This is a genomic window from Paenibacillus sp. 32O-W, from assembly GCF_007679495.1.
GTDB lineage: Bacteria > Bacillota > Bacilli > Paenibacillales > NBRC-103111 > Paenibacillus_L > Paenibacillus_L residui.
On record NZ_VEGP01000012.1, the window covers coordinates 57,672 to 105,650 of the forward strand.

Here is a 47,979-nt window from a genome sequence, read left to right on the forward strand (position 1 = left end):
TGCGAAAGAGCCGCTTTCCGGAGACGGGGGATCAGGCGGGGCAGTGGACGGTATACGGGCAATCCTATACATCGCTGGATGGCGCCAGGCTGTTGATGGTCAAGGGCCCGGAAGGAAAGAAAATGCTTGTCTGGGGAGAAGGGGAGCTCTATAGGCAATTAAGCGGGGAGGAAGGCAGCGGCTACAAGCTGTGCGGGCTGACCCACGAGAACCGGCTTGTTCTGAACCGCCTGCTGCCGTTTACCGCTCCCCGGGCGCTGGGCAAACAGACGGCAACGATTGGTCTGGGAGACCGGCTGGGCCTGGCCTCCCCGGGCCATATCCAGACCGTGCGGGGCCGGGAGATCAAGCCGGTTCTTGCACAGCAGAGCATTCGCGAGCTTAATCTGACCAACCGCGATTATAAGCAGGTGCTCGATGCCGCCAGCTATGCGGTGCTTCAGGAAGGCTACCGGGACGGGTATGGTGCGGACGGCGATCACTTGAAGGTGGAGGCCGATATCGAGATGGCACTCGGCCTTGGATTCACCATGCTGACCCTGGACTGCTCCGACCGGATCGATAATACGATTGACGGTAAATCGGAGGAGGAGATTGACCGCCGATATGCGAAACTTCCGGTGCAGGAAAGAAAGCGGCTGGAAGAGACCTACCTGCAGAAGGAATTCCAGGCGGGCTCTTATGTAATTCATTTTGATCCGCTCCATTTAAAAAAGTATGCGCTCATTTACGGAGAAGCTATCCGCTTCACAATAGACATCTATGAACGGTATATCCGTAATCTCGGCCGGCCGATCGATTTCGAACTGTCTATTGACGAAACGATGACGCCGACCGATCCCGCCGCGCATTATATGGTGGCGAACGAGCTTCACGCGGCCGGGCTGGATTTATACAGTGTGGCTCCCCGCTTCTGCGGAGAATTCCAGAAGGGGATCGATTACATCGGCGATCTGGAACAATTCGAGCGGCAGCTTCAGGTTCATGCGGCCATTGCGGATCATTTCGACTACAAGCTGAGCATTCATTCGGGCAGCGATAAATTCAGCGTTTTTCCGATGATTGCCCGGTATACGGGCGGCCGTTTTCATGTGAAAACAGCGGGAACGAATTGGCTGGAAGCGATGAGAACGGTAGCCAGGGTAAATCCGAAGCTGTACCGGCGAATGCATGAATACGCGATGAAGCATTACCCGGAAGCTTTGGCTTATTATCATGTAACCACCGATTTCGATGCGATTGTTCCGCCGGAGAAGCTGGACGACGGACGTCTGCCGGAGTATATGGAAGATAATAATGCCCGCCAGTTAATTCATATTACCTACGGATTGCTGCTGCAGGCCAAGGATGAACAGGGCCGCAGTCTGTTCAAGGAGGAGCTGTATCAGACGCTGGAACAGCATGAAACGGATTATGAGCAGGCGCTTCGCCATCATATCGGCCGCCATCTGGAACTGTTAGGCAAGTAGGGCATATGCCGTTATGAACGGCGCCGATGTTCTTTACAAACGCATTTGGCTGAGTTACTTGTTGGAATGCTGCAATAGTTATGATTTAAGGAGGCATGGATATGATCAGCGAACGTGAAACGTTGAAGGCCGTTGTGCAAAATGCGGTCCAGCGGCAGAAAGTCACCGACATGCACACCCATTTGTACTCCCCGAATTTTGGCGACATTCTGCTATGGGGAGTAGACGAATTATTGACCTACCATTACTTGGTAGCCGAGGTGATGAGGTGGAGCGACATCCCGATCAGTGATTTCTGGGAGCTCGGCAAGCGGGAGCAGGCCGATCTCATATGGAATAAGCTCTTCGTAGAGCATTCGCCTGTCAGCGAAGCTTGCCGCGGCGTTCTTACCACCCTGCAAGGATTGGGAGCGGATTTGTCGACACGCAATTTGGAGCAGTATCGTGAGCGGATCGGGCAGTCGGACCGGTTCCGCCAGGTGGATGAAGTGATGAGATTGGCCAATGTCGATCATATCGTCATGACGAACGATCCGTTCGATGACCGCGAAAGGGCCGTCTGGCTGGCAGGGACCAAGCCCGATTCCCGTTTTCATGCGGCGCTCAGGATCGATCCGCTGCTGAATGAATTTTCCGCCAGCAAGCATCGTCTTCGAGAGTGGGGATACGCCGTCGGGGACGAATGGAACGAGCCGTCTGCCGGGGAGGTCCGCCGGTTCCTGAAGGACTGGATCGGACGGATGAATCCCCTGTATATGGCCGTTTCGCTTCCTCCAGGCTTCGCTTATCCGGAGGAGTCCGACCGCGGGCGGATCATTCGCGATTGTATTCTTCCGGTTGCGCGCGAGGCGGGCATTCCGTTTGCCATGATGATCGGCGTCAAGAAGAAGGTCCATCCCGCACTGGGCGATGCCGGAGATTTCGTCGGTCAGGCCGGGATGGAGGCGTTGGAATATTTGCTGTCGCATTATCCCGACAACAAATTTATCGTCACGATGCTGTCACGGGAAAATCAGCATGAGCTGGCTGTTCTGGGGCGTAAATTCCGCAATTTGATGATTTTCGGCTGCTGGTGGTTTCTTAACAATCCGGTCATTATTAACGAAATGACCCGAATGCGTCTGGAGCTTCTCGGTTTAAGCATCGTACCGCAGCATTCCGATGCCCGGGTCCTCGATCAATTGATTTATAAATGGAAGCATTCGAAGGAGATCATCGCCGAGGTGCTGATTGAGAAGTATGATGATCTCCTCCGGACAGGCTGGAGGATCGATCCGTCCGAAATACGGCGGGATGTGGCGGATCTGTTCCGCAACAATTTCTGGCGCTTTGTCGGACGGCCTGATCTGGTGGAAGATCCGGAAGAATAAAGCGATATTGCGGTGGAGCGGTTCCTTATGCAGGATTTCCTGCGGGGGCCGCTTTTTTTCTGTTAGACGTGCCATTCCGTTTGCACGGCACCCAGCAGAAAATGAAAATAGACCGATTTTCAAGGTAGAGGAAAAAAAGCTGCTGGGACATCGTTCTATCTTCTGATGGTTCATCCCATATGGTTGGCCCCGGAATATGTTTGAATGTGGGAGACAACCATCCATTTTTCTTCATTTGTCTGTCCTTCTCCTAGTACTTGAATATGCTGTAAAGACAAATCTATTACGAGGGAGACCATGGTATGAAAAATCGAGGATCCATCCCCTATTACAACCGCAAAGGCGTCTTTGGCCAGTCTTCCTTCCCGCTTTTTAACGACCGCATTAAAGGAAATATCACGAAGGGGGGACGGTTAGCCCAACGGCCTGTTATCCGGAAGAGCAATTCGGAGGCCCCACCTGAAGCAGTTGTGGAAGACAGGCAGGACCGGGACAGAGAAATCGTTCCAAGGAAATCCCCGAATGCGGAAGCGGCAGCCGAGGTTTCCCCGGAGCCGAATGAAACGAATGCTTCTTCATCAAAGGTTGTACAGGAAAGGACAAAATCGACGGCTGTGCCCAGGAAGAGGCAGGGACGGGCCGAACAGAAGCAGCCTGAGGACACAACCGAGTCGCGAACCGTTATCGTTCCGGATCCCAAGAGTGAGGCTCCGCGAAACGGCCGGAGGATCTACGGCAAGAGAAAAGCGGGGAGAAAATTGGAAGTGGAAAGAATGGACAGCTTGTTTAATGAATTGGCCCTGCTCGATGAAGAACCGGAGGATCGGCATAACCGATCGCGAAGCCATTCTGGCAGGCAGCGCTCCGAGTCCACATAACCGCAGTATTTTATAACTGAAACCAACTATCCATAACAGCAAAAATCCTCAGAAGATCTGGGGATTTTTGCTGTTTTTTGTCGTGTAGAAGGATGGAACGGGATACAGAAATTAATAAAAGCAGGGCAAGATGGGAATATTTAGATTGAACTGGTGCTTCATTGCATGGGCAATGAAATTTTTGTCAAAACTACTGGCCTTCTTCGGGGGGGGACTCATGATTCTTAACAATGATTCATTAAGGCAGAAAGCTCGAGAGCTGGCACTGAAGCACGATACTCGTGCGGCGATGCGTCCAGCTGCGCGGTTATGGAGAAATTTTAATGCGGACGTGGACAGCCTGCGTTCGTTCGTGCGGTCTTTGCAGAATAAGGATACAAATTGTTCGCAGCCTGCGGAAGAATGGCTGTTGGATAATGCGGAATTTATAGAAGAGCAGGAATTAACGGTTCGTGAAGAATTATCTTCCTATGCTTTGCGCCGTCTGCCTTGTCTGCGCAAGAGCGGCGAGCTGCGGATTCAATCGGTCTGTGCGGATTATTTGGAGCATGTGGACGGCATCGCTGATCCGGAAACACTCGTTACCTACATCCGGGCCTATCAGGAGGTCTCGGTCCTGACCATTGCGGAAGCATGGGCCATTCCGCTTATTCTGCGAGTCTCTCTGATGACACGGCTGGCCAAAGAAATGGAGCTTGTTCGTGAACGAAGAGAGGTCTGCGCCCAAGTTCAGCATTTCCTCAAGAAAATAGAACCGGCCAGGCTGGATCCGGAAGTTCTCCGTACGGCGCTGGATGAAGCGGGACAGGATATTCCCTTGTCCGGCCCGTGGATCGTTCATATGGTAAGCCATCTCAGGGAGTGGGCCGACGATGCCTCCATGGTGCGAGAGTGGCTGTTATGCAAGCTCGAGAACGGTCCGGAAAGCTTGGATCGCCTGGTTACTTATGAGCATCAGCTTCAGGCAGGGTTTCAAGCGACAGCCGGTCATCTGATCGGGAGCTTCCGCAGGGTGGAGCGATGGGACTGGAGAGAGACCTTCGAGAAAATTTGCCTCGTAGAGCAAACTCTCCGGGAAGACGCTACCGGCGTCTATCCCCGTCTGGATGAATCCAGCAGAGACACGATACGCAAACGGGTGGAAGAGATCGCCCGCGGGCTGCGGGTGCCGGAAAACCTGGTTGCCAGGCAGGCTGTAGAGCTGGCCGAAGCCGCTTACGCCGAAGCGAAATCCGGTCAAGTGACTCGGGACGGGCCGAATTCTCCGGCAGATGCCGGCAAAGCTGCCGAAGCTATCGAAGCGAGCAGCGAATCGCGGGAGGTAGAGGGAGCTTCGGAGGGAACCGTAACCGGGGCGGACCACAGCGCCTCCCGACCTGTACCGGAGCTGCCGAGACAGACCTTCCTCGCTTATTACTTGTTGGAGAATGAAGGAATTAAGAAGCTGCGTCAGGCGCTCAAAATGTGCAGTGAATCTCGTTTGCGGATGAGGCCGCAGGGGATGACTCGCCGGGGAACCGGCTCTTATTTTTCTCTGCTGTCTGCTGCTTTCTTCATCGCCCTGCTAGGCTTCACCCTATGGATGGGAGCGGGATATGATTTACGGCCCGTCCACTGGATAGTCGTTGCCCTCATGCTGGTTCTGCCGGCCAGCGAATGGGCCGTAACCGCGGCGCACTGGCTGATTGAACGCTTGACGCGCCCGCGCCCTTTGCTGAGATATGATTTTTCGGCGGGAATCGCCGAGGAAGCGGCGACGATGGTCGTCATTCCCGTCATCTGGTCCACAGCCGAGGAGGTGCGGGAGCTGGCGGACCGCTTGGAGCTTCACTATTTGGCTAACCGCGATCCCCACATCCACTTCGCTCTTCTGGGTGATTTTACGGATGCCGAGACGGAGAGCACGCCACAGGATCAAATCATCCTGGAAAGCGCCAAGGGCCATATTGAAAGACTGAACCGTCTGTATTCCCGGGAGGGAGGGACGACCTTCCATCTCTATCAGAGAAGAAGACAATGGAACGCCTCCGAAGGAGTTTGGATGGGATGGGAAAGAAAGCGCGGCAAGCTGGTCGAATTCGTAGAGTACCTGCAGGGAAGCCGGGACACGAGCTATCAGTACACCATCGGAGATGACTCCGTGCTGCAGCGAATTCGTTACATTATTACACTGGATACGGATACGCAGCTTCCGCTCGGGTCGGCCCAGCGAATGATCGGCACGATCCATCTGCCCTATAACCGTCCCCGACTTAACGAGAGCAAGTCCCGGGTAATTGAAGGGTACGGTGTTCTTCAGCCGCGGATCGGAACCAGTCTGGAGGCGGCCATGCGTTCCCGCCTGGCCGGTCTATGGTCGGGGAACCCCGGCATCGATCCGTATTCCTTCGCCGCATCGGACCCTTACCAGGATGGATTGGGGCAAGGAATTTTTACGGGAAAAGGCATCTTCGACGTCCAGGCGTTCCATCAGGTATTGTGCGAACGAATTCCGGACAACCATGTGCTCAGTCATGATTTGCTGGAGGGCGGGTTTCTGCGTGCGGGCCTGCTCTCGGATATTGAATTGGTGGATGATTATCCCTCCACCTTCCGCTCGTACCAAATGCGGCTGCACCGCTGGGTGCGGGGAGACTGGCAGTTGGTCTGCTGGTTGTTTCCCCGTATATGTGACCGGCGGGGCACGCTCAAGCCCATCGATTTATCCGCTTTGACCCGATGGCAGATGATCGATAATTTGCGGAGAAGCTTGATGCCTCCGGTTCTTTTTCTTATCCTGCTGCTGGGTCTGACCATTCTCCCCGGATCGCCCGTCCGTTGGCTGGCCGTCGTATTCCTTACCTTCATGCTGCCGGTCATACGTCAACTGGCAGCCTTGGGAAGAGGGCTGCGGATCAGAGGCCTGCTGGCATCCATCGGCCAAGCTTTGCTGGCGATTGGAACGCTGCCCTACCAAGCGGTAATAATGGCTGATGCCGCGGGAAGAAGTCTCTACCGGCTGTATATTTCCAAGAAGCATCTATTGGAATGGGTCAGCTCTGCGGAAATCGAACGGCGCAGCTCTGGAAAAGACGGCGCCCCTGTATTGGGGATGGGCCGGGGATTGGCTTGCACCGCACTTTTTGCCGTGGTTTCGCTCTTTGCGCCGGGCTACGGGCCGGCTATCGGGCTTATTTTGTCGCTTATATGGGCGTTGGCTCCGCTGGGCATCCGCTGGCTGGACGAGCGTCCGTCCCGTTCGGCCGTTTCCTTCACCCGTGAGGAAGAACAGCATTTGCGAACCTTGGCCAAGCAAATCTGGATGTATTTCGAAGACTTCGCCGGGGAACGGGATCATTGGCTGCCGCCGGACAACGTGCAGTTGGATCCGCCGAACGGAGTTGCTCATCGCACCTCCCCGACGAATATCGGTTTTCTGTTAACCTGTACGTTAGCGGCAAGGGATTTCGGGTTTATCGACACCCGCGGAATGATGGAAAGAATAGGGAGGACCTTGGGGACGCTCGAGCGGATGGATAAATGGAACGGTCATTTGTACAACTGGTACGATACCGTTACGCTGGCTCCCCTGCCTCCGTTATATGTATCGACTGTCGATTCCGGTAATTTTGTCGCCAGTCTGATGACGGTGAAGGAAGGCTTGGCGGAGTGGCTGCGGACAGACTTCGGGCTGCAGGGCTTCTCCGGTAAGGAGCAGGTCGACAGGGGCCGTTATTCAAAACGGGAGAACGATAGAAGACAGAACACGGAGGCAGGTATCGGCAAGCCCACTCTTTCCGTCCATGAAGAATTTGCCGTGGAGTGGGAGCCGACGGAGAGAAGTGAGGTCGATGAGCCCGGGCTTCCTATAGGGGAAGGCCCCTTCGCTCCTTCGGAGGATGATGAAGGTTCCGGGGAATCTGCTGCGGAGGCGGCCGACCGGGAGCAGTGGCTCGCATACGGTCACCAGCTCCTGGCCCGGCTGGAAACATTAATCGAGGAGACGGATTTCCGGCCTCTGTACGATCATCGGGCCAAGCTGTTCTCGCTCGGCTATCATGTGGCCGCGGGAGAGCGGGAAGGGATTCTCTATGATTTGCTTGCCTCCGAAGCGAGACAGGCCAGCTTTGTCGCGATTGCCCTCGGCCAGATTTCCGTATCTCACTGGTTCGCGCTTGGACGGACCATGACGAAGATCGGCAATGAAGCGGCATTGATCTCCTGGTCGGGGACCATGTTTGAATATATGATGCCGTGGCTGATCATGCGAACCTATCCGAACACTATATGGGAACGCACGTACCGCAGTGTCGTCCGTAAACAAATACAATATGCTCACAGCCGGGGGGTGCCGTTCGGAATTTCCGAATCCGGATACTACGCGTTCGATTATGACCTTAACTATCAATATCGGGCGTTCGGTGTTCCCGGTCTCGGATTCAAGCGGGGACTTGAACAGGATTTGGTGCTTGCCCCGTACGCGACGATTATGGCACTGCCCTACGCCCGGGATCAGGGGCTTGAGGATCTGCGAAGGATGGAGAAGCTAGGTGCCCGGGGCAAATATGGGTACTATGAAGCGATCGATTTTACACAGGAACGGATGCCCAAGGATCAGGAATATCAGATCGTCCGCAGCTTTATGGCGCATCATCAGGGAATGAGTCTGCTCACCCTGGGAAATTTGCTGCTTCCGCATAAAATGTATGACCGTTTCCACAGCGACAAGCGGGTGCGGGCAGCGGAATTGCTGCTGCAGGAACGGGCAGCGGCGCGACCAAAAGTTATTGAGAGACTGGTCATGGAACGAGTGCCCCGCCCGGCCGCCAAGCTCGAGGGTGTCCCTGCGACGCGGGAATTCTCCTCTCCGGATACGCCTTCTCCGGAAGTCTGTGTATTGTCCAATGGGACCTTCACGACCGTTCTGACCAACAGCGGCAGCGGGTTCAGCAGATACGAGGGAATAGCGGTCTCCCGCTGGCGTGAGGACCCTGTTGCCGATGACTGGGGAAGCTATATCTATATTCGCGATGTCGCCGAGGATGCCGTCTGGTCGGCGACACATCAGCCTTGCCTAGTGCCGGTCAAGGAGCAGTTGACTCAATTTATGCTGGAGAAGGCCGTGTATACCCGCGAGAATAAGGAGCTCGCCACTCATCTCGAGGTCTGTGTCTCTCCGGAGGCTAATGCGGAAGTCCGCAGACTTACCCTCACTAATCGGGGGAAGGAAATCCGGACGGTTGAAGTAACGACTTTCCTGGAGGTCGTCCTTGCTCCGCCCGATGCGGACGATGCGCATCCGGCCTTCAGCAAGCTATTTGTGAAGACGGAATACTGTCCGGATGCCCAGTGCCTGCTTGCCCAACGAAGGCCGCGGGACGGGGGCGAGCAGGCTCTGTGGGCCGCTCACGCCCTAATTGCTTCCGAACATGGGCCCGTGGAGTACGAGTCGGACCGTGCGGCTTTCATCGGTCGCGGGCATACTTTGGCCGATCCGCAAGGTCTTCGCTCCAGGCTTGGCGGCACCTTAGGGGCGGTCGCCGATCCTGCCTTCATCATGCGGAGGCAGTTGACGCTGAAGCCGGGAGAGCGGGTCCAATTGTTTGCCGTAACTGGAGTGGCAGACTCTCGGGAAGAAGTGATTGAAATGATGAAGCGGTTCGGCAGCGGCCACCAAGTCGAGCGCAGCTTCCAGATGGCCTGGACACGCAGTCAGATTGAACTTAGGCATCTGCATCTGAAAGCGGCGGATGCGGCTCTGTTCCAACAGCTTGCCGGCCGGGCTCTGTATGCCCACACGCTTGCCGAGGAGCAATCCCGGAGGATTGCGGACAATGTCCGGGGCCAGTCCGGCTTGTGGTCCCACGGAATTTCCGGAGACCGGCCGATCGTGCTGGTCCGCATTGACGATACGGCTAACCTGGCCTTCGTTACGAAGCTGCTTGTCGGCCATGAATACTTGCGCCGTTTGGGGATGCCGCTCGATCTGGTTGTTCTGAACGAATCCCAGGGCGGTTATCAGCAGGATCTGCAGGAAGCGATCCGGCGTATAGCGGAGCAAGGAGCGGTCCGCTTCGGCAATGACCGCGGGGGCATCTTCCTGGTAGCGGCCAATCAGCTTTCGGAAGAGGACAAGACGCTGCTTCTGGCTACGGCGAGAGTGCTTCTCCGTGCAGGGGGGCCGAGCCTCAAGGCACAGCTTAAGCCGGCTCGCGGAAGCGGCCAACAGGAATGGTCGGCTTCTCCGGTGCCGGCGAAAGAATCTTGGCAGCAGCGGAATCCTTCGATTACGACGACGCGGGATCAACCTTCTGCCGAAGCCGCCGAGCCGCTCACATTGTTTAACGGGTGGGGGGGCTTCAGTCCGGACGGCCGGGAGTACCGGATCGTCATCAAAAATGGAAACCACTTGCCGGCCCCTTGGGTGAACGTGATCGCCAACCCTCGATTCGGTACGGTTCTGTCCGAATTGTATACGGGCTATACCTGGTGGCGTAACAGCCGGGAATGCAAGCTGACCCCATGGTCCAACGATCCGGTTGTCGACCGGCCCGGGGAAATTTGCTATCTGCGCGATGAAGAAAGCGGCCAATTCTGGCAAATCCCGCATGGCCGGACGGAGGCGGGAAGCTCCCATACGGTGACGCACGGCAGGGGATTTACCCGCTACAACCAGGAAAGCCACGGGCTGTCTCAGGAGATGACGGTATTCGTACCGCTTAACGATCCCGTGAAAGTCATCCGCTTAAGCCTGACGAATCGGACGGAGGAGAAGCGCCGTCTGTCGGTAACGTACTACGCGGACTGGGTGCTTGGGGTGCGCCGCGAAGCAACGTCTCCTTTCATCGTGACGGAGTGGGACGAGCGCGCCTCCATGCTGTATGCCCGCAACACTTATCAAGAATCGTTCCGCGAGGCGACGGCTTTCCTGACCGTTCTGACGGATTCCGATGATTTAACCGGAACGGGGGATAAGGAGATGCCGGCAAGCGCCCGTAAGGAATTGTCATGGACAGCGGACCGCGAGGAATTTATCGGGCGCAACGGTACACCGGCACGGCCGGCCGCGATGGGCCGAAGCAGATTATCCGGCCGGACGGGACCGGTGTATGACAGCTGCGGGGCCGTACAAGCCAAGCTGTCCGTTGAGCCGGGCGAGCAGGTGACGGTCTATATGCTGCTGGGCTGCGAGGATTCTCGGGAATCCGCCATGGAGCTGGTCCGGAAGTATAAGCAAGCAAGTCAATGCGAGAAGGCATTCGGCCAGGTCGCAGCCTTCTGGGATCGGGTTCTGGAGCAGGTTCAGATCTCTACCCCCAGTCCGGAAATGGATCTGATGATGAACGGCTGGCTGCTCTACCAATCCTTGTCCTGCCGCATGTGGGCACGCACGGCCTTCTATCAGGCTGGCGGCGCCTACGGCTTCCGGGACCAGCTGCAGGATTCCCTGTCCTTGCTGCACAGCCTGCCCCATCTGACCCGCTCGCAAATTATTCTGCATGCCTCCCATCAATATATAGAAGGGGATGTGCAGCATTGGTGGCACGAGGAGACACATAAAGGGATCCGGACGCGATTCTCCGATGACCTGTTATGGCTCCCCTATGCGGTTACGAGGTACCTGGAGCATACCGGGGATGAGAGCATCCTGGAAGAGACTGCGCCCTATCTGCATAGTGATCCGCTGGGAGAAGGCGAGCTGGAACGGTATGAGCCGACTGTCGTCTCGGAAGAGAGCGGGACCATCTATGAGCACTGCTTGCGCGCCATTGACCGCTCCCTGAGTTTCGGAGAGCACGGGCTTCCGCTCATCGGAATAGGGGACTGGAACGACGGGCTAAGCCGCGTAGGGGATGCCGGAAGGGGAGAAAGCGTCTGGCTGGGCTGGTTTATATGCTATATTTTGGACCGGTTCGCCGACCTGTGCGCCCGCCGGGGAGAGCCGGACAGGGCGGAGCGTTACCGGCAAGTCCGCGGTGAACTGGCCGCATCCCTCAACGAGCATGCCTGGGACGGTCAATGGTACCGGAGAGCCTTCACGGATGACGGGCAGTGGCTGGGCTCGCTCCATAACAACGAGTGCCGGATAGACGCCATTGCCCAATCCTGGTCGGTTATTTCGGAAGCGGGCGAGCCCGACAAGGCGCATCGCGCCATGGAGTCGTTCGACCGGAATTTGGTGGACCGCAGCCTGTCCGTTGTCCGGCTGCTTACCCCGCCGTTCGACCACACCGATCCGTCTCCCGGGTATATTCAAGGCTATCCGCCGGGGATTCGCGAGAACGGGGCGCAGTACACGCACGGCGTTCTCTGGGGGATTCTGGCCTGGTGCCGGCTTGGCAACGGGGACAAAGCATTCGAGCTGTTCCATATGCTGAACCCGATCACCCATACCCGGACGCCCGGAGAGGTGCGGCGCTATGTCGGCGAGCCTTACGTGATGGCGGCAGACGTCTACACGACGGACCCGCATAAGGGGCATGCCGGATGGACCTGGTATACGGGTGCCGCCGGCTGGATGTATCAGGTCGGCCTCGAGGGCATTCTCGGGCTGCAGCGGCGCGGCGCACGTCTGTATATCCGGCCCTGCATTCCGTCAGACTGGCCGGAGGTCACCATCCGTTATCGCTATGGAGATGCCTCATACCGGATCACGATCCGCAATCCGGAGCGCAAGTGCAACGGTGCGGCGGTCTTTGAGGTGGACGGCCGGAAGATCCCCTTAACCGAATTCGGGGAGGAAGGTCCTTTCGTCGATTTGAGTGATGACGGCAAGGATCACGAAGTCGTCCTAACCCTGTAGAACGAATACAGCAATTGAAGAAGTGTTGGCTTTAATTAACACGAACGGGCGCGGGTGACGTTCAGGCCGTTCCATCAGCGGGCAACCGTTGGCGGAGCGGCCCTTTTTCAATTCAGGGGGTTCCTCGCAAAGTACCATGAATAGGCTTAGAAGGTTATGCGTCACTTTGTGGGGGATTTAACAGGGCTCCCCGCAAAGTGTAATGTATAAACCTTTATCGAAGTAAAGCAAGAGGAACTATCGTATTTAGAGGAAGGTTTAGACGCCGTTAATGCAGGCAAGAATTCCTGCGATAATATATCCATTTAGAAGCGGTTCAGACACCTATGGAGAAAAGCCTGCGAAAATACAATACATTATTTTCGGTCTCCAATCACCCGATCCCCCCTGGAATTAGAAAAAAGATGTATTTTTTCAGGCATTGCTGCGGACCACGGGCAAAATGGCCAAAAGCATGCACAATTGCAGGCTTTCTGTCCGCCGCTGCGTTTCCGCTGCGTTAACATGGCGTCAACATATATTTTTACCGGCATAAAACCTAACTTTAGATTGATTTCTGCTGGAAGGAGGGAGACACCTGTGCTCTCCATTGCAACATGGGTGAAGTGACGGGAAGCGAGCCAATTCTCGAAATTGGATTGTCCTTCGTTGTTATGTCTTTCGAAACTTTTACAGTGGATTAATATCCCTATAACATAAGCTTGAAAATCGCGTGAGATAATGAGAAAAAAGGCTGAATGGAGGAGTAATTATGGGGACCATCCAAGTTGACCGATTAGTCAGGCTGCTGATCGTCGCCCTGTCGTTCCTGACTCTGCTCATTACGCTGTACACAATGACTCATCCGGAGCCGTCTGCCAACCGAAACGAACACACCAAGATCATACGAGAGAAGGTGGTCTGATTGCAGCATTGGATTGGGAAAATAAGGGAAAACGAAATTCGTTTACTGTACTTTATTAACGGGAAAATGAGATCCCGATGGATGGATAGAACCATGTCCGCCATTACTCATCTGGGAGGGGCTATGTTTACGGTCGCCCTGCTGATGGCTCTGCCGTTGGCCTTCCCGTTCGGATGGGACGGAATCGTCTCCTTGACGGCGAGCCATCTGGCGGTGCAGGCAGCCAAAAGATCCTTCGGCCGGACAAGGCCATACGTTACGCTTCCCCACCTGCAGGCTCCGGCCAAGCTTCTCTCGGACCATTCCTTCCCATCCGGCCATACGACAGCCATCTTCTCGGCCGCCACTTCCATCAGCCTGGCTGTTCCTTCGATTGCTCCGGCTATGTATCTAGCCGCGTTTGCCGTAGGCTGGTCCAGAATATATCTCGGACATCACTATCCTTCGGATGTCGTCTTCGGTGCGGTGACCGGCACCGGATTTGCCGTGGCTGCCCGTTATGCTTTCCAGCATTTATTCGGATAGCGCGGATGAACGGGCTTCTCTGTTTTCTTAATTTTTACTGCAAGAGACGTCCAGAAAAAGGAGATTCACTCCAACGCCTGTGAACAATCCGCAGGAATGATTGCGGCCGGCAGCGAATAAAAATAGAGTGGCATTTCATTCCCCGGATATTCCGGAGAGGAGGGCGGGGGTTGGAGACTTTTGGCAGGGGCTGTTTGTATATTATTATTGGCATCGTCCTATTGCTTCTGTTGGCGTTTCTGATAGGGGGCAGCATTACGATTCCGTGGTTTATTGCCATTCCGCTGATTGTTCTGGCATTCTGGGCTGCCGGCAGGAGAAGCGGAAAGTGACGTCGAACACTGTCGGCCGCCGAATGCTGTCGTTGAAAAATTCCGCCTTTTCCATAGCATATGAAGGCTTGCTGCACCCCTTAATGTCAGCGCTTATCGTCTCGGGGAGGGGACTTTCGGGAGCCGGGAGACAGCGGCGAGTTGGTTTCCCGGTCCATTCGTTCCCGGTATTCACTGGGGGAAATCCCCAATCTTGAGCGAAATACACGGTGGAAATAGGAGTAGCTCTGGAAGCCGCAAAATTCCGCAATCTGCTCAAGCGTCATGGAGCTGTATTCCATCCTTTCCCTGGCAATGGAGAGCCGGACCTCTATTGCGTAGTCGATGATCGCTTTGCCGTGAGTTTCTTTGAACAAATGGCTGGCCCGGGACGGGCTGATCCCTACCGATTCGGCGACTTGCTTCAACGTTATCGGCTCTGTCGCATGCTGCTCGACATATTCTTTCAGCCGGTAAGGGATGGAAGACAGAGAAGATTTCTTCGGTGATTGTCTGGTTTCATCCAGCAGCCGGTCGATGGTCAGGCACAGAATTTGGCTGTAGCAGGTCAAGATTTCCTCGCTTTGGTCGTTAACTCTTCTTTTCTCTTGTACGATCTGTCTCCAAATCGCTAACAGCCGCTCATCGGGTGCTATATTTACTTTCGTAGGGCGATCACGAATCCTCCACCATTGATCGAACCATTCCCCGACGACCATCAAATAATAGTCCGAGCTGTGGATTTTGCTTAATCTCTTCAAAGAGTTCGGATTCTGGTAGCCTACGATCAATTCATAAGGGTCCGAAGGACGCAGAAGAAGCAGGTCTCCGGGCTGGATCCATTCATATTTGTCCCGTACCCATACGAAACAGTTTCCCTGGGTTTGCCATCGTAATAAGTAGCAGTTTAATCCTTTTTTCTCGCTAACGGTATGAGGCTTGTTATGTCTGGAATAGCCTGCCGTGAGCACATGCCTCTCTGCAAAATATGCCGTTCCATGCATTGCAGCAACTCCTTCCAGGTTATTATTATAGCAAGATAGTTCATGATATAGTGAGATCATTCATTCTCATTATAGTTAACCCGGGTTTAGAATGAAAGCAAGGTTCGGGGCAAATCAGTAGATTAAATGGCGTAAAATATTTCATGTAGAGGAGAATGGCCATGGGGCGAATGGGGATCGGCCTGCAGATGTATACTTTGCGGGACGAAACGGCGCGTGATTTTCCAGGCACACTGAGAAAAGTAGCCGCACTCGGCTATGAAGGCGTAGAGTTTGCCGGATATGGAGGAATGACACCGCCACAATTAAAAAACCTATTGGAAGAGCTTCAGTTGAGAGCAATTGGAAGTCATGTTTCCGTCAGCGATTTGAAGGACAGGCTGGAAGAGGTTGTTGAAATGAATGCCGCTATCGGCGCCTCCTATGTTGTATGTCCTTATTTAACCGTGGAGCAGCGTTCCGAGGGAGCCCTTGCGGATACGGTATCCTTGTTCCAGAAGGCCAGCCGTGAATTGGCCAAGCACGGGATTCGCTTCGGATACCACAATCACGACTTCGAATTGACCGAGACCGTTGGCGGCGAGAGGCTCTTTGACCGGCTGTTCGGCATGATGAGTAACGAAGAATGCTTTGTCGAAATGGACGTATGCTGGGTGCATCACGGGGGACAGGATCCGCTGGAATATATTCGCAAATATGCGGGAAGAGTGCCTCTAATTCACTTGAAGGATATGCGGACTCTGGAGGATGGCAAGGCTCAAACCGTTGAACTGGGCCAAGGAGAAATTGACCTTCCGGCGGTCATATCGGCGGCAGGCTCGGCCGGTGCCGAATGGTTGATCGTGGAACAGGACCATTGTCAGAATCCGCCTCTGGAGAGCATTGAAACCAGTATGCGCTGGCTGAAAACCAATTACTTATAATCAAATGATTGGAGGATTACGATGACGACTAAATATCGGGTAGCTATTATTGGCTGTGGCGGGATTGCCAACGGCAAGCATATGCCAAGTCTCGCCAAGATCGACAAGGTAGAAATGGTGGCGTTTTGCGATATCGATCTGCAGAAAGCGCAGGAGGCCGCTCAGAAATTCGGCACTGCGGATGCGAAAGTTTATGAGGATTATAAGGAGCTGCTGGCCGACGGTTCGATCGACATCGTTCATGTCTGCACACCTAACGATTCCCATGCCGATATTTCCATTGCCGCATTGGAATCCGGAAAGCATGTCATGTGCGAGAAGCCGATGGCCAAGACGGCAGCCGACGCCAGAAGAATGGTGGAAGCAGCCAAAAGGACGGGCAAGAAGCTGACGATCGGATACCAGAACCGTTTCCGCACCGACAGCCAATATTTGCACCAGGTTTGCCGGGACGGCGAGCTGGGTGACATTTACTTTGCCAAGGCTCATGCGATTCGCCGCCGTGCCGTGCCGACGTGGGGAGTCTTCCTGGATGAAGAGAAGCAGGGTGGAGGCCCGCTCATTGATATCGGTACGCATGCTTTGGATTTGACCCTTTGGATGATGAACAATTACAAGCCCAAGGCGGTTCTCGGAACGGCTTTCCATAAGCTGTCGAGCAAAGCGGATGCGGCGAATGCCTGGGGCCCTTGGGATCCTCAGAAGTTTACGGTCGAGGATTCGGCTTTCGGCATGATTACGATGGAGAACGGCGCAACGATCATACTGGAATCCAGCTGGGCGTTGAACATGCGTCAGGTCGGCGAAGCCAAATGTACTCTCTGCGGGACCGAAGGCGGAGCGGACATGTGGGACGGATTGACGATCAACGGCGAGAAGCGGAGCCGGCTTTATGAAAATAAAATTTCGCTGAACAGCGGCGGAGTCGCTTTCTACGAAGGAAAATCGGTCAGTGAAGCCGATCTGGAAGCCAGACTGTGGATTGAGGCCATCGAGAATGATACCGATCCGGTAGTTACACCGGAGCAAGCCTGCGTCGTTTCGGAAATTTTAGAGGCGATCTATGAATCTTCCAAGTCAGGCAAAGCAGTTTACTTCGATAAATGATTTGGAAAAGGGGGCTGTCCTTGTTAAAGAGGACGCCCTTTTTCTTACCACATTAGAAAGTTTTGTTCATTAAAGCGTTAAAATGGAACAACTTTCTAATTGGCATAAAAAGCTACCTTTAAAACCGGGTTATTCGTCTTCGAAGAGGCTCCGTTAGGAGCTTTTTTTAAAATATAGGAAAGTATAAGTTTTCATCTATACCTGTTCTTATATTTCATCGGTAAACGCTCCCGTCCTAAGGACGGCGATAGCCGTTTATCCTTGTCCCTGGTTGTCGCATCCATGAATCACCGATAGAATATCGTGCCGATGCCCGGAATAAGCGCGTATATGCATTTTTATTTAAGCCGTTCTTTACCAAAGCCCGGCAAACCAATCACTCTTACACCTGAGAGGAGCGTCTTATCCCTCCGCTTCGCCGGACTCCTTGGAAATGCTGGGCTTGGGCCGGAATTGGGTAGGAGGCATGCCGGACCAGCGGCGAAATTGTCTGGAGAAATGACTAATGGAGCCGAAGCCGAGCCGCGAAGAAATCTCCTCTATCGTCATGTCGCTGTTCACCAGCAGCTGCTTGGCTTTGTTCAGCTTTAACCGGCTTAAATACTGGCGCGGCGGGATACCGTAAACGCGGGTGAAAATTTTGCTGCATTGACTCCGGCTAAGGTGAAGCTCTTCTGCTATATCCGAGATGGAGCCGGAGGCAAATATCATGGAACGCAATTTCTCCTCAATCGCGTGAGCGGTATCCGCTTCCGATTGGGTAGCTTCATTAGGGATAGACGGAGAGCTCTGCTGGACGGCGGCGGCACCGGCTGAGGAGAAACGGATAAATTCTCTCACGATCAGCAAGGTATAGGCTTGCAGAGCCATTTGATTATCCGAGGTAAGCTCTATGCGCCCCCCGTCGGGTACAGCTTCCAAGGTGCCGTTAGCGGCAGACTGTCCGTTAACCGGAAGTAAGCTTCGTAACAGCAGCAGCTCCATTTCTTTCATATACAGGGGCAGACTCGAATGCTCCGAATCCTGCTTGGTGATATGTCTATATTTGGAGCCGCTTAACAGCTTGCGCAGCTTGGGGTCATCGATATCAAAATGAAGATTGAAAAAGGAATAAGTTTCTTCGGAGATGTTCTGCATCTGATGCCGGACCCCCGACTGCAGCAGCAGCCAATCGCCCGCATGCAGATCAAGCTTTCTTCCGTTGATCATATGAGTAACGCTTCCGCTCCAGCAGTACAGAAGCTCAAAAAGATAATGATGATGGTTAGGGAAAGACCAGCCCTGAGGCTTGACACTGAAGTGGCAGCCGACGATTTGCAGCGTACTGGTTATGTTTGGGAAATGGACGTCGATATTCACCGCAATCCTCCTAACTGACGGAGCGACTATAAGATTTCAACTAAAGTGATTATACCACTGCCGCAGCAAAAATGTGCAAAAATAAGGATGCTTTGCTAATTGTACAAATGTCCCGGGCTTTCTATTATAAAAGTATGGATATTATGACTATTTGATAACGGAGGGTTCCTATGGGACAGTTTGCGGTTAGCGGTAAGCAATTTACGTATGACGGAAAGCCGGTTCAGCTTCTATCGGGAGCGATTCATTATTTCCGGATCGTCCCGGAATATTGGAGAGACCGGCTGCTGAAGCTGAAGGCCTGCGGCTTGAACACCGTTGAAACGTATGTGGTTTGGAACGTTCATGAGCCGAATGAAGGGCAATTCAACTTCTCCGGCCAGGCCGACCTAGTTCGGTTTATTGAGATCGCGGGCGAGCTGGGCCTGTACGTGATTGTGCGTCCAAGTCCTTATATTTGTGCGGAGTGGGAATTCGGCGGATTGCCGGCCTGGCTGTTGAGCGAGCCGGATATGAAGCTTCGCTGCTACCATAAGCCTTTCCTCGATAAAGTGGATGCGTACTACGATGTGCTGCTGCCGAAACTCAAGCCGCTGCTGTGTACGAACGGCGGACCTATTATCGCCATGCAAATCGAGAACGAATACGGCAGCTACGGCAACGATAAGCGATATTTGGAATATCTTAAAGACGGCATGATTCGTCGCGGAGTGGATGTATTGTTGTTTACATCGGACGGACCTACCGACGTTATGCTGCAGGGCGGTATGGTTGACGGGGTGCTGGCAACGGTCAACTTCGGCTCCCGGACCGAAGAATCTTTCTCCAAGCTGCTGGAATACCAGCCGGACAAGCCGCTCATGTGCATGGAGTATTGGAACGGGTGGTTCGATCATTGGGGGGAAGAGCATCATACGAGAGATGCGAAGGATGCCGCCGCCGTTTTGGACGATATGCTGAAGATCGGTGCATCGGTCAATTTCTATATGTTCCATGGCGGAACGAACTTCGGTTTCTATAACGGGGCTAATTATGGTGGTTTTTATGAACCGACAGTGACCAGCTACGATTATGATTCGGCTCTGAGCGAGAATGGGGAGCTGACGGAGAAATATTATGCCTTCCGGGAGGTTATCGGCAAGTACGCTGAAGTGGATGAGTCGATTCTGCCGGAACCGATCCGCAAGAAAGCTTATGGCCGGATACCGTTAACCGCGAGCGCAGAGTTATTCGACAGCCTGTCCCTGCTTTCCCGTCCGGTGGAAAGAACCTGTCCGGAGCCGATGGAGAAGCTGGGGCAGAATTACGGATTCATTCTGTACACGACCCGGGTGTCGGGACCGAGAGAGAAGGCGAGCCTCATCCTGCAGGAGGTTCACGACCGGGCGCTCGTTTTCCTGGACGGCGAGTATAAAGGGGTTCTGGAGAGATGGGATAAGGAATCCAAGGTCGAACTGGAAATCCCTAAGGAGGGGGCCGAGCTGAGCATTCTCGTTGAAAATATGGGAAGGGTCAACTACGGACCGAAGTTAAAAGACTACAAAGGAATTACGGAGGCGGTCCGGTTAGGCTATCAGGCTCTGTATCACTGGACGATTCATACGCTTCCGTTGGATGATCTCTCTCCGCTGAAGTTTCAGAAGAGCGGTCCCGTTTCTGAGAAGCCGGTGTTCTACCGGGGAACCTTCCAGGTGGAGGAGGCGGCGGACACCTTCCTCGATATGTCCGGCTGGACTAAAGGGGTAGCCTATATTAACGGATTTAACCTTGGGCGGTACTGGAAGCGCGGTCCGCAGCAAACGCTGTACATCCCGGGTCCGTTGCTAAAAGAAGGCGAGAATGAAATAGTCATCTTCGAGCTGCATGGAACCGATGAAGCGGCCGTTACGCTGACAGACCGGCCTAACCTGGGGCAAAAAGCTTGACGCTATACCTCCTCACCTTTTGCGGTGAGGGGGTTTTTCTATTTAGGGCTAAGAATATCACTTGTCGCGAGTTTCGATTCGACTCCTACTGGCCGTACTTTTCTTGCCATAAATCACGCCATTCAATAAAGCTCAAGCCGGTGACTTCCTCAAGGGTCTGGCCATCGATGGAATAATATGCGCTAGTCTCTTGAGTTACTTGTACTGTCCTATTCTACGGGTAGCTTGTATAATCAAATTATCCTGATGAAGAGAGCCGGCAACGATAAATTGTTATTCAGAACGTGTAAAGGCAGAAGAAGTTCGTGCGGTCGTGCGGTTTTTCAAAAAACAGCGGAGAAAGGATGATTCAGATGAAAATTTCCCTATATTCGGATGATTCCCATTTAACGGAAGCCCCTTCCATAACCGCTTATTGGGCGGATGGAGAAGGGCCGAAGCCGGCTATGATCGTATGCCCGGGAGGAGGCTACAGACATAAAGCGAAACATGAAGGAGAACCGGTCGCCCGTTGGCTGAACGGAATCGGCATTACCGCCTTCGTTCTCGATTACCGGGTGGCGCCGCATCGTCATCCGCTGCCATTGTCCGATGCTCAACGGGCCATTCGATTGGTCCGGCATCGGGCTGCAGATTGGGGCGTGGATCCGTCCCGAATCGGCATTCTCGGATTTTCCGCGGGCGGGCATCTCGCAGCATCCGCCGGAACAATGGAAGCCCCGGCCGCTTCGGGGAACACTGATCCTGTTGAACGGGAAAGCACCCGTCCCGATCTGATGGTTCTGTGCTACCCGGTCATTACCTTCGGGGAAGGCGGGCATGAAGGTTCCCGCCTCAACCTGCTGGGGCCCGATCCATCGCCGGAGCTTCGGGCACAGCTTTCGGTTGAAAACCGGGTAAGTGCCGATACACCACCTGCATTTGTATGGCATACGGCGGATGATCTGAGCGTACCCGTTCAGAACAGCCTGAAGTTTGTAAACGCGCTGGCAAGCTTCGGCATTCCGTTCGAGCTGCATGTATTCCCGCATGGCCGTCATGGTCTGGGATTAGCCGAAGAAGACGAACATGTTCAGCAGTGGACGCGGCTATGTGCCGCATGGCTCCGAAAGAATGGATTTTAGGCAGTAGCGGCCTCCGCCCGAGTGGATTTATTCCGCGAAGTCCGCAAAGGCAGTCTCTAGCGACTTTCTGCGACTTTCCGGATAGAGTGCTCTAAGGAGGGGGAGTTCCCCGCATTAGTCCCTGCCGTGGATGGCCCGTGTTCCGGATTAGCGGATTTGCTTGCGGTATGCAGTAGGACTCTTCCCATAGTGGGAAGTAAACTGTTTGGTAAAATAATACGGACTTTGAAAGCCGACATCCTCGGCGATTTCAGCGACCGTACGTGAAGTGAATTCAAGCAGCCGCGCGGCTTGCCGCAGCCGGATTTTTGCCCGGGTGGCTGCAATTGAATCGCCTACCTGTTCTTTGAATAAATGTGCAAGGCGGGAAGGCGATAATTGCACCTGGCGGGCTAACCCGGCAATGCTGAAGGATTGCTTCAAGTCACGGGTAATTATTCCGAGCACTTCTTCGATTCTTGGATCCAGCCTCTTGGCCGTATCATTGACTCTCTGTGCCAGCAGCAGAATCATTTCCTCCATCGCGTTAAGGGCAAGCAGCCCGGAGTACGGCTGCTCTAACCTGCAATCCCCGATCATCCTTTCGAATACGGCTTGTAACCGTGCTTCTGCGGAAGCATCGTTCAACCGGACAATCAACAGTCCGGGATGCGGCTCCGGCCAAGCCAGCCATTCCAGCCAGGAAGGCTGGGGAATAAAATGAGCCCAATAAAACTCCCACATCGTCCCTTCGCCGGCAGCATAGTGATGAACGGTGCCCGGCTTCAGCACGACGATATCTCCTCTATGACATGTCCAATTCCGCTCACCGATCCAATACGAACCGCTTCCAGAGAGGGTGTAGGTAATCAACCAGTCTCTGGTACCTCTTGAACGGTACACCCGATAGCCATCGGGCTCGGAGTAATGATCCGAAACGAGTATGCCCGGAGCGGGGCTTGCCGTTTCGACAGCAGGATCGTTAAGGAATTCAGCCATTTCCAGCATTCCTCCCTTCTCCATCTCATTCTACAATGAAAGCATCCGATCCAGAAGGCCTGAATCCTTGCAAAGGGGGGATCGCCGTCGGACAATGCCATGCCGTGTGGCGGGAACCGCACGCTTTTTCGGTGAAGACTGCCGATAGCCGGTGAAGATTGCCGACAACGAGAAGCCCGGCCCGGATCGAATGATTGAAATTCGGCAAAATTTTATAAGAAGGAGAGGGAAAAGAGATGGAGAGTAGTTTGTCAATGGAGGCGGGTAACGAAAGGTACAAAATGCAGTTTGCAAGCGAGGGTTATACGATAGTCAGAGGACTGTTAAGCGAACCGGAGGTAGGAGAGATTAAAGAGACCTTTATGGAAATGCATCGACAAGGCCCGATTCCAGGTTATTTCGCACCGGTTTCCGCAGAGGAATCCGGAGGCGATATTCTGAAACAATTTCCGCGGGTTATGCACCCCCACCGGTTCAATGAATTGGCTAAGCGCTATATGCTTCATCCGGATATCATGAATGTCTTGGAGGATTTATTGGAGGAAGAGCCGATCGCGGCGCAAAGCATGTTTTATTTCAAGCCCCCCGGTGCCCGGGGTCAGGCGCTGCACCAAGATAATTTCTATTTGAAGGTTCAGCCCGGCACATGTATAGCGGCTTGGGCAGCAATAGATCCGTCGGATGAGGAAAACGGAGGAATTATGCTGGTGCCCGGTTCTCACCGACTCGATATTGAGTGCCCGCATTTGGCTGACCCGAGTGTTTCCTTTTCCAAGGAAGAAGTAAATGTACCTGAAGGGATGAAGGTCATCCCTTCCCGGCTCAACGCGGGCGATGTTCTGTTCTTTAACGGCAGCGTTATTCACGGTTCTTATCCGAACCGTTCCGCCAACCGGTTTCGCCGTTCTTTTATTTGCCATTATGCGGGAATATCCGCTCGCCAAATCGGTCAATTCTATAACCCGTTATATACTAGAGACGGTCAATTGCTGGAATTGGAAGGAAATCCGGATTCGGGCCCTTGCGGGTCGGAATTTGGTACTCCTGCGGAAGCCCACTGAGGATAGAATCTACGTCAACTTCGCCGAAATATTAATGGAAAAGGGACAGACCGGAAGCAGATTCCGTTGCTTACACGGTTTACCTCTATATCGAGGCTTTGGACTGTTATCCCCTTGCCTCAGAAAAGCGAGATGACCATGAATTCCATCGGCTAGATTCCTTCCAGCCCGTTAAATTTCTGTTTCATAACAAGAAAGATCACACCCCTCCAGATGATACTGAGCTAACGGGATAACAGCCAAAGGATCGGGGAGAGCGTACGGGCCTGCCATAAATGTACTGAGCGAATGGGATAACAGCCAGAGGGACGAAGAAAGCGTACGGGCCAACCTTAAAGGTACTGAGTGAACGGGATAACAGCCAAAGGAGCCTAGAAATCAGTCCGGCAAAACGGCCATTCCTCCACCGAACCCTCCGGTAGAGTTTTTTTCATAAAAACAGGGAAAAAGGAGAATAATTGTTATGTCTTAACAATTATGGGACCAGAGGTGGATTTTCATGCAGGAATGGCTCGAAGTGGCGCTGCGCACATTGACGGCTGTCGTCATTTTATTCGTGTTGACCAAGCTGCTGGGCAAAAGACAAGTTACTCAGCTTTCGGTCTTCGAATACATTACGGGAATTACCATCGGGAGCTTGGCCGCTTATATTTCCCTCGATCTTGAAGCGAACTGGTATCTGGGAATCGTCGCTTTGGTCGTGTGGGTAGGCGTCTCTCTGGGAGCGGAATTTCTTCAGATCAAAAGCAAGAGATTCAGAAACTGGATTGACGGGAAAGGGACGATCCTGATCAAGGACGGCAAAATAATGGAGGACAATCTGAAGAAGGAGCGTCTCTCCACGGACGAGCTGCTGGAGCAGCTTCGCAGGAAGAACGCCTTCCGGGCGGCGGATGTTGAATTCGCCGTTATGGAGCCTAGCGGGGAAATCAATGTGCTGCTTAAGCGGGAAAACCAGCCGATCACGCCGCGTCACTTGGGGATCAAGGTCGGACCCGAGCAGGAGCCTCAGACGGTAATTATGGACGGCGTTATCATGGATGAGCCGTTGGCCACCATCGGGCTCAGCCGAGAATGGCTCAAAACGGAGCTGGAGAAGCTGGGAGTCGCACAGGAGAACGTATTTCTCGGACAAGTGGACACCTACGGGCAGTTATACGTCGATTTGTTCGATGATCTGATCAAAGTTCCCGAGCCCTCGCAGAAAGCCGCTTTGCTGGCCACTCTCAAGAAATGCGAAGCCGATCTGGAAATGTTCGCTCTGTCCTCCGAGGATAAAGAAGCGAAGGAAATGTACGGCCGCTGTTCGGAGGTCATGCAGGAAGTCATACTCGAAGTCAGACCGCTATTAACCGGTTAGTTCGAATTCGTGGTCAATCCGTTGAGGATCGTATCGATGTTCCATTTCATCATCTTAAGATAAGTATCTCCGTCCGTCCCCGGTTTTCCGAGGGAATCGGTAAATACTGTGCCTCCTATCGGAGCACCCGTATCCTCGGAAACCATCTCCATGCTGCGCGGGTCTACGCTTGTTTCCAGGAACAGGACGGGCACCTGCTTATCGCGGATTAGATCGATGATTGTAATAAGCTGGGACGGCGTTCCCTGCTTTTCCGAGTTGATTTCCCATATATATTGCGCTTCGAAGCCATAAGCCCGGCTGAAATACTTGAAGGCTCCTTCGCTGGTGACCAAAATGCGCTTATCTTCAGGAATGTCGTTAAAGCGTTCCACAGCTTCCCGATGAAGCTTATCGAGCTCAGCGATGTACAGCTCGGCGTTAGCCTTATAATCCGTCTCATGCTCCGGGTCTATAAGAATCAAAGCATCGCGGACATTCTCGGCGTAACGGATTCCGTTGCGGATATCGAGCCAGGCATGGGGGTCTATTTCTCCTTCGCTGCCGGCCGATGTGAGGAACAGCGGTTCTACACCGTCGCTTATCTGGAATACGGGTGCATCGGGGCCGTCCTTATGGGTGGCCTCAAGCAATTTTTCAAACCAGGAGTTGCCGGCTTCCAAATTCATGCCGTTATAGAAGACCGCGTCCGCATCCGCCGTATTCTTGACATCGGCGGGAAGGGGATCGTATTCATGCGGGTCGGAGCCGACGGGGGCAAGGCTGACGACTTCTACCCGGTCTCCTCCGACATTTCGGACAATGTCATAAATGATGGAATAGGTGGCAACGACCTTGAGCTTGTCATTCTGCTGTCCGAAGGAGCCGCCGGAAGAATCCGTTGGACGGTTATCGGGGGTGCATCCCGCAACCCACAGCAGAACGAGGAGTAACAAAGTGATTTTTACGATAATCGGTCTCAACTCTCTCCCTCCAACTCTCCATTTCATGAACCGAGCATCGCCTTTTTCCGCCGTGTCCTTATCGTGCGAATGAGCAGCCCTTGTTTCGGAGACAGCATAAATGCGGCAAAGAACAAAACGGTCGCAACAATGACGATACTGGCCCCGGAAGCCAAATTATAGACGTAGCTGATATACATTCCGGCGATCGATGAAATAACCCCGAACAAGGACGACAGATAGATCATGATCCACAGCCTGTTGGTCAGCAAGTATGCCGTGGCTGCAGGCGTAATCAGCATGGCTACGACGAGAATAATCCCCACCGTTTGCAGGGAAGCGACGGTCACCATCGTCAGCAAGGTCATCAGGATATAGTGGATCAACCGGTTAGGTAATCCGTAAGCTGCCGACATGGTCGGGTCGAAGGTGCTGACCAGCAGCTCTTTGTAGAATAAATGAATCGTCCCGATGACTACAATCCCGATAATTAATGTAAACCACATTTCGGAGGCCCGGACAGCCAGCACATTGCCAAACAGAATATGGTATAGATCGGTGCTGCTCTTCAACAGGGTGATCAAAATAATTCCCAAAGCAAAAGCGAAAGTAAACATGATACCGATCGAAATATCGTTCTTGATCCGGCTGTTCTGGCTGACGAAGCCGATGCCGACCGCGGTCAATATTCCCGTGGCGACGGCGCCGATAAAAAAGTTAATGCCCAGCATATAAGAAATGGCTACCCCGGGAAGAACCGCGTGGGAGATGGCATCCCCCATCAAAGCCATGCCGCGCAGAATGATGAAGCAGCCGATCACGCCGCAGATAATACCGACCATGATAGAGGTCAGAAGGGCCTTCTGCATAAAGCCATAGTTCATAATGGCATCGATAAAAGTCATCATAGGCCCACCCCCAATTCTTTCATAAACGAAAATTCGCCGCGATAGGCTCTGGCCAGAATGTCCGGGCGGAACACATCTTCCACCGGGCCGAAGCTGATCAGCTCCCGGTTTAGCAGGATCAATTGGTTAAAATAGGCGCTCGCCTTATTCAAGTCGTGATGCACGACGATGATCGTTTTGCCGCTGTCCTTCAACTGCTTCAGAATAGCGATAATCGTCTCTTCGCTGGCCAGATCGACACCGACGAACGGTTCATCCAGGAAGAAAATTTCCGATTGCTGGGCCAATGCCCTCGCAAGAAACACGCGCTGCTGCTGGCCCCCTGACAATTCACCGATTTGCCGCCGGCTGAAGGCTTCCATTCCGACCCGCTCAAGACATTGATAGGCCCATTCCCGCTGTTCCTTCTTCGGACGCCTGAACAGGCCCAGTTTGGGATAGGTGCCGAGAAGAACCGTATCCAGCACCGTGATGGGAAAGGTCCAATCGATATCGTTGCGCTGCGGAACATAGGCGATCTGCTTGCGAATCTCGGCAATCGATTTATCAAAGTACGTAATGTTGCCTTTGTCTTTCGGAATCAGATCGAGCAGCGCTTTTAACAAAGTCGATTTCCCGGCGCCGTTCGGGCCGATGACTCCGACCAGATTACCCGGGGCAAGAGAGAAGGATACATCTTTGATCGCTTCGTTCCCATGGTAGGAAACATAAAGATGCTCGACGGTAATAGCTGCGGACATTGTTCGTCACCTCTTATTCCATGCGTGTCATTCTAACAGTATATTAATCAGGATTAGCCTTCGCCACATTTCTTTCGATAAAGAATACAATATGTTCTTATGAAAAAATGTTTACCTAGGCAAAATTTTAAAGGCGATTCCGCATCCTGTCAATATAAATCTTGGTTTCGAAAATGTTCCTAAAAACGTCAAGAGTGCGAACGGCAACCGGTTGACGTTTCTGTTTTATATATACTACAATCCATAGTGTAAGTGAGTTGGAACGGTTGCATAGAAGCGGTATAATAAGTGGGTCCTGAGTTGACGAAAGGAGAAGCAATCAACATGAAGAAATACCGGAAATGGCTCCAGATCGGAATACTAACCATCTTCGTCGTGCTGGGAGTAGTTACGGTTGCAAATACCTTCTCGGCAAGCGGAAGCTCGGCCAAGGAAGGAAATTTGGCCCCGGAATTTACTTTGTACGACCTCAGTGGAAATAAACATTCCCTCGGCGAATATCGGGGTAAGGCGGTTCTTGTCAATTTCTGGGGCACGTTCTGCCCGCCTTGTAAGGATGAGATGCCCGCTATTCAGAATCAATATGATAAATGGAAGGAACAGGGGCTGGAGGTGCTCGGTCTCAACCTGGGTGAATCCAAGGTGACGATCGACAGCTTCGTCAGACAAGAAAACGTACGCTTTTCGATCTTGATGGACCGTAATTTGGAAACCGCCAGAAACAAATATAACGTGACCCGATATCCGACATCGTTCTTTATCCGGCCGGATGGGGTCATTCATAAAGTGTACGTTGGAGAAATGAATGAACAGATTATTGAGGCGCTGGTCAAGGAAATTTTGCCAAGCCAATAAGAACCGGAGAACGGAGCTTGCTGTAGATAGATATTAAAGTGGGGGAGGCATCCTGTGTTGAAGAGGCGGTCTCATCTGGCCATACTTGTTTTTTTGATGCTTATGGTCAGTTTTGCTGCGGTTTCTTACGCAGAAGAAGAAAAAGAAGAAGGAATTTTCATTTCCAGTGTTTCCTTGAGTGAAGTATATGCGAATACGAAAACGGAGTACTACGTGAAAGTGATCGATGCCGGCGTGGAGCCGGGCACGGAGAGGGACAAGCTGCCGGCGGCGGATGCCAAGGTGAGCATCCGGATGACCAAAGGCTCCCAGGAATTAAAGCAGGAGCTCGTATTCAGCGGGGAAGAGGGCTATAAGGGAGAGGTCACTTTTCCCGAAGCGGGATTGTGGAATATAGTCATATCGGCCGTGGATCAGAATAATGAAGCTCATTCGGACATGCTGGAAATGGAGCTGACGGTCAAGGAGAAAAGCAATGAAATGACCTACTTATGGCTCGGGATTATGGCGCTGTTCGCGGCGGGCATCATCTATGTGATATTTCGAATCCGCAAATTAATGAAAAGATAATGGCATGGAATAGTGCAGTTAGCGTTAAAGACATGCGGGAGTGCATGTCTTTTGTCGATTTTATTCAAACACCTTCCAAAGACCTGTATGTTTGCAGGTCTTTTTTCTTCTGTGCCCTGAGGAAGTATTCGTCATTTATTTTAATGCGAGTGGCGGGAGGTCGGCGGGAGTGTTTCGACCAATGTACCCGGAACATGCTGGAGAGCAAAAAGAATAATGAGAGCAACGACCAGAAACAGGGTCACGGGCCGGAACCAGAAGGATCGGTCAGTCCGGGATTCCTCTTGGTGACCACTGTCGTGGAGCATGACAAAAATAAGAAAAATAATGACACTGTACAAAACCACCATCCATTGGACGATAGCTCCGACATCCTCCGGCGGCATCATTTCCGTCAGCATAGCCCCCATCATTCCGGCCATAACCCCCGATAGGAGCCCGTCTATTACGGCCATTATTCCGACGGGAGCGCCTGCCAGAGCGCCTGCTGCGGCTCCTGCAGCCATTCCCAGCGCAGTCGATTCGGCAAAGGATTCCGGGATCCATGCGGCTATAAGAGAGCCGAGGCCCAGACCAGCCCCCATCCCCAGAGCCATGGCGGCCGTCATACCGGCCATGGAGGACAGACGCTTCCGATATCGGAATACGGTATAAACAATCCATGCGGCAAGGAGTCCATAGATGATCGCGAACGGCATCAAACCGGTCATCGGACATTCCTCCTTTCATATCTACATTTATATAGCCTGCTTGTTCGAAATATGAAATCCTCCGTAAACATATTCAAAGGACAAGACCCATATACTGGGTGGAAAGAAGGGAAAGACGGAGGGGAAGGTCATGGAAGGAAGGAGCCAGACGGACGAATGGAGGATTCGCATAACCGGAATGACCTGTGCCGCATGCGCAGCGCGAATTGAACGGGTGATCGGAAGAATGGAAGGGGTTCGCGAAATCAAGGTGAACCTGGCTCTGGAGCAGGCCTCGATTGTTCGCGATCCCCTGCTCGTCACGAAACAGCAGTTGGAGGAACGAATCATTCAATTGGGCTTCGGGGTTGACCAGAATAAGGAAGCGGAGAAGGGCGAAGACGGACTGGGGCTATCCGCACAGGAGCAGCGCTTCAGGTCTCTGCGCCGCTCTTTCGTGCTGTCGGCTTTATTCACTTTGCCCTTGCTGTGGACGATGGTTACCCATTATTCTTTTACTTCCTGGATATGGGTCCCCGCATGGCTGCTTGATCCCTGGGTTCAGCTCGGGCTGGCCTCGATTGTCCAGTTTGTTTTTGGCCGGCCTTTTTATTTCAACGCTTATTACGCCTTGAAGAATAGAAGCGCCAATATGGATGTTCTGATTGTTCTCGGCACGTCGGCGGCTTTTTTCTACAGCCATTATTTAACGGTTCGCTCCATCCATTTGCCTGCAGGGGAGCATGTACCGCTCTACTTCGAAACGAGCGCCATGCTGATTACTATTGTGCTGCTGGGCAAGTGGATGGAAGCGGCGGCCAAGCGCAAGACGACCGATTCGCTCCGCCATCTCCACGAGCTGAGGCCGAAAGAAGCCAGCGTAATCCGGGATGGGCAGGAGTGGTCCGTGCCTGCCGGACAGGTCAATCCGGGGGAGGTGGTACGGATACGTCCCGGAGAAAGGATTCCGGTCGACGGCCGGGTCATCTCCGGCTATTCCACCGTAGATGAATCGATGCTGACCGGGGAAGCCCTGCCGGTGGACAAACGGCCGGGCGACGAGGTGATCGGGGGGACGGTCAACCGTAGCGGAACGCTGAAGGTAACCGTCATTCGCGCCGGTGAGGAGACGTCGGCCTCGAGAATGGTCAGACTGTTCGAGCAGGCACAGGCTTCCAAAGCGCCGATTCAGAGAATAGCCGACCGGATCTCTGGAGTATTCGTTCCCTGCATCATCGCGATAGCGTCGGCAGCTTTCCTGGCCGGCTATTTCTATCTGGAGCCGGGGATGTTCGGCAGCGCGCTGGAGCGGGCGATCACTGTGCTCGTTGTGGCATGTCCCTGCGCCCTCGGTTTGGCGACTCCGACCTCGGTACTGGTCGGGTCCGGACGGGCAGCGGAGCACGGAATCTGGTTCAAGGACGGGAAGACGATGGAGCAGATGCAGCAGGTTCGCACCGTTCTGCTGGACAAGACGGGCACCATTACAGCAGGAATGCCTGCCGTTACCGAAGTATACGCTCATCGGGGGGACCGGCTAACCCTGCTGCGCCTTGCGGCATCGGCGGAAGGGCCTTCCGAGCATCCGTTTGCCCATGCGGTAGTGCAAGCTGCGCAGATGGAGCAAGTGGACACGGTTGAGCCGGAGAGATTCGCGGTCATTCCGGGCAGCGGTATCCGTGCAATCGTTCAAGGGCACGAGGTATTAATCGGCACACGGAGGCTTCTGCAGCGTCATGGGGCAGGGCGAATTGAAAATGAACAGCGGGCCGGCGAGTGGGAAGCCCAGGGGAAGACAGTGCTATTCATCGCCGTTGATGGCCGGTTCAGCGGCTATATTGCCGTGACTGATCCGATGAAGCCGTCCGTCCGGAAGGCGGTCCGCCGTCTGCGCAAGCTTAGAGTCCGCACCATAATGGTGTCCGGGGACAATTATCGGACGGCCAGGGCGGTAGCGGAGGAAGCGGGGATTGCCGACGTCCATGCCGAAGTGCTGCCGGAAGGTAAAGTCGAGCTGGTCCGCAAGCATCAGCAGAACGACAGGAAGGTGGCGATGGTCGGAGACGGCTTGAACGATGCTCCGGCTCTGGCAGCCGCCGATATTGGCATTGCCGTTGGCGGAGGCACCGATCTTGCTCTGGAGGCGGCGGATGTTCACCTGATGCGGGGAGATCTGAACGGCATCGCCGACGCGATCTGGATAAGCAGGCGGACAACGAGGAATATTAAGCAAAATTTAGCATTCGCCTTGCTGTATAATACGATGGCGATCCCGGTCGCTTTCCTCGGCCTGCTCGCACCTTGGGTAGCCGGAACCGCCATGGCTTTAAGCTCGGTGTCCGTCGTGGCGAACTCTCTTCGCTTAAGGAAGGTAAAGCTGGGACGATAGAAGGTTCGCGCTAACGGGGGCTGAGCACTCGCCATGCGCGCTTAACGTGTCGCGTGATGCATCTGTTAGATTAAAGCGGACTATCCCAATACATAAATCCGAATCAGAGTGCTGCACGTCCGGGGATGGCGGGCGCCAATGGTTCAGATTGGATGAATTGACGTTTGTTAATTATCAATATATACTAAGTTACAAAAAGTAACTAAATGAAGCAGTGGCCATTGCGTCTCTTCGACTGCTCTGCAGAATGAGGAAGGCATGCCGTGGTTTTACAATTTACAGCCGGTGCGCTTGTTTTTTGTAATGCCATGAAGGAATGACACTGCTTGGAAAGGGCGGCCCGTTGTGTATACTATACATCCGGATATCCGGCTTGGAGAAGTAAAGCTTAAAGTAAGCAATCTGAAGCGTTCCCTTGAATTCTACGAGCAAGTCGTAGGCTTGAAAATATTAAAACAAACCTCCGTTACCGCAGAAATGACAGTGGATGGAGTGCATTCCCTGCTGTCTCTAGAAGAAATCCCCTATGCTCTGGTTGTTCCTCCCCGATCGGCCAGCGGTTTGTACCATTTCGCGATTCTGGTTCCGACGCGCAAGGACCTTGGAGTAAGCCTGAGAAGGCTTATTCAATCGGGAATATCGATAGGGCAGGCGGATCATCTGGTCAGCGAAGCGCTGTATATTTCGGATCCCGATCATAACGGCATTGAAATTTACGCAGACCGGCCGCGGGATGTTTGGCAGAGAGATGCGGACGGAAATTACAGGATGGCGACTGATCCGATCGACTGGGAAGGCTTGTTGAAAGAGGCGGAGAGTGAGGTCTGGTCCGGTTTGCCGAAAGGGACGACGATCGGGCATGTGCATTTTCATGTCGGTGATCTTCAGCAGGCTGGAGCTTTCTATTGTGATTTGCTTGGATTTGAAATGGCGGCGGATTATTCCAGACTGATGCGGGCGCTTTTTATCTCTGCGGGCGGCTACCATCATCATATCGGCTTGAATGTGTGGGCGGGAATCGGCGCTTCCCCGGCTCCTCCTCACGGCACGGGGTTGGCTTATTATACAATCATGTATCCCGATGCTTCCGAATTGGAGACGGCTCTGCAAAGGATACGCGATGCCGGCGTCCCGTTAGAGGAGCAAGAGGGAGCCTGGATCGTATCCGATCCCTTCGGCATCCGGACAAGGCTGACGGTCATTCCGTCAGAATAAGAATAGCGGTTGATAAGATAGATTTCCCGAGCCTGAGTTGGCTCGGTTTTTTTTATTTTGGGCCATCCGTGTCCGGGCATATGAAAAACATGGTTGACTGAAAAATAATTTACATATACAATAATTTTTGCATATAGTAAACAAATTTGTCTGTGGACAATACATGCTTAATTAAAAAGTGTGCGGGAAACCCGGCGAGTGAAAACGCTGCGACGCTTCAACGGCAAGCTTACGGAAGAACAGGCTGGTTGGCAGCCGGACATAATGACATTCAGGAGGGGGATAGCCGATGAGGCGGCGGTCAGATATCAATTTAGGGGGGTCAGGGACAGGGCGCCTGCATTTCTCCACCAAATGGTTGCTTACGATGGGGATTCTGGCCGCCGCGACGGTTCTGGCCGTTCTCGTTGCTTCCGCGGTAGGTCCGGTGTCCGTTCCATTGAAGACGACGATGAGTCTGCTTCTTGAGAAGCTGCGGCTTCCTGTCGAAGCTGTTGCCGGCGACAGGGAACGGCTCGTTGTGGAGCAGGTACGGCTGCCCAGGGTGATCGTCGGCGGGCTCGTTGGCGCCGCTCTGGCTATCTCCGGAGCCGCCATGCAGGGTCTGTTCCGGAATCCGCTGGTGGAGCCGGGGTATGTCGGAGTATCGAGCGGTGCGGCCGCAGGAGCGGTATGTGCTTTGTTCTTCGGCTGGACCCAATTCGGAAAATGGATGCTTCCGATATCCGCGTTTGCGGGGGCGGTGGCTGCGGTTATTCTGATTTTGCTGATTTGGAGGGGCAGCCGCCAAGCTTCCATTACGACACTGCTTCTTCTGGGAATAGGGATAAATGCGCTGCTGTCGGCTCTGATCAATATTATGGTGGCCGGCTCCAAGAATGAACAGGAGTTGAGAAGCATTGTGTTTTGGCTGCAAGGCGGACTGGAAGCCCGTACCTGGGAGCACGTCCAGTTGATTGGGCCGCCGATTGTGCTTGGTTGTATATTGATTTGTATCTTCGGCAGGGATTTGAACCTGATGCTGCTGGGCGATGAACAGGCGGAAGGCTCGGGGATCCGGGTGCAGGCGACGCGCTACATGATTCTGGCGCTGGCGTCGCTCATGACCGGCTCGGCCGTGGCCGTCAGCGGGATCATCGGCTTCGTAGGGCTGGTCGTACCGCATGTCGTCCGCCTGATCGCCGGCCCGGACCATCGGCTGCTGCTTCCCGCAAGCGCATTGGGCGGGGCATGCTTTCTCATAGTAGCCGATGTTATTTCCCGCATGATCCTGCAGCCTGTGACATTGCAGGTGGGCGTCGTTTGCGCTTGTATCGGAGCCCCTCTGTTCATTTCGTTAGTACTACGTTCCAGAAAGGTGAAGATGACATGAGCATCCGATTGAATGCCTGCGGAATTTCTGTTCATATGGAACGGGCGCTCATTCTGCGGGAGCTCACATTGAGCGTATTTCAGGGAGAGTTTGTCGGGCTGATCGGGCCGAATGGCAGCGGGAAATCGACACTGCTGCGGACATTGGCCGGATTCCTCAAGCCATCGGCAGGAGAGGTGCTGCTGGATGGCGAGGACATGGCCGCCATTTCCAGAAAGGCCCTGGCCCGCAAGCTTGCTTTCGTTCCCCAGGATTTGACCGTCGACTTCGATTTTACGGTGCGGGAAGTTGTCGGAATGGGAAGGCATCCGTATATTTCCCGCTTCGCAGGAGAGAACGGGAGGGATCGTGAAGTCATAGAGAAAGCTATGCGGGAAACAGGGACACTGCACCTGAGCGATAGATCCATGCCGAGCCTGTCGGGAGGGCAGAGGCAGATGGCATTTATCGCCAAGGCGCTGGCCCAGGAGCCCGAGGTGCTGCTGCTGGACGAACCGATATCCGCTCTCGATATTGCTCATCAACTGCGGGTATTAAGCGTGATCCGCAAGCTGTGCGACCAGGGTTTAACGGCCATTGCGGCTCTGCATGATTTGAACCTGGCTTCGCGCTACTGCGACCGGCTGGTGCTTATCCGGGAGGGAGAAGTGTTGGCCCGGGGGAGTGCGGAGGAAGTCATGACGGAATCGTGTATTCGCGAGGCCTATGGCGTGGAGGCGGTCGTGGCTACCGATCCCTCGACCGGCAAGCCGTCGGTGACCGCGCTGCAGGAGGCCGCCGGATAAGGAATCACCGCCGGCGCTGGGGCACGGAGCCGTCGGCGGTTGCTTGTTGAGAAAGCATCCAAGTTACTCGCTCGTATCCCTTGGGTGGGGTCGAATAGAGGTACAAATAGATTGATGCGAACGAGTGAGTTTTGTATGAAATATCGTACGGAAAGCTGTGTACATGCGGCGAAGGTCCGCTTTTGTATGAAAACATTCATCCGTTAAATTCAGATTGCGGACCTTTCAGGACATAGCGGTTCGTGTATCGATGTATTTTATCCAATTACCGCCGGGCAAATGTGTATACTAAACGGTTTGGCAGCTTGGCGGGACTCGATCAGCTGCAACCAGGATTGCAAGAAGACCGGTATATTCTTGTTAGCAAAGCATTATGGACGTGAGGTGCAAGTTTATGTTTAATCAACGGTGGAATACAACTAATGGGAGGGGAGCTTCCCGGCCCGGAACGGATTGGAAAGGAACAAGCCGAGCCATTGCAGAACGCATCAGCGGAGAAGAACGGCAGGCAACAGCGGAGAGGGCCAGCGACGGAGCGGCGGCAGATGTCGGCAAAGGCATGGCCGGCAGCAGCGGGCCCTCCCAAACAGGCTTCAGGATCGGCCGACGTGTCAACGGCAGGGGAATCGCCGGGAAGGCGGCAGCGGCCGTTATGCTTCTGGCCCTTCTGTCGGCTTGCGGAACGGGAGGGATTCCGGGAGAAGGGCAGAAGCAGGAGGCTGTGCAGGGGAAGAACGGAGGGGATCCGTCCAACACTTCAGCCGGTAACGGGCAAGCCCCGGGGCAGGAAGCCCCGATAACAGATGGAGCGGGAGAAGGGCCGGAGGCCAAGCAAGCGAATGATTCGTTCCCCAGAGAGGTTACGATCGGAAACGAGACGGTAACGATTGAGAAGCAGCCGGTCCGCATTGCGGCCTTGTCCCTGGATACGGCCGAGATGGTGCTGGAGCTGGCCGATGCCTCCCGGATAGCGGTCGTCCCGAGAAGCATTGAAGACCAAGCATTGGCCAGAAATACGGAAGAGGGCCGCCTGGTGCCGAACAAAATTGCCGGGGCAACCGCGCTCGATCCCGAGCAGGTGCTGTCCTACGAGCCGGATCTCGTCCTGCTGACAACGATCCATGACGGGGAGAGAGACGCCGACGCTCTGCTCAAGCAGGCGGGAATTCCGTTAATAACCTTCCAGCAGTGGAATACGCTGGAGAAGCTCCAGCAAAACCTGCAAACGATCGGACAGGCGATAGGGCACGAGGAGAAGGCGGACCGTATAGTCCGGGAAATGCAGGAAAGAATCGCCTCGGTCGAGAAGGAGGCGGAGAATAACAAGATCAAGCCTTCGGTGCTTATCTTGTCTCCGGTCGGCCCGAACACGGGTCCGTATTTGCTCGGCCAGACGAATATTTCTTACGATCTCATTGTAAAAGCCGGAGGAATACCGGCGGTGGATATTCTCGGGGTAAACCGGACGACGAAGGCTTCGATGGAGCAGGTGATGAAAGCCGAACCCGATATGATACTGCTCATACAATGGGATGATAAAGGAGACAGCGAGCTTGAAGAGATGATGTCTCAGGATGCTTTCCAGTCCCTTAAAGCCGTTCGTGAAGGACAGGTGAAGAAGATGAGGGCGAGCCAGGTCACCAATCCTAATCTCGGCGTCGTGGACAGCCTGGAGGAAATCGGCGAATGGGTGCGCGAGTACGCGGCCGGACAGGAGGGGGCATGATCGGAATTGTCTTGACGGCCTACGGGATGGTATCTTCCCTGGATGATTTGGAAGCCTTCTACACTCATATCTTCCACGGCCGAAAGCCGGGCCCGGATAAGCTTGCCCAAGCGGAAGTGCAGTATCGGGCGCTGGGAGTGTGCGATCCGCTCGCCTCGGTTACAAGGCGGCAGGCGGCGGCGCTGGAGCGGAGGCTCAGCTTGCAATTAAACAGCCCTGTCAAAGCCTATTACATGTGCAAGCATACCCCACCGTCAGCCGAGGAAACGGTAACCCGCATGGCGGAAGATGGAGTAACCAAGGTCGTTTGCCTGCCGCTGTCGCCCCTGTTTTCCAAGACGGGAACTGGCTGGTATGAGCGCAAGCTGCGCGAGGCGATCGCCTCCTCCGGCCATCGTATGGAGCTGTTAACTGCTGCCCACTGGCACCTGAATCCGGACTTCGTGCGCATTGTTGCAGACAGGGTCCGCGCGGCTGCGGAATGGCTGCCTGCTGCGGTGCGCGGGAATACCGCGGTGATCTTTACCGCACACAGCCAACCCGGGCTGCCCGAGGCCCATCCGGACTACTGCCGGGAATTCCGGGAGCTGGCGGAAGCCGTCGCCGATGTATCCGGCAGCAGCTCTTGGCGGATAGCCTACCGCAGCGGAGGGCCGGCGCCGCAGGTTTGGCTAAAGCCTGACGTGCTGGATGTCATTGCCGAAGTGGGAGAAGGCGGGGCGGAGGCGGTGGTGGTCTGCGACTTGCTCTCACTGACAGCGAATGTGGAGGTGCTTCAAGATATCGGAATCCAGGGCCAAGCTGCGGCACAAGCGCTTGGATTGGAGTTTGTAAGAACCGAATTTCTGAACGATTCCGATGATTTCATGAAGGTGGTCAGCGATATCGTGGCGGAGCGGATTAAGGCGGTAGGCTGGAGTTAGCTTCGGCTTTATAGCTGACGGTATCCACAAGGCTTCCGAGTAATCCGTCAAGCTTGTCGTCTTGGCATTGGGGCGGCGGCATCGCTGTCCTCCTCAGGGCCATCGCGGATATTCCGGACGTCAAGAGATCCGGGCTCCTCACAGTGTGCTTAGGGTGTCGCGAAAATTTCCTGTTTTTTGTGTCCTACCTAAAGCGGCTGCGTTCTGCAGAAAAGCCATAGGATAACAAAATAAAATCCAAAATTATACAAAGTTTAGAATTTTATAAGCAGAATTAATAAACGAGGTAGGCGCAAGCCTACTTTTTTTTGTCAATAGACAAATCTTTATTCCAAAATGGTTTAAAGAGAGGTATAATGAGCGCAAGAGACATCATTTATACATCATGGTTAAGAAAGAAGTGTTGATAAATGGCACGCCCGGCAAATTCATGGAAGTTGTCCTGGTCCATCTTCTGGACCTTCTGCAAAATTTCCCCCGTCACCTTCGGAGGAGGCTATGCGATGATTCCGGTCATCGAGCGGGAAGTGGTCACCCGCCGGAAATGGCTCGACGAGAAGGAGATGACGGATGTGCTCTCCATCTCCGGTTCAGCTCCCGGAGGGATCGGAGTCAACGCGGCGATTTATACCGGGTACCGGCTTGGACAATGGAGAGGGGCGCTTTCCGCTCTGTTGGGCATTACGCTGCCTGCTTTTCTCATCGTGCTGGCCTTGGGAATCGTCTTTGCCCAACTGCGCAGCATACCGAAGATTGAGGCCGCCTTTGCCGGGATACAGTCGGCCATCGCCGCTTTGATCGTTTTTGCCGCCTATCGGCTTTTGCGAACGGCCGTTTTTGATATCGCTACACTGTCCGTAGCCGCAGCAACCGCCTTGCTGCTAATATTTTCGCCGATTCACCCGCTTGTTCTTATTCTGGGAGGCATGGTCGCCGGCATCCTTTTGATCAAGATGAAGGAAAGGCTGGGGTGGCGGGTCAAGCTGGAGAAGGACGAAGCTTCCGGCAAGGAAGAAGCGCCACGTACGGGTCGTCCGGCAGCATATTCCTCTCATGATTATTTTTTGGGCGACGGGATTTGAGCCGAATACAGAATTTTCTCTTCCGGTAACCTCCGAAAGGCGGGTTCGCTGCCGATATGGATGTTTCCGGTTGGCCGATTAAAGAATTATCTATATGCCCGAGCCTACCAGTGGCTGCGGGCGATTCTATGGAATGGGGTATCCTCATGCTGCTGCTGCAATTATTTTGGACTTTCTTTAAAATAGGGCTTCTCTCCTTCGGAGGAGGCTATGCGATGATCCCCGTTATAGAGCATGAGGTGACGGCTTACGGCTGGATGACCAGTGCGGAGTATTACGAGGCCATTGCTCTCGCGGGGATGTCCCCGGGGCCGGTCGCAACTAACGGTGCGGTCTATGTGGGCTATCATACGGCCGGTCTGGCAGGCGCAGTGGCGGCTACGCTGGGGATGGTTCTGCCTTCGCTGTTTCTTATCGTGCTGATGGCCGCCTTTTTTGTCCGCATCAACGAGCACAAGCTGGTCAAGTCGGCTTTCTACGGTCTGCGTCCGATCGTGGCCGGTCTGGTTGCCTACGCCGCCATTCATTTCAGCCAGACAAGCGGCATCATCGGCCCGATCTCCTGGGATAGCGGTATCGCGTTGGCGATCTTCGCTTTTTCTTTATTTGCGCTGATTAAATACAAGCTCCATCCGCTTTATGTCATTGCCCTGTCCGGCCTGGCCGGTGCCGCTCTGTACAGCTAGGAATCTGTCCGTTAGCCATTCTAACCGGCGGGCTTGCTCCCGCACTTTGGCATATGACGAAGCGCTGCGGAACGGTATAATGGGTTTTAATGAAGTCATTGGTTTTTGGGACAAGGCGGAATAGCTGTCGAATAGATTGTAAGGGCGGGTGAAGGAATGGTCGGTCAATCTCCCGGGCCGGGGAGCAAGGCAAAGTCGATTTTCCGGCTGATACGCAAGCAGAAGAAAGTGTCCAAGCAGGATTTGCTCGATCAATGTGAAATGCCGGTCAGCACGCTGACCAGAGTTCTGGAGGAGCTAACGACCCAGGGCTGGATTCGGGAAACGGGGCTCGGCGAATCGACAGGCGGGCGGCGGCCAATTCTGTATGAAGTCAATCCCGATTACGGATATGTGCTGGGGATGGAGATCTCCCGGCTGAATGCCAAGCTGGTGCTGTGCGACCTGCAGACGAACAAGCTGGCGGAACGCGGCTGGCCGATGACGGCTGAAGCTACTCCGCAGTATGTGCTGCAGCGGGCAGTCCGGGAAATCGAGTCGATGCTGGCCGAGAGGCAAATTTCATTGGCGGCGGTGCTCGGACTGGGCATAGGCGCGGTAGGCCCGCTGGACCGGCAGCGGGGAATCATTCTTCATCCCCGATATTTTCAGGCTCCCGGATGGGAGAATGTCGATATTAGCCGGCAGCTTTCGGAAGGGCTGGGGATCCCGGTTTTCCTGGATAACGGGGCCAATACGGCGATTCGCGGAGAATATTGGGCAGACCCTGCAAGGGAGTTCAAGCATTTGCTTTACGTTCATGGCGGAACGGGCCTGCGCTCGGCGATGATGTCGGACGGCAAGGTGGTTTATGGAGCCGTAGATATGGAAGGGGCGGTCGGCCAAATGATCATTCAGACGGACGGCAGGCCTCATCGGGAAAGCGGAGGAAATTATGGGAGTCTGGAATCCTATACGGCCATATATGCGTTAGAACAGGAGGCCGCGTCCAAATTAAAGCAGGGAAGAGACAGCCTGCTTCGGGCTCTGGCCGGAAGTCCGGAGAGGATCACTTTTGCCCATCTGGTACAAGCGCTGCATAAGCAGGATGCGCTGACGATTGAAATTTTTACGCAGGCGGCAACTTACTTCGGCATTGGCTTGGCCAATCTGTTAAACATACTGCACCCGGAGAAGGTGATCTTGGGCGGGCCGTTAATTACCGCACATGATTTGTTCTTTCAGATCAGCACCCGGGTTGCCGTGCAGAAAGCATATTATTATCCGGAGTACCAGGTAATGTTCAGTCGGGGGCGGCTCGGCGAGGATGCGATTGCGTCCGGAGCGGCCGTGATGGCGATCGATTCGTTAACCGAGGAGTAATTGGACTGCGTTGGCCGCCGGAGGCCGATCAATGGAAAGCGAGGATGTACAGATGACGAACGAGGACAACGGAAAATTGATGCGCAAAGGATGCTGCACGGCGAGCAGGCCGGCGGCGGATGGACAAGCTGCAGAGGGACTGACCGCAGCGCAACAGGCTGCAGCCTCTTCGGAGGAATCGCCGCACTTCGGGAAGACAGACGGAATGATCCTGCTGCCGGGCGGAACGTTCCTGATGGGAACGGACAGCGCGGAGGGCTTTCCTGCGGATGGAGAAGGCCCGGTTCATGAGGTGGAGCTGGATGCTTTCTATATCGACCCGTATGCGGTATCGAACAGACAGTTCGCCGATTTCGTCCGGGCTACCGGCTATCGTACGGAGGCTGAAAGCTTCGGCTGGTCCTTCGTCTTTCATCTCTTCGTTTCGGAAGAGGTCGCCCGCACGGTCGAGCAGGTAGTTCAAGCCACTCCCTGGTGGTGGCCGGTTAAAGGAGCTTACTGGGCCTGTCCCGAAGGACCCGGCTCGAACGTGGAGACACGCTGGGATCATCCCGTCGTTCACGTTTCGTGGAATGATGCCGCTGCTTACTGCAGGTGGGCGGGCAAGCGTCTGCCTACGGAGGCCGAATGGGAATATGCCGCCCGCGGAGGCTTGGTTCAGAAGAAATATCCGTGGGGCGATGTGCTGAAGCCCGACGGGAAATATGTTTGCAATATATGGCAGGGGAAATTTCCCGTCAAGGATAATGCGGTTGACGGCTATTCCGGCACGGCTCCGGTGAATGAGTATCCTCCTAACGGATACGGATTGTATAATATGGCGGGGAACGTATGGGAATGGTGCTCGGATTGGTTCCATCCCGCTTATTACAAGGACAGCCCGAGGCTGAATCCCAAAGGTCCTCTCGCCGGAACGGGCCGGGTAACCCGCGGCGGATCCTATCTGTGTCATAAATCGTATTGCAACCGGTATCGGGTGGCGGCCAGAAGCTCCAATACGCCGGATAGCTCTACGGGAAATATGGGATTTCGCTGTGCCGCGGATGCGACTTGATAAACCGCTGAATAGAGCGGGCGATTCGAGCCGTACGGTTCGGTTAACCATCAGCAGGAAGACGAAGGGGACGGCTTGGTCCAAGCCCGGAAAAAGATTTCTAAAAATGGATGCCTCTATGGAAAAAAATGCGCTATAATAGACAAATAATTGTTAGAAGGAGGCATGGTCCCGAAATGAAAATCGGACTAAGTTCTTACAGTCTTTATCGTCTTATCAACTCTGGCGAAATGGATATTTTTCAAGCGATCGAATGGATTGCCGAAAATGGCGGGGAGCACGTCGAGATTGTTCCGATGAGCTTAAACCTGACCGAGGACTCTTCTCTGGTGGAGGCCATTCGGAAGAAGGCGCAGGAAGTCGGCATTGACATTTCCAACTATGCTGTAGGCGCCAACTTTGTGACCGACAGCGACGAAGCTTTTAACGAGCAAGTCGAGAAGCTGAAGCGGCATGTGGATGTTGCGCATGGCCTTGGAATTAAATTGATGCGTCATGATGTCGCTTCCCGCCCGATTCCGGAAACCTCCATTGCGCAATTCGAGGCGGATTTGGACAAAATGGTGGAAGGCTGTCGGCAAGTGGCCGATTACGCCGCTCAATTCGGCATTACGACAAGCGTAGAGAACCATGGTTTCTTCGTGCAGGCGAGCGACCGGGTGCAGCGCCTTATCCATGCGGTGGATCGTCCGAACTTCAAGACCACGCTCGATGTCGGAAACTTTATGTGCGCCGACGAAAATTCGGTCGTATCGGTGAAGAAAAACATTTCTTACGCCTCCATGGTCCATCTTAAAGACTTCTATCTGCGCCCTTCCTACCGGGATCCAGGGGAAGGCTGGTTCAAGACTACAAGCGGCAATTTCTTGAGAGGGGCTATTGTCGGCCAAGGAGATATCGACATGGTAGAGGTCATTCGTGTAATCAAGCAATCGGGTTATGACGGATACATATCGATTGAATTTGAAGGGATGGAAGATCCCCGCGCCGGATCGAAGATCGGAATGGCTAATGCCAGACGGATTTGGGAAGAAGTTTAATTGAATTAACCTGCCGAACTCAAATTTGAATAGCTGGAAGAACAAGGGGCTGTATTTATTGCGGACCCTTGTTTTATGTGTTGATAATATGGCGAAAAATGTAAATAAAATCTAATAAGTAGAGCCAGGTGCTGTGCAATAACGTTATTTATTCTAATTTATGATGGAGGCAAATGCAGTTATGAAAAAATTTGTTGCAGGACTGCTGGTTGGAGCCTGTCTGACCCTTGGGACGACCGCTCTTGCGGCTACCGTAAAGCAATATATTCTGACGGAACCCACTTACCCGATTTTTGTCAATGGAACCGAGTACAAGGATAGCGAGAACCCTGTCCTGAACTATGAAGGCAGCACCTACATTCCTTTGGCCAAGATCGGCGATCTGACCGGTGTCGATTATCACTGGAACAATGAATTAGGACGGGTGGAAATTAACACGGACGGTCAGGTGAGAACAGAGGGAGACAAAGCTGCTTCAGCCGGGCCATCCAGCTCTTCCGGTACCGGGATGAACCGTGAACTTGCCGAGAGAGAAGCGATTGCGAATTTAAATAAAAATAACGAAGTGAAGTACGAGCTGCCCAAAGGTTTGGTGGAGCAGGGCGGAATGGTTTTTTTGTATGCGTATGATGCTGCCGGAAACTATTCAATCCGAGCGGGGCTACAGCCCCTACTACAACATTGAGGACTTGCAAAAGGCAGGCATTCTGCAATAAGTATATCCAGCGCCAGCGTCTGTTTGTTTTGAATATAGCAGCAGGCCCGGTCCTCCTAGAGAGGCCGGGCTTTTCATAATTAAACTATTAAGAAAGTATCCTTGACTCTCTAATTCTACTCCGGGATGAGCTTCAGAGCGTTTTGATAATAGATCTTGTCGAGCACCGTTTTAGGCAAATCCAGTGATTCCAACAGCTGCTGGTGCACATTATCGAAATAATCCCGTCCGTACATAATGCGATCCTGGAAATCTATCAAAAATTGCTTGGCAAATTCTCTGTCTCTTGCCAGCGCGTTGCAGCCCGAGCCTGCGGAAATATCGCAATACAGGTTCGGATAGCTGCGCAGCATCTCGGACACCCGGCCTCCCGGCAGGACAGGGCCCGTCGGATAGGCGGTCTTATTATATTGGTCATCGCCCGAAATATGTGCCCAGAACCCGGGGGCATGACCGATAAAGACCGTTTCCGGACAAGCCTGGACGGCACGCTCGAACGCCCCGATACCTCCGCCGTACCACCAATTGGGGCGGGGGTAGGTGGAGCCGGTATCGAATTCGTAATCGATGTGGACGAGAACCGGCAAGCCCTTCTCCCCGCAGAAACGATACAGACGAAGAGCGTCGGGATTATCATACATCATCCTCAGCTTGAGCTCGCCGTACACCTTGACATCGTACAGTCGGATGGCATGATCCAGCTTATCGATGGCATCGGGCAGGCGCGGATCGGGGGCATAGCCCAATATAAACTTGTCCGGCGCCTGTTCTTTGTAAGCGGCGCAGCGCTCGAAGGAAATGGGCCCGTTCGGCTTGTCCGGGTCGGGAATGTGCTTGATGTATTCGGGATTATATTCGGTTGCCGGGCATTCCCAGCTGAGCAGCCAAGTCTTGTCAATGTTATACTGCTTCATATTGTCCAAAAATCGTTCCAGATTATACCCGTACCAATCCGGATGGTTATGTACGTCAATAATCAACTAGGATCGCCCCTGTCGCAATGATATAGAACATGTATATTACATGTTTATATTATTGTAGAACGGGAAACGGGCACTGGCAACCATTATTTCCTGATTTGAATATAGTAATCCATGGCCGCTTTCTCCGCTTGCTCAACGGAATCTTGAGGGAAGGAAGAGAAGATCATTTCCCCGGATTGTTCCGCATCTGAGGAAGCCTTGCCTTCAGAAAGCTGTATAATTCTGCCGAAATAGCTGCCGCTGTCCGGATCGCGATCCACACGGAGCAAATATTGGGGATGGCTTAATGTGCGATTAACGAGGCTGGTGGACATAGCCGTCCCTCCTTTCTGTCTAATGAATAGGAATGATCCTATTGTACCATAAAACGACGGTCAAGCTGAAAGGCACGCCGCTCTGCAAGCGAACGTGCCTTTTGGAATTCGCAATAGATTACCAGATAAACGGACCTCCAAAGCCTCCGAAACCAAATGGAAATCCGCCGAAGGCAAAAGGAGAGGTGCCAATGGCCAACAAATCAAACAGAACAAGCGGAATAATAGCTTTAGTTCTGGCATCCTTTCCTTTTTCGTATTCAAATATCAGTTGGTTTCCTTGAATGGCTCTCAGCTTGCCGCTGATTAAGGAACCGTCTTTCTTCACCGCATAAACATACTTGCCGACGAGTTTTTCCACTTCACGACGGGAAATTGTCTGGTTCATGCTTCCACCTCCTTTATCGCAAAGAGCTTAGGGATTCTGGGGACGAGCCTAGTCTATGTCTTCTTATCCGTTTATATGAAAACGCAGGGTGGCCCCATTCCATAATTCTATTCTATGATCGGGAATGAAAGAGCGTATGGATGCAAGCCAAGGGCATGTACCCGAAGTTAGCGATGAAAGGGAAGCTATGGAAGAAACGTGCTCGTTGTCGGGAGGCAAGCTATAGTTCTCCGCCATCCCCGTAAATCTTGGAAAACTTCCGGGTATCCGGTATAATTAATGAGATTCGTGATGAACGGATTGAATGACCGTTTTAGTTCACAGCTTCTAAACTAAAGATCAATGAAGGGGAGGCGACATCATGGAACAAGTCATCATTATCGGAGCGGGACCTTGCGGTTTATCCGCCGCCTCTGAGTTGAAGGAGAAGGGGATTGAACCTCTGATCATTGAAAAGGGGTCCATCGTCGACTCTATTTATCGTTATCCGACCTTTTTACAATTTCACAGTACTCCGGAGCTTCTGGAAATCGGGGGAATCCCGTTCGTAACTCCGAACGAGAAGCCGACCCGGCTCGAAGGACTGACCTATTACAGGACGGTGGCCGAGCGCAAGGAGCTGCGGATCCGCTTATATGAAAGGGTTCTTGCCATCCGGCCCGAGGACGGCGGGTTCGAACTGGACAGTGAAGACCGTTATGGCCGTAAACATACTTACAGAGCCAAGCATGTCATTGTGGCCACCGGTTATTTCGACCAGCCGAATTGTCTTCAGGTGCCGGGGGAAGAGCTTCCCCACGTCTCACATTACTTTCAGGAGGCGCATCCTTATGCGAAGATGAAGGTTGCGGTCGTGGGCGGGAACAACTCGGCGGTGGACGCCGCTCTGGAGCTGGAGCGGGTAGGTGCGGAAGTGACGGTTATTTACCGGGGAAGCGAGCTGTCTCCTTATGTGAAGGCCTGGGTGCGTCCGCTTTTCGAAAGCGCAGTGAACAAAGGGAAAATCCGAATGCTGTTCTCCTCACAGATAACGGAAATTGGTGAAGGCTTCATCATGGTCGAAAGCGAAGGGGAGGTTAGCAGGTTAGACAACGACTTTGTCCTGGCTTTAACCGGGTTTCGTCCCGACCGCCAGCTTCTGCAAGCATGCGGAGTGGAGTTGGACGAGGAAACGGGGGCTCCCCGGCATAATCCGGAGACGATGGAGACGAACGTTCCCAATCTGTTTATCGCCGGAGTGATAGCGGCCGGAAGCCGGGCTAATGAAATTTTCATAGAAAACGGCCGATTTCATGGGCGAAGCATTGCCCAAGCAATTATCGAACGTTGACGGAGGCGTTCGACGCCAAAACCCGAAAATCGGTCAAACCGTTCAGCCGACCTGTCTAGCGCAGGTTCTTGACACTACTTCGTCTGCCCTCTAAACACGCGCATATTTTAAATAGCGCGTGTTTTTTTCATGGGGGACAGCTTTTGATATTTACCGATAAATCGTATCTGAGCTGAAGTAACTTAATAAACTGTTGCGATGTAACATTTCGTTTATGCATGTCCGTTTCTCCATTCAACTCATTATTACTACACGGTGATTTCGGTTACCACAATGTGATACGTGATGTAAAAGGCAATAGTAAGTTAATTGATTGGGAATTTGCAGGTTATGGAGATCCGAGAGTAGATGTTGCAAATGTTCTGTTTTGGACCCATTTGCATTTTCCAAATATTGCACATGTTTGTGTACGAGCTTTCATAAATGCCTACATTGAGCGGAGAAAAGAAGATTTTACGTCTGACATATTACACGCACACATAATTCTTCAGATCTGGAGGATTATTGAGATTGTTAAGGATGATTTTCCGGAACCGGTAAAAAAAGAATGGAACAGACGACTTGATTGGGCATTAAATCATGTTTTCATTTAACATGAGTTTTGGCTCTAAGTTATGGATTTCGTATCTCGTAAAGCTCCTCATAGAGCCGATAGATCTCGGCAAAAGTCATAAAAGTCCGATAAAAAGTAATCACTTTCCTCTATTTAATGTAAACGCTATCAAATATAATGGGAGAGGATCGATAGATCTTTTAACATGAAATCGGAAAGTACCGTTGTCAAAAGGTGAAAGAGCCGCGTCGTGACAGTTTTTTTCAGTCACAGAAAGCT

Annotated in this window: 39 protein-coding genes (1 of these 39 cut by a window edge); 29 read left to right on the plus strand and 10 right to left on the minus strand. The window is 53.3% G+C overall.

The window, feature by feature from the left end:
• The 7 genes from FS806_RS07190 to FS806_RS25675 form a co-directional block, all read left to right on the plus strand.
• Positions 1-1,469, plus strand: partial view of a tagaturonate epimerase family protein gene (locus FS806_RS07190; RefSeq protein ID WP_313960568.1) — the 3' portion only. It extends 70 nt beyond the left edge of the window; 1,469 of the gene's 1,539 nt are visible here — the last part of the coding sequence; its start codon lies off the left edge, out of view; the stop codon is at positions 1,467-1,469.
• A 101-nt stretch (positions 1,470-1,570) separates the two neighbouring features.
• Positions 1,571-2,839 carry a glucuronate isomerase gene (locus FS806_RS07195; RefSeq protein WP_313960569.1) on the plus strand — a complete coding sequence of 423 codons (1,269 nt, stop codon included), beginning with the start codon at positions 1,571-1,573 and terminating at the stop codon, positions 2,837-2,839.
• A gap of 302 nt (positions 2,840-3,141) precedes the next feature.
• Positions 3,142-3,717: a hypothetical protein gene (locus FS806_RS07200; protein ID WP_144933945.1), complete on the plus strand. Its 576-nt coding sequence runs from the start codon at positions 3,142-3,144 to the stop codon at positions 3,715-3,717.
• A 217-nt stretch (positions 3,718-3,934) separates the two neighbouring features.
• The gene (locus FS806_RS07205; protein ID WP_144933947.1) at positions 3,935-12,499 is read left to right on the plus strand and encodes a glycoside hydrolase family 94 protein; all 8,565 of its coding nucleotides are present in this window, start codon (positions 3,935-3,937) and stop codon (positions 12,497-12,499) included.
• A gap of 751 nt (positions 12,500-13,250) precedes the next feature.
• Entirely contained in the window at positions 13,251-13,403 is a 153-nt protein-coding gene (locus tag FS806_RS25670) for a hypothetical protein (RefSeq protein WP_186328247.1), read from the plus strand.
• Positions 13,404-13,484: 81 nt separating this feature from the next.
• Positions 13,485-13,928: a phosphatase PAP2 family protein gene (locus tag FS806_RS07210; protein WP_186328248.1), complete on the plus strand. Its 444-nt coding sequence runs from the start codon at positions 13,485-13,487 to the stop codon at positions 13,926-13,928.
• A gap of 170 nt (positions 13,929-14,098) precedes the next feature.
• The gene (locus tag FS806_RS25675) at positions 14,099-14,260 is read left to right on the plus strand and encodes a hypothetical protein (protein WP_186328249.1); all 162 of its coding nucleotides are present in this window, start codon (positions 14,099-14,101) and stop codon (positions 14,258-14,260) included.
• Between the two features lie 86 nt (positions 14,261-14,346).
• Here the strand turns inward: FS806_RS25675 and FS806_RS07215 are convergent, their stop codons facing one another.
• The gene (locus FS806_RS07215; RefSeq protein WP_186328250.1) at positions 14,347-15,243 is read right to left on the minus strand and encodes an AraC family transcriptional regulator; all 897 of its coding nucleotides are present in this window, start codon (positions 15,241-15,243) and stop codon (positions 14,347-14,349) included.
• A gap of 161 nt (positions 15,244-15,404) precedes the next feature.
• Here FS806_RS07215 and FS806_RS07220 point away from each other — a divergent pair, with 161 nt between their 5' ends.
• Both FS806_RS07220 and FS806_RS07225 read left to right on the plus strand, forming a co-directional pair.
• The gene (locus FS806_RS07220; RefSeq protein ID WP_144933953.1) at positions 15,405-16,166 is read left to right on the plus strand and encodes a sugar phosphate isomerase/epimerase family protein; all 762 of its coding nucleotides are present in this window, start codon (positions 15,405-15,407) and stop codon (positions 16,164-16,166) included.
• A 21-nt stretch (positions 16,167-16,187) separates the two neighbouring features.
• Positions 16,188-17,273 (plus strand): Gfo/Idh/MocA family protein, encoded by a 1,086-nt coding sequence (locus FS806_RS07225; RefSeq protein ID WP_144933955.1) that lies wholly within the window; start codon positions 16,188-16,190, stop codon positions 17,271-17,273.
• 402 nt (positions 17,274-17,675) lie between these two features.
• Here the strand turns inward: FS806_RS07225 and FS806_RS07230 are convergent, their stop codons facing one another.
• Complete coding sequence (locus tag FS806_RS07230) at positions 17,676-18,632, minus strand: AraC family transcriptional regulator (RefSeq protein ID WP_144933957.1); 957 nt, start codon at positions 18,630-18,632, stop codon at positions 17,676-17,678.
• Between the two features lie 170 nt (positions 18,633-18,802).
• On the opposite strand from FS806_RS07230, the gene FS806_RS07235 reads away from it, so the two are divergent.
• Positions 18,803-20,557 (plus strand): glycoside hydrolase family 35 protein, encoded by a 1,755-nt coding sequence (locus FS806_RS07235; protein WP_144933960.1) that lies wholly within the window; start codon positions 18,803-18,805, stop codon positions 20,555-20,557.
• Between the two features lie 353 nt (positions 20,558-20,910).
• On the plus strand, positions 20,911-21,681 hold the full coding sequence (locus FS806_RS07245; protein ID WP_260982019.1) for an alpha/beta hydrolase: 771 nt from the start codon (positions 20,911-20,913) through the stop codon (positions 21,679-21,681).
• Between the two features lie 147 nt (positions 21,682-21,828).
• Here the strand turns inward: FS806_RS07245 and FS806_RS07250 are convergent, their stop codons facing one another.
• Positions 21,829-22,659 carry a helix-turn-helix domain-containing protein gene (locus FS806_RS07250; protein ID WP_186328251.1) on the minus strand — a complete coding sequence of 277 codons (831 nt, stop codon included), beginning with the start codon at positions 22,657-22,659 and terminating at the stop codon, positions 21,829-21,831.
• Between the two features lie 236 nt (positions 22,660-22,895).
• Here FS806_RS07250 and FS806_RS07255 point away from each other — a divergent pair, with 236 nt between their 5' ends.
• Together FS806_RS07255 and FS806_RS07260 are read left to right on the plus strand one after the other, a co-directional pair.
• Positions 22,896-23,720, plus strand: coding sequence for a phytanoyl-CoA dioxygenase family protein (locus FS806_RS07255; RefSeq protein WP_260982020.1), 825 nt, complete (start codon positions 22,896-22,898; stop codon positions 23,718-23,720).
• Between the two features lie 499 nt (positions 23,721-24,219).
• Positions 24,220-25,080, plus strand: a complete 861-nt coding sequence (locus tag FS806_RS07260) for a DUF421 domain-containing protein (RefSeq protein WP_144933966.1) — start codon at positions 24,220-24,222, stop codon at positions 25,078-25,080.
• Here FS806_RS07260 and FS806_RS07265 read toward each other — a convergent pair.
• The 3 genes from FS806_RS07265 to FS806_RS07275 are packed head-to-tail and all read right to left on the minus strand — an operon-like array spanning position 25,077 to position 27,669.
• On the minus strand, positions 25,077-26,069 hold the full coding sequence (locus tag FS806_RS07265; protein WP_144933968.1) for a metal ABC transporter substrate-binding protein: 993 nt from the start codon (positions 26,067-26,069) through the stop codon (positions 25,077-25,079). The two genes, FS806_RS07260 and FS806_RS07265, sit on opposite strands and share 4 nt — an antisense overlap.
• On the minus strand, positions 26,066-26,926 hold the full coding sequence (locus FS806_RS07270; RefSeq protein ID WP_144934024.1) for a metal ABC transporter permease: 861 nt from the start codon (positions 26,924-26,926) through the stop codon (positions 26,066-26,068). The genes FS806_RS07265 and FS806_RS07270 overlap by 4 nt, the downstream gene beginning before the upstream one ends.
• Complete coding sequence (locus tag FS806_RS07275) at positions 26,926-27,669, minus strand: metal ABC transporter ATP-binding protein (RefSeq protein WP_144933970.1); 744 nt, start codon at positions 27,667-27,669, stop codon at positions 26,926-26,928. The genes FS806_RS07270 and FS806_RS07275 overlap by 1 nt, the downstream gene beginning before the upstream one ends.
• 324 nt (positions 27,670-27,993) lie before the next feature.
• Here FS806_RS07275 and resA point away from each other — a divergent pair, with 324 nt between their 5' ends.
• Together resA and FS806_RS07285 are read left to right on the plus strand one after the other, a co-directional pair.
• Entirely contained in the window at positions 27,994-28,524 is a 531-nt protein-coding gene (gene resA, locus FS806_RS07280) for a thiol-disulfide oxidoreductase ResA (RefSeq protein ID WP_144933972.1), read from the plus strand.
• 57 nt (positions 28,525-28,581) lie between these two features.
• On the plus strand, positions 28,582-29,094 hold the full coding sequence (locus FS806_RS07285; protein WP_144933974.1) for a hypothetical protein: 513 nt from the start codon (positions 28,582-28,584) through the stop codon (positions 29,092-29,094).
• Positions 29,095-29,234: 140 nt separating this feature from the next.
• Here FS806_RS07285 and FS806_RS07290 read toward each other — a convergent pair whose 3' ends face one another.
• Positions 29,235-29,804, minus strand: coding sequence for a hypothetical protein (locus FS806_RS07290; protein ID WP_144933976.1), 570 nt, complete (start codon positions 29,802-29,804; stop codon positions 29,235-29,237).
• 130 nt (positions 29,805-29,934) lie between these two features.
• Between FS806_RS07290 and FS806_RS07295 the strand changes: the two genes are divergently transcribed.
• From FS806_RS07295 to FS806_RS07350, 12 genes are all read left to right on the plus strand, one after another.
• A complete protein-coding gene (locus tag FS806_RS07295) occupies positions 29,935-32,172 on the plus strand; it encodes a heavy metal translocating P-type ATPase (protein ID WP_144933978.1) in 2,238 nt (745 codons plus the stop codon).
• 345 nt (positions 32,173-32,517) lie between these two features.
• Positions 32,518-33,387, plus strand: a complete 870-nt coding sequence (locus FS806_RS07300) for a VOC family protein (RefSeq protein WP_144933980.1) — start codon at positions 32,518-32,520, stop codon at positions 33,385-33,387.
• A 289-nt stretch (positions 33,388-33,676) separates the two neighbouring features.
• Positions 33,677-34,759 carry a FecCD family ABC transporter permease gene (locus FS806_RS07305; protein WP_144933983.1) on the plus strand — a complete coding sequence of 361 codons (1,083 nt, stop codon included), beginning with the start codon at positions 33,677-33,679 and terminating at the stop codon, positions 34,757-34,759.
• Positions 34,756-35,544, plus strand: coding sequence for a heme ABC transporter ATP-binding protein (locus FS806_RS07310; protein ID WP_144933985.1), 789 nt, complete (start codon positions 34,756-34,758; stop codon positions 35,542-35,544). The genes FS806_RS07305 and FS806_RS07310 overlap by 4 nt, the downstream gene beginning before the upstream one ends.
• Before the next feature lie 394 nt (positions 35,545-35,938).
• Positions 35,939-37,270, plus strand: a complete 1,332-nt coding sequence (locus FS806_RS07315) for an ABC transporter substrate-binding protein (RefSeq protein WP_186328253.1) — start codon at positions 35,939-35,941, stop codon at positions 37,268-37,270.
• Positions 37,231-38,193, plus strand: a complete 963-nt coding sequence (gene hemH / locus FS806_RS07320; protein ID WP_144933989.1) for a ferrochelatase — start codon at positions 37,231-37,233, stop codon at positions 38,191-38,193. Before FS806_RS07315 ends, hemH begins: the two co-directional genes overlap by 40 nt.
• Positions 38,194-38,603: 410 nt before the next feature.
• A complete protein-coding gene (locus tag FS806_RS07325) occupies positions 38,604-39,275 on the plus strand; it encodes a chromate transporter (protein ID WP_144933991.1) in 672 nt (223 codons plus the stop codon).
• Between the two features lie 128 nt (positions 39,276-39,403).
• Positions 39,404-39,961 (plus strand): chromate transporter, encoded by a 558-nt coding sequence (locus tag FS806_RS07330; RefSeq protein WP_260982022.1) that lies wholly within the window; start codon positions 39,404-39,406, stop codon positions 39,959-39,961.
• A gap of 156 nt (positions 39,962-40,117) precedes the next feature.
• The gene (locus tag FS806_RS07335) at positions 40,118-41,323 is read left to right on the plus strand and encodes an ROK family protein (RefSeq protein ID WP_144933993.1); all 1,206 of its coding nucleotides are present in this window, start codon (positions 40,118-40,120) and stop codon (positions 41,321-41,323) included.
• A gap of 79 nt (positions 41,324-41,402) precedes the next feature.
• Positions 41,403-42,377, plus strand: coding sequence for a formylglycine-generating enzyme family protein (locus FS806_RS07340; RefSeq protein WP_144934028.1), 975 nt, complete (start codon positions 41,403-41,405; stop codon positions 42,375-42,377).
• Positions 42,378-42,553: 176 nt separating this feature from the next.
• Entirely contained in the window at positions 42,554-43,417 is an 864-nt protein-coding gene (locus tag FS806_RS07345) for a sugar phosphate isomerase/epimerase family protein (protein WP_144933995.1), read from the plus strand.
• Positions 43,418-43,598: 181 nt separating this feature from the next.
• Entirely contained in the window at positions 43,599-44,102 is a 504-nt protein-coding gene (locus FS806_RS07350; protein ID WP_144933996.1) for a stalk domain-containing protein, read from the plus strand.
• 146 nt (positions 44,103-44,248) lie between these two features.
• Here FS806_RS07350 and FS806_RS07355 read toward each other — a convergent pair whose 3' ends face one another.
• The 3 genes from FS806_RS07355 to FS806_RS07365 all read right to left on the minus strand — a co-directional run bounded on the left by FS806_RS07355 (position 44,249) and on the right by FS806_RS07365 (position 45,817).
• A complete protein-coding gene (locus FS806_RS07355; protein WP_144933998.1) occupies positions 44,249-45,112 on the minus strand; it encodes an amidohydrolase family protein in 864 nt (287 codons plus the stop codon).
• Between the two features lie 86 nt (positions 45,113-45,198).
• On the minus strand, positions 45,199-45,429 hold the full coding sequence (locus tag FS806_RS07360; protein ID WP_144934000.1) for a hypothetical protein: 231 nt from the start codon (positions 45,427-45,429) through the stop codon (positions 45,199-45,201).
• Between the two features lie 118 nt (positions 45,430-45,547).
• Positions 45,548-45,817: a 50S ribosomal protein L33 gene (locus tag FS806_RS07365; RefSeq protein ID WP_144934002.1), complete on the minus strand. Its 270-nt coding sequence runs from the start codon at positions 45,815-45,817 to the stop codon at positions 45,548-45,550.
• Positions 45,818-46,178: 361 nt separating this feature from the next.
• Here FS806_RS07365 and FS806_RS07370 point away from each other — a divergent pair, with 361 nt between their 5' ends.
• Positions 46,179-47,147 (plus strand): YpdA family putative bacillithiol disulfide reductase, encoded by a 969-nt coding sequence (locus FS806_RS07370; RefSeq protein WP_144934004.1) that lies wholly within the window; start codon positions 46,179-46,181, stop codon positions 47,145-47,147.
• Between the two features lie 218 nt (positions 47,148-47,365).
• Positions 47,366-47,740 (plus strand): phosphotransferase family protein, encoded by a 375-nt coding sequence (locus tag FS806_RS27065; RefSeq protein ID WP_144934006.1) that lies wholly within the window; start codon positions 47,366-47,368, stop codon positions 47,738-47,740.
• The last annotated feature ends 239 nt before the right edge of the window (positions 47,741-47,979 follow it).

Coding starts and splice junctions, on each gene's coding strand:
- FS806_RS07195 (WP_313960569.1), top strand. CDS start 1,571: ATGATCAGCGAACGTGAAACGTTGAAGGCCGTTGTGCAAAATGCGGTC.
- FS806_RS07205 (WP_144933947.1), top strand. CDS start 3,935: ATGATTCTTAACAATGATTCATTAAGGCAGAAAGCTCGAGAGCTGGCA.
- FS806_RS07245 (WP_260982019.1), top strand. CDS start 20,911: ATGAAAATTTCCCTATATTCGGATGATTCCCATTTAACGGAAGCCCCT.
- FS806_RS07220 (WP_144933953.1), top strand. CDS start 15,405: ATGGGGCGAATGGGGATCGGCCTGCAGATGTATACTTTGCGGGACGAA.
- FS806_RS07335 (WP_144933993.1), top strand. CDS start 40,118: ATGGTCGGTCAATCTCCCGGGCCGGGGAGCAAGGCAAAGTCGATTTTC.
- FS806_RS07325 (WP_144933991.1), top strand. CDS start 38,604: ATGGCACGCCCGGCAAATTCATGGAAGTTGTCCTGGTCCATCTTCTGG.
- FS806_RS07350 (WP_144933996.1), top strand. CDS start 43,599: ATGAAAAAATTTGTTGCAGGACTGCTGGTTGGAGCCTGTCTGACCCTT.
- FS806_RS07250 (WP_186328251.1), bottom strand. CDS start 22,659: ATGGCTGAATTCCTTAACGATCCTGCTGTCGAAACGGCAAGCCCCGCT.
- FS806_RS07305 (WP_144933983.1), top strand. CDS start 33,677: ATGAGGCGGCGGTCAGATATCAATTTAGGGGGGTCAGGGACAGGGCGC.
- FS806_RS07340 (WP_144934028.1), top strand. CDS start 41,403: ATGCGCAAAGGATGCTGCACGGCGAGCAGGCCGGCGGCGGATGGACAA.
- FS806_RS07260 (WP_144933966.1), top strand. CDS start 24,220: ATGCAGGAATGGCTCGAAGTGGCGCTGCGCACATTGACGGCTGTCGTC.
- FS806_RS07310 (WP_144933985.1), top strand. CDS start 34,756: ATGAGCATCCGATTGAATGCCTGCGGAATTTCTGTTCATATGGAACGG.
- FS806_RS07225 (WP_144933955.1), top strand. CDS start 16,188: ATGACGACTAAATATCGGGTAGCTATTATTGGCTGTGGCGGGATTGCC.
- FS806_RS07235 (WP_144933960.1), top strand. CDS start 18,803: ATGGGACAGTTTGCGGTTAGCGGTAAGCAATTTACGTATGACGGAAAG.
- hemH (WP_144933989.1), top strand. CDS start 37,231: ATGGGTGCGCGAGTACGCGGCCGGACAGGAGGGGGCATGATCGGAATT.
- FS806_RS27065 (WP_144934006.1), top strand. CDS start 47,366: ATGTCCGTTTCTCCATTCAACTCATTATTACTACACGGTGATTTCGGT.
- FS806_RS07345 (WP_144933995.1), top strand. CDS start 42,554: ATGAAAATCGGACTAAGTTCTTACAGTCTTTATCGTCTTATCAACTCT.
- resA (WP_144933972.1), top strand. CDS start 27,994: ATGAAGAAATACCGGAAATGGCTCCAGATCGGAATACTAACCATCTTC.
- FS806_RS07365 (WP_144934002.1), bottom strand. CDS start 45,817: ATGAACCAGACAATTTCCCGTCGTGAAGTGGAAAAACTCGTCGGCAAG.
- FS806_RS07210 (WP_186328248.1), top strand. CDS start 13,485: ATGGATAGAACCATGTCCGCCATTACTCATCTGGGAGGGGCTATGTTT.
- FS806_RS07370 (WP_144934004.1), top strand. CDS start 46,179: ATGGAACAAGTCATCATTATCGGAGCGGGACCTTGCGGTTTATCCGCC.
- FS806_RS07330 (WP_260982022.1), top strand. CDS start 39,404: ATGGAATGGGGTATCCTCATGCTGCTGCTGCAATTATTTTGGACTTTC.
- FS806_RS07200 (WP_144933945.1), top strand. CDS start 3,142: ATGAAAAATCGAGGATCCATCCCCTATTACAACCGCAAAGGCGTCTTT.
- FS806_RS07215 (WP_186328250.1), bottom strand. CDS start 15,243: ATGCATGGAACGGCATATTTTGCAGAGAGGCATGTGCTCACGGCAGGC.
- FS806_RS07290 (WP_144933976.1), bottom strand. CDS start 29,804: ATGACCGGTTTGATGCCGTTCGCGATCATCTATGGACTCCTTGCCGCA.
- FS806_RS07255 (WP_260982020.1), top strand. CDS start 22,896: ATGGAGAGTAGTTTGTCAATGGAGGCGGGTAACGAAAGGTACAAAATG.
- FS806_RS25670 (WP_186328247.1), top strand. CDS start 13,251: ATGGGGACCATCCAAGTTGACCGATTAGTCAGGCTGCTGATCGTCGCC.
- FS806_RS07265 (WP_144933968.1), bottom strand. CDS start 26,069: ATGAAATGGAGAGTTGGAGGGAGAGAGTTGAGACCGATTATCGTAAAA.
- FS806_RS07315 (WP_186328253.1), top strand. CDS start 35,939: ATGTTTAATCAACGGTGGAATACAACTAATGGGAGGGGAGCTTCCCGG.
- FS806_RS07360 (WP_144934000.1), bottom strand. CDS start 45,429: ATGTCCACCAGCCTCGTTAATCGCACATTAAGCCATCCCCAATATTTG.
- FS806_RS07270 (WP_144934024.1), bottom strand. CDS start 26,926: ATGACTTTTATCGATGCCATTATGAACTATGGCTTTATGCAGAAGGCC.
- FS806_RS07275 (WP_144933970.1), bottom strand. CDS start 27,669: ATGTCCGCAGCTATTACCGTCGAGCATCTTTATGTTTCCTACCATGGG.
- FS806_RS07295 (WP_144933978.1), top strand. CDS start 29,935: ATGGAAGGAAGGAGCCAGACGGACGAATGGAGGATTCGCATAACCGGA.